This window comes from Helicobacter acinonychis, from assembly GCF_900461455.1.
In the GTDB taxonomy this organism is placed as follows: domain Bacteria; phylum Campylobacterota; class Campylobacteria; order Campylobacterales; family Helicobacteraceae; genus Helicobacter; species Helicobacter acinonychis.
This window is the reverse complement of record NZ_UGIA01000001.1, coordinates 807,400-865,070: the sequence shown is the minus strand read 5'-3', so window position 1 is coordinate 865,070 and position 57,671 is coordinate 807,400. Positions and strand designations below refer to the sequence as shown.

The window sequence follows — 57,671 nt, the reverse complement described above, 5'->3', positions numbered from 1 at the left end:
TTGTGCGTGCGCGTTTTATAAAAGAATTTGGGTAAAACAAAATTAGTCGTGTCTGTCCAGCCATTCACGATTTGAGTGTCAGGATTTGAAGCGAGCGTGACGACTTTTTGATTGGTTAGATTCATTAGCCCTTGAACGCGATTGATCGCTTCTTTCAAGCCATCGTCCTTAAGGGCTGCGTTGCCAAGCGTTTTAATGATATTATCAAGCCCTATTGTTTTTAAGATGGCTAAAGTGTTTTGCTGGTTTTTATCAATTTGCAAGCTCGTTACCGAATACAGACCTTGATTAGTCGTGGGGACTTGAAACTTAAAGGCCGGGATATTGATCACGGTGGTGGTCATTTCAAATTCGCTCTTATTTTCGCCCCAATCGTTTGTAAAGCCCATGTTTGCCGGGTTGTAAAAAGAGGCGTCAGCACCTCTAGCCCCAGCGACATAAGCCGAGCCTAAAGCCGTGCCATTCAGGCTTTGCTCTTGGATTTTAAAGCCATTCGCATAAGAGAGTAAGGGTAAGCTTAAAGCGAGTAAATAGCGTTTTTTAAATTTTTTAAAAAAATAGAGTGGAGGAATCTTTTTCATTGGAGCTCGCTATCGGCGTTTTCATTGTCTTCTAAATCTTGCAAAGAAGGTTCATAAGGTTCAATCCTAATGGCAATTTTTTGCGTCAAATTTTGGAAAGAAATCAAACCATTTTTCCTTTCATAAAGGATAATTTCCCCACTTTTTTGAAACCTTTGGATCACATATCCAGGAGTTAGGTGGCGTTTTCCCAAACCTTTAAAAATATCCCTCCCTAAAACAATATCATCCAACAAATCCCCATAACTCACTTTGCCAAACAAATCCCTTGCCACAATCCATTTAGCCGAACATTTTTGGCTAAAACAAACGCTCCGTTTGGTCATATAAATATCGCCCACTTTTTGGCTGAGTTTGTAGAGAGTCACTGCGATATTACGGCTTCTATCGGTTTTAATCGTGCCGTAATCATAGAAGCGAAAAACCGGCGTGTTGATATAAATGAGCTTGAATTGGCGCAAGGCATTTAAAGTCTCTTCTCTTTTTTTACGGGCCTCTTCTTGTCTGATTTGCTCTCTAGTTTTAGGGGTTTGTTTAGAAAAAGGGTGCTTGGAGCAAGAGATTAAAAAGAGTGCCATCAAAAATAATGAAAAAGTGCTTCTAAAATACCGCATGGCTTATGGGGTGGAGAGTTTATCCTCTCGCTCCACTCAAAATACGATACCAAATTCTGCCGTCTAATTTAAGCTCCATGCTCACTTGACACAAGCCGTCTTTATAGATAGTCTCAGTGATTTCAGCGTTACGGATGAGAGCATTAACTTTGGTTTTAATCACGGAATTTTGTAAAACCATGTCCTTGACGGTGTCTTGGGCATTCACTCTAATGCCATACATTTTCTCACCTAATTGGCGGTAGCCATCAACGATAGCGGCTCGCTTAGCTAAAGCTAGAGCTTGAGAGGGCGAAATGGTGGATTCTGGAGCCACACCCATGCCGACTGCATTCAACTCAATGATATTATTGGGCGTGAGAATGGGGGTGTTAGGAATGCCGTTAATGGGGTTAGAGCTAATGACGGACTGTCCGTTATTCTCAAGACGAGGGCTTGGAAGGGGCTGAACGCTCTTTCTAGGGGTGAAGTTGGTTGGGGGGTAAATAGGGGCTTGCAAACCATTGGCTGAAGGGGGGATGAGCTTGGCGTCGGTGTTACGCTTTTTGAAAAGGGCACAACCACTCATTAAAAGGGTGGCAACAAGCAATGAATTGATACCAAAAAAGGCAGAGTGCAAACGCATGGGTTTTCCTTAATATGAGTTCGTTGGGGGTATTATATCATTTTTGAATGGATTTGTCATGTTGATGTTTTTAAATTGATAAGGTTGGTAAGATTTAAAGTCTAGGGGATTTGTTTTGAGATTTGTTGATTAAATAGGGATGACCAAAACCTTTTAATTTTTAAAAATGGGATTTTGTCACTTTATTTTTAAAGGCATTTTTGTGTTTTTATGATTAACGCCCAATGAAAATAAATCCAAAAAATACATTTTTGAAACGCTTTTTTAAAAATGGAGTTAAGTTTTTTAAAAAGAGTTTTTAAATAGTGCAAGTGGTGTCCTTGGCGGGATTCGAACCCACGACCTTACGATTAGGAATCGTACGCTCTATCCAGCTGAGCTACAAGGACATTTTACGTAAATTTGTATAGTAAAGCAAGAAACTTAATTCATAAGCCCCTTGCTGAGCGAATAAAACCTACTTGCCTTTTTCAACTTTTTGTTTAAGGATTTTGCCGGCTTTGAACTTAGGCACTCGCTTGTCTTTGGTTTTATAAGTTTTACCGCTTCCTGGCACTTTACCCTCTTTACCTTTTTGCTCTGCGGTTTCAAATTTGCCAAAACCGATCAACTCAACGCTCTCGCCCTTGCTTAAAGCTGTCTCTACCGCTAGAGTAAAGGCATTGATCACTTCTTCTGCTTCTCTTTTGCTGTTGAATTCACCGACTTCTTTGACCAAATCAATAAACTCCGCTTTGTTCATGTGGATAACCTCTTTTCTAATGGATGCCAAACCCAAGTGGCTTATCGCCTAGCTTGACTGATTGAGCAATGATTATAATCAAATCCTAAAGATAAATCAAGCAAAAACGCTTTTTTAAGGGGGTTTAACATTAAAAATTGTTAATTTTGTTGGACGCTCTTTTTATCTTTGGCGTTAATGATTAAAGGCGTGCCTAAAAAATTAAATTCTTTCCTTAAAGTGTTAATCAAATAGCGTTTGTAACTGAAGTGCAAGGCTTTAGGGCGATTCATTACAAGCGAGATTTGAGGGGGTTTGGTGGCAAATTGCGTGGCGTAATACACTTTCACTAATTTCCCACCATCGCTTGGTAAGGGGTGTTTTTGAGTGGCTTGAGAAATCACGCTATTGAGCAAGCTTGTAGGGATGCGTTTGGAAAAACACTCATAGACTTCTATAATCTTATGTTTGATCTCTTCAATATGGCGCGTTTTTAAGCAACTGGTTGTGATCACAGGGGCGTATTCTAAAAAGCGGAATTTCCTTTTTAAAGTCGCCATGATCTCTTCATAAGGGGCGTAGCGGATGTCCCATTTGTTTAAAATAAGAATGATCCCCAAAGAGTGTTTATCTGCTAAAGAGCTAATCTTTTCGTCTAATTCCACAAAAGGAGCGCTCACATCTAAAACTAAAAGTGCAATATGGGATTTTTCTAAGGCTTTTTGAGTGCGTTCTAGTGCGTATTTTTCAATGCCTAAAATTTTGCCCTTATGTCTGATGCCAGCGGTATCCACAAAGCAAATTTTTTGATTTTTGACTAAAATGGTTTCGTCTATGGGATCAATAGTAGTGCCAGCCACACTAGAGACGATGCTCCTTTCTTTTTGCGTGAGTACATTTAAAAGCGAGCTTTTGCCCACATTTACCCTACCGATGATACCCACTTGAATGATTTCTTCTTCATTATTTCCATCTTCTGTGTTGTTGGGGGTTTCTAAGCTTTCTAAAATATCTATATCTAAATCTTGCTCTATGATTTTGGTCAAGCCTAACGCATCCAATATTGCATCAATTAACGCACTAATGCCCCTATTGTGCGAAACGGAGATATTAAAACTCTTTGGCATGCCAAAAGAAGAAAACGCATAAGATCGCTCTTTTTCTTTGTCGTTATCAATTTTATTGATCACTAAAAAGCAATTAGGGTTGATTTTAAAAATCTCTCTAAAAAGCTTGATGTCTTCATCGCTAGGGATAGATTTGCCATCTACAACATATAAAATCAAATCGCTCATTTGAGCAGCTTTTAAATTAAAGGCTTTGATTTCTTTAGACAAAAAAGCGTCTTTAGCCATGCCCCCTGTATCCAATAGCTCTACTTCATGACCATTTAGTGTGATTTTTCGTTTGTTAATGTCTCGTGTAGTGCCCACAAAATCTGAAGTGATAGCGATCCTTTCTTTAGCCAAGCGGTTAAACAACGAGCTTTTCCCCACATTAGGCTGACCTAAGATCGCAATGGTTTTTAAGGTTCTAGGGCTTGTATTCATCTTTCTTATTGCTTCATTTCAATCAAAATTAGATTACAATATTATAGTTATTTAAAGCTTAAATAAGGGTTTGGCATTGTTTTTAGTCAAAAAAATGGTTATAGCAATCGTGGTTTTGTACTTTTTGGCTTGCTCGCAAGAGGGTTTTATCAAATTGCAAAAAAAAGCCCAAGAGCAAGAAAATGACGGTTCTAAACGCCCTAGCTATGTGGATTCTGATTATGAAGTCTTTAGCGAAACGATTTTTTTAAAAAACATGGTGTATCACCCTATAAATGAGACAAACACTCTCACCCAATTAATAAGCGATGGAGACAATGACCCTGAAGAAACTCCTTTGATTTTATTGAATGAACCCAATGATAATGAAAAAAACCCACCCCTTTACCAAAACGATCCCAGTAACAGCGCTAACAACGATAATAATGAAAAAAACCCGTTCCTTTACAAGTCTAAAAAAGAAGCAAAAGGGGCAAGACTCATTGAATATTCCCAACAAAATTTCTACCCCCTAAAGAATGGGGATATTGCTCTAAATAGAGATGGGGATCAATTTTTGATAGAAATCAAATCCAAAGCCTTGAAGCGTTTTTTAAGAGATCAAAACGATAAAGAACTCCAAATCCAAACTTTCGCTTTTAATGACACTAAAACGCAAATCGCTCAATTTAAGGGTAAAATTTCTTCGTATGTTTATACCACCAATAACAGCGATTTGAGTTTAAGACCTTTTTATGAATCCTTTTTATTAGAAAAAAAGAGCGATAATCTTTATATGACAGATAAGGCTTTAGATACGATTGAGATTTCAAAGTGTCAAATGGTATTAAAAAAGCATTCAACCGATAAATTAGACAGCCAGCATAAAGCCATTAGCATTGATTTGGATTTTAAAAAAGAACGATTTAAGAGCGATACACAACTCTTTTTAGAATGTCTTAAGGAAAGTTAGGGCTTTTGTTGATTTAGATTTTTTGGGTAGCATATAAATTAAAGAGATAAGTATTACAAAGCAATGAAGGATTTTAATGTGGATCACCCAAGAAATCACGCCGTATTTGCGTAAAGAATACACGATAGAAGCGAAATTATTAGATGTTAGAAGCGATCATAATATCTTAGAGATTTTTAAATCTAATGATTTTGGCGAGATTGCGATGCTTAATTCCCAGTTGTTATTCAAGAACTTTTTGCATATTGAAAGCGAATTGCTCGCTCATATGGGAGGTTGCACTAAAAAAGAGCTTAAAGAAGTTTTGATTGTAGATGGGTTTGATTTGGAATTAGCCCACCAGCTTTTTAAATACGACACGCATGTGGATTTTGTGCAAGCAGATGAAAAGATCTTGGATAGTTTTATTAGTTTTTTTCCCCATTTCCATGGAGTGAAAAATAATAAGAATTTCACGCATGCTAAACAATTTTTAGATTTAGACATTAAAAAATACGATTTAATTGTTTGTTTGCAAGAGCCGGACAAGCATAAAATTGATGGTTTAAAAAGAACGCTTAAAGAAGATGGCGTGTTTATTTCGGTAGCCAAACACCCACTATTAGAGCATGTGAGCATGCAAAACGCCCTTAAAAACATGGGCGAGTTTTTTTCTATTGTCATGCCTTTTGTAGCACCTTTAAGGATTTTGAGCAATAAGGGTTATATTTATGCGTCTTTAAAAACCCACCCCTTAAAAGATTTGATCGCACAAAAAATAGAAGCACTAAAAAATGTGGGATACTATAACGAAGACATTCATAGGGCCGCATTCGCTCTCCCTAAAAATTTACAAGAAATCCTTAAAGAAAATATCAAATCTTAAAATGGTTTTAAAAAACGCTATTGCTCTCACAGGGGGGATAGGCACCGGTAAAAGCACCACCATTAAATTACTAGAATCGCAAGGCTATCAAATCTTAGATGCGGATAAAATCGCCCATCAATTATTACAAGAGCATCGGCTAGAGATCGCCCAACATTTTGGATCAAGTATTTTAGAAAAGGATATTCTTAACAGAAAAAAACTTGGCACGATCGTGTTTAAAGACTCTAATGAGTTAAAATGGCTAGAAAATTTTTTGCACCCCTTGATCCGTGAATGCATGCTAAAAAAAGCGCACGAATTAGAAAAAAACCATCAAGCGTATTTTTTAGACATTCCTTTGTTTTTTGAAGTGGGGGGTAAAGAACGCTATCCTGTGAGTAAAGTGGTCTTAATCTATGCACCTAGGGCTTTACAAATTGAGCGCCTTTTAGAGCGAGACAAACTCAAAGAAACTGAAATCTTGCAACGCCTAAATTGTCAAATGGATATAGAGCAAAAACGCTTGATGAGCGATTATGTTATAGACAATAGTTTTAGTTTAAAAGATTTAGCTAAGCAGGTTGAATGTTTTTTAAAAAATCTTGGTTTTGTTTCCAATTAAATGTTGAAAATTTAAAAAATGCTCAAAGGTATTTTTTACAACCAATATCAAAGAGCTTGATTTTAATCAAGCGATAACCCCTTGAAAAAAGCGGTCTTCTTGGGTCAGGGGGATCTTAAGGGGGTTAAGGGGGGTATTAATTGCAAAATGTCCCCCTATCCCCTTAAGGGAATGAGTTTTAAAAAAATGATGAAAACAAAATTTAAAAGTCCGATTTTCTAAGAGACTTTCATTGTCAACCAATGCTTATAAGCTCGTTTTGTATTGAAGCATGTTAAACTATCATTAAATTTTTTGTAAGGCTAAAACATGATCACTTTAAAACAAGCCCTTTCTTTATCCCAAGATGAATTAGAAACCCTTAAAAACGGAATTGACGCTAATGTTAGAGCTTCAGATTTGAACGCTTACATTAAAGCCCCTAGTCTTAATGGTGCTAGTGCTAAGGGTGTGCCTATCCTTATTAAAGACAATATCAGCGTTAAGGGGTGGGAGATCACTTGCTCTAGTAAGATTTTAGAGGGCTATGTGGCTCCTTATCATGCGAGCGTGATTGAAAACTTGCACCAAAACAGCATGGCAGGGTTTGGGCTTTCTAACATGGACGAGTTTGCGATGGGGAGCACCACAGAGTCTAGTTGCTATGGGATCACTAAAAACCCACGAGATAAAAACAGAGTGCCTGGAGGGAGTAGCGGGGGGAGTGCCGCAGCGGTGGCAGGTGGCTTGGCTGTGGCAGCTTTAGGGAGCGATACGGGTGGGTCTATCAGACAGCCAGCGAGCTATTGTGGGTGCGTGGGGTTAAAGCCCACTTATGGGAGGGTGAGCCGTTATGGTTTGATTGCGTATTGTTCTAGTTTTGATCAAATTGGGCCTATCACACAAAATGTAGAGGACGCTTCTATTTTATTTGACGCTATTAGTGGGCATGATAGTAAGGACTCTACGAGTGCGAATCTCAAACCCACGCAAACTTTCAAAAATCTTAATAGAGAAAGACGCTTTAAAATCGCTGTTTTAAGAGATCACATTAAAGATGCGAGTAATGAAGTGCAACTCGCTTATGAAAACACCCTTAAGGCTTTGAAAGAAATAGGGCATGAGATTGTAGAAAAAAAGATATTGGATTCGCATTATCAAATCTCTATCTATTATATTATTAGCATGGCTGAAGCGAGCTCCAATCTGGCTAGATTTGATGGGGTGCGTTATGGGAGAAGGGCTCAAAATATTAAAGATTTAAAAGAATTGTATCTTAAAAGCCGTAGTGAAGGTTTTGGCGACGAGGTGAAACGCCGTATCATGCTAGGGAATTTTGTCTTAAGCAGTGGGTATTATGACGCTTATTATTTGAAAGCCCAACAAATGCGTTTGATGATCAAAGAGCAATACAACAAGATTTTTGAAGAAGTGGATTTGATTTTCACTCCTGTGGCTCCCACGACCGCCCCCTTATTCAACTACCATGCAAGCCCTTTAGAAATGTATTTGAGCGATATTTACACGATCGGAGCGAATTTGAGCGGTTTGCCGGCCCTTTCTTTGCCGGTCGCTAAAGATCCTTTAGGCTTGCCCATAGGGATGCAATTCATTGCTAAGGCTTTTGATGAGCAAAGCCTTTTAGATGTTTCCTACGCTTTAGAGCAGGAATTAAAATTAAAACTAGATTAAGGATAGAAAATGAGAATTTTACAAAGGGCTTTGACTTTTGAAGATGTGTTGATGGTGCCTAGAAAATCTAGCGTTTTACCTAAAGATGTGAGTTTAAAATCTCGCTTGACTAAAAACATTAGCTTGAATATCCCCTTTATTAGCGCGGCTATGGATACGGTTACGGAGCATAAAACCGCTATTGCTATGGCGCGCCTTGGGGGTATTGGCATTGTGCATAAAAACATGGATATTGAAACGCAAGTTAAAGAAATCGCTAAGGTTAAAAAAAGTGAGAGTGGGGTGATTAATGATCCTATTTTTATCCACGCGCACAAAACTCTAGCGGACGCTAAAGCTATAACGGATAATTACAAGATTTCAGGCGTGCCTGTGGTGGATGATAAGGGGCTGTTGATTGGGATTTTAACCAATAGAGATGTGCGTTTTGAAACGGATTTGAGTAAAAAAGTGGGCGATGTGATGACTAAAATGCCTTTAGTTACCGCTCATGTGAGCATTAGTTTAGATGAAGCGAGCGATTTGATGCACAAGCACAAGATTGAAAAATTGCCTATTGTAGATAAAAACAATATCTTAAAAGGCTTGATTACGATTAAGGACATCCAAAAACGCATTGAATACCCTGATGCGAATAAAGATGATTTTGGGAGACTAAGAGTAGGGGCGGCTATTGGAGTGGGGCAATTAGATAGGGCTGAAATGCTAGTTAAGGCTGGGGTTGATGCGTTGGTGTTAGATAGTGCGCATGGGCATTCGGCGAATATTTTACACACTTTAGAAGAGATTAAAAAAAGCTTGGTGGTAGATGTCATTGTAGGGAATGTGGTAACTAAAGAGGCTACAAGCGATTTAATTAGTGTGGGAGCGGATGCTATTAAAGTGGGTATTGGGCCAGGAAGCATTTGCACCACTAGGATTGTAGCTGGAGTGGGAATGCCCCAAGTGAGTGCGATTGATAATTGCGTAGAAGTGGCGTCTAAATTTGATATTCCCGTGATTGCAGATGGAGGGATACGTTATTCAGGAGATGTGGCTAAGGCTCTAGCTTTAGGGGCATCAAGCGTGATGATAGGTTCTTTACTCGCTGGTACAGAAGAATCTCCTGGGGATTTTATAATTTATCAAGGGAGACAATATAAAAGTTATAGGGGCATGGGCAGTATTGGGGCTATGACTAAAGGGAGCTCTGATAGGTATTTTCAAGAGGGCGTTGCGAGTGAAAAATTAGTCCCTGAAGGTATTGAGGGGCGTGTGCCTTATCGTGGTAAGGTTTCAGATATGATTTTCCAATTAGTAGGGGGCGTGCGCTCTTCTATGGGGTATCAGGGGGCGAAAAATATTTTGGAATTGTATCAAAACGCTGAATTTGTAGAAATCACTAGCGCTGGGTTGAAAGAAAGCCATGTGCATGGCGTAGATATTACTAAAGAAGCCCCTAATTATTATGGGTGAATTTTAAAAGAAAACAAGACAAATCATTAAAAAACTCGTTAAAAAGCTTGGTTTAATGAGTTTTTAAAACTTAATTGCTACAATGAAGAAAATTTTCAATAAGGCTTAGAGAAACTTTTTCATGGAACACAGAGTATTTACTGTTGCTAATTTTTTTAGCTCTAATCATGATTTTATCACCGGTTTTTTCGTTGTTTTGACAGCGGTTTTGATGTTTTTAATTTCTCTTGGTGCATCGCGTAAAATGCAGATGGTACCTATGGGTTTGCAAAATGTGTATGAGAGTATTATTAGTGCCATTTTAAGCGTGGCTAAGGATATTATAGGCGAAGAATTGGCCCGCAAATACTTCCCACTAGCCGGCACGATCGCTTTGTATGTCTTTTTTTCTAACATGATAGGCATCATTCCTAGTTTTGAATCCCCCACGGCTAGTTGGAGTTTTACGCTAGTTTTAGCGCTGATTGTGTTTTTTTATTACCACTTTGAAGGCATTAGAGTGCAGGGTTTTTTTAAGTATTTCGCCCATTTTGCAGGTCCCGTGAAGTGGCTCGCACCTTTCATGTTCCCTATTGAAATTATCTCGCATTTTTCTAGGATTGTGTCTTTATCGTTTCGTTTGTTTGGGAATATCAAGGGCGATGACATGTTTTTACTCATCATGCTCTTATTAGTGCCTTGGGTTATTCCTGTAGCACCCTTTATGGTCTTGTTTTTCATGGGGATTTTGCAAGCTTTTGTTTTTATGATCCTTACTTATGTGTATTTGGCAGGGGCTGTTTTAACCGATGAGGGGCATTGATTAAAACAAAGTTAAGCAATCATTAGATAAAATTTGTTATGCTTTCGTGTCGGATGTGTTGGGTTTTTAAGAGTGTTACTTTTTGATAACTTTTTCATATTCTTGTAAGTAGTTTTTATTTTTTCTAGCGGAGAATTTCACTTTGAGAAACATTTATGTAGGGAATTTGGTTTATAGTGCTACCAGCGAGGAAGTCAAGGAGCTTTTCAGTCAATTTGGCAAGGTGTTTAATGTCAAGCTTATTTATGACAGAGAAACGAAAAAACCCAAAGGGTTTGGTTTTGTGGAAATGCAAGAAGAGGGCATCAATGAAGCGATCGCTAAATTGAACAATACGGATTTTATGGGGAGAATCATCAGAGTAACCGAGGCTAATCCTAAAAAATCTTAATCTCATATGGCATTTAGGAAATGATAAGATCATTTTCTGATGCGTTTTGATCTTTTTGCGTTTTTGGTTTTAAATATACCTTTCATTGTGTGAAGTTTATTACAGATTAAATTTTAACTATAGGAATTAAAAAAAATGTTAAAAGCATTTTTATAATCAATAGCGACAACTTCTTAAAGCGTTCTTGTAGGATTAAAGAGAGAATGATTTCAAAATACACTCCTATCCCTTTAAAAAATGAGTTCTACCATAAATCAAGTTTAATGCTATCAATTTAAGTATCTCTCTAGTTAGTGTTTGAAAGTTTTTTGGGTCAATCTAACTCAAGCGGATTTTTTATCTCTCAACCCACGCTCTTTAAAGGGAGTAACAAGTTCTCTCTTCTAGCTTCTTGATTAAGATAAGCCCAAAACCCTCTATTTTAGAGATTGGGTTAAATTGATTCTCTAATCAATTGCCTATCGTTACTCCCATAGCTTGGTTGCAATTTGCGAGGATAGTCTTTGTTTTTTAACAGCTTCTTTGCGACGCTCTTCTTCTTTTTCACTCTCTTCTAACGCCTCTGTATCTTGCATCCCATATTCTTCCTCTATAAAAGGTTCATTCCAACAAACTTTACCTGCTCTCTTATCATTCCAACATTTTTCTTTTGAAAAAAGCATATTGGCTACACCCTTTAACAAAGTTCTAGTCAATTTTAACGCCCCAACAGCTAGTATCCCACTCCGTTTTTTTGCACTTCTGCCACCGTGTTTGCAACACATTGTTGAAAAGGTGAAAACGCAGAAAACCTGTAAATTTCGTTTGAATACTCACTGCAAGACCCAACGGCTTTAATGCAAATGTCTTTGAGGGTGGGTTTGTTGTCCTCTGCATTGATGGTATTGGCTAAAAAACAAGCCAGACTGATCGCAAGGAGTGCCTTTTTGCCCCATTTTTCCATGGATTTCAAAGATGCCATGACCTTTCATTTAAAAATTTTATCGCTCTTTAAACTTTGGAAGTAATATATATATAAGAACTAGCTTAATGCCCACTTTTTCTTAAAATGTTTAACACCGCTCGCTTTCTTTAGGCTTTTTATATTACAATTACTCAAAAAATCTTATTAAAGGCACGCTGTGAAATTGTGGTTTCCTTATTTTTTGGCGATTGTGTTTTTACACATCTTGGGTTTAGTTTTGCTCTTTATGGCCAACAACGCCTCTTTTTATGCAGCGGCTTCTATGGCTTACATGCTAGGGGCAAAGCATGCGTTTGATGCGGATCATATCGCTTGTATAGACAACACGATTAGAAAGCTCACCCAACAAGGTAAAAACGCCTATGGTGTGGGGTTTTACTTTTCTATGGGGCATTCAAGCGTGGTGATTTTAATGACCATTGTCAGCGCGTTTGCGATCGCTTGGGCTAAAGAGCATACGCCGATGCTAGAAGAAGTAGGGGGAGTAGTGGGGACTTTGGTTTCCGGGCTTTTTTTACTCATCATAGGGCTATTAAATGCAATTATTTTGGTGGATTTGTTAAAGATTTTCAAGCAATCGCATTCTAATGAACGCTTGAGCCAGCAACAAAACGAAGAGATCGAACGGCTTTTAACGAGTAGGGGCTTACTCAATCGCTTTTTTAAACCCTTGTTTAATTTCGTTTCTAAATCGTGGCATATTTATCCTGTGGGTTTTCTTTTTGGACTCGGTTTTGATACCGCTAGTGAAATCGCGCTTTTGGCCCTTTCTAGCAGTGCGATTAAAGTGAGTGTGGTGGGCATGCTCTCTTTACCCATTCTTTTTGCCGCTGGCATGAGTTTGTTTGACACGCTAGATGGGGCGTTCATGCTTAAAGCGTATGATTGGGCGTTCAAAACCCCTTTAAGAAAAATCTATTACAATATCTCTATCACCGCCTTGAGCGTGTTTATCGCTCTTTTTATTGGGTTGATTGAGCTTTTTCAAGTCGTTAGCGAGAAGCTCCATTTAAAATTTGAAAACCGCCTTTTAAGCACCCTACAAAGTCTAGAATTTACAGACTTAGGCTATTACTTGGTGGGCTTATTTGTGGTAGCGTTTTTAGGCTCGTTCTTTTTATGGAAAATCAAATTTTCTAAATTAGAGAGCTCGATTTAAGCTCTCAAATTATCATTCAACAAATCTTTAAGGCTTTTGTTTGAAAAACTTTGTTTTGGCATAAAGACTTTAGGGTTTGAAAGGCTTTCACTCAAATAAGCTAATAATTCCTTAATTTCGTTTAATTTTTCTTCCAAATAAGCTTGAAACTCGCTCGCATTTTCTAATAAATGTAAAGGACTATCCACGATAATAGAAAAAATTTCATCGTTAATTGCAATGTTGAGCTGGGTGTCAAACAAAGGGGAGGCTAAAAACTGGCAATTTTCTACAATTTCTTGCAATTCTTGTTTAGTCATAGAGACTTGTAGGGCGTCTTTATCTTCTAAACCCATGCTCTTATTGAAGAGTTTTTTACAAGCGATTTGCAAGACCTGTAATGCCCCAACGCTCTCATTTATATTTTTCATGTCTCTGCTGAACTTGGCGATTTGTTGGGATTTGTTTATCGCATTGGTTTTAAAATCGCCCACTTCAATACCGCCCAAATGCTTTTGAAGAGTTTTTAAAATATCCATAAAAAACCTTTTAAATAGAATTAAACACTCACAAGCATTTTTCGTTCCTTTTTATAAAACTTAAAAAACACCCTTAAAAAAGGTTTTTTAGGTATAATTAACGATCTTTTAGTTTCAAATAGTAGAGAGATTGGATGAAAAAAATATGGCTTTTATGGGGTTTGTGTTCTTTGGTGTTTTTGAATGCGATAGAGGCGATAGCAAAAGTCCCTAAAAATGTAGAGGATAGAGACAAAGCCCCCCATTTATTGCTTTTAGCGGGGATTCAGGGCGATGAGCCTGGAGGGTTTAATGCGGCTAATTTGTTTTTAATGCACTATAGCGTTTTAAAAGGATCTGTTGAAGTGATTCCGGTATTGAACAAGCCTTCCATGTTAAGAAATCATAGGGGCTTGTATGGGGATATGAACCGCAAATTTGCCGCTTTAGACAAGAATGACCCAGAATACACTACTATCCAAGAAATTAAATCCTTGATTGCAAAACCCAATATAGACGCTATTTTACACTTGCATGATGGCAGTGGGTATTATCGCCCTAATTACATTGATGCGATGCTTAACCCTAAGCGGTGGGGGAATTGCTTTATTATTGACCAAGATGAGGTTAAGGGGGCGAAATTCCCTAATTTGCTTATTTTTGCAAACAATACGATTAATAGCATTAACGACCATTTATTGCACCCCATTGAAAAATACCATTTAAAAAACACGCATACTGCACAAGGCGATACAGAAATGCAAAAAGCCCTAACTTTTTATGCCATCAACCACAAAAAGAGCGCTTTTGCCAATGAAGCTAGTAAAGAACTCCCTTTAGCATCAAGAGTGTTTTACCATTTGCAAGCCATTGAGGGCTTACTCAATCAGCTCAATATCCCTTTTGAGCGCGATTTTGAGCTTAATCCTAGTAGCGTGCATGCCTTAATCAACGATAAAAGTTTGTGGGCAAAAATCAGCTCTCTACCCAAAATGCCCCTTTTTAACTTACGCCCTAAACTCAATCATTTCCCTTTACCCAACAACACTAAGATTGCACAAATTCCCATAGAGAGCAACGCTTACATTGTAGGGCTAGTCAAAAACCAGCAAGAAGTGTTTTTAAAATACGGCAACAAGCTCATGACACGATTATCGCCTTTTTACATAGAGTTTGACTATTCTTTAGAAGAAGTGAAAATGCGGCTTGACAATAACGATCAAATGGTTAAAATGGGGAGCGTGGTTGAAGTGAAAGAGAGTTTTTATATCCATGCTATGGATAATATCCGCGCGAATGCGATCGGCTTTAGTGTTTCTAGCGCGAGTAAGCCTAATGAAGTGGGTTATACAATTAAGCTTAAAGATTTTCAAAAACGCTTTTCATTGGACAAGCAAGAAAAAATCTATCGCATAGAATTTTATAAAAATAATGCGTTTAGCGGAATGATTTTAGTGAAATTTGTGTGAATATGGATAAATCTCATTGCATTTTAATATTCTCTAATGATTTTGGTATTTTTCGCTTTAAATAAATAGGTGTTTTTAGCTTGATTTATTTCTAGCGTGTTGTCTTTGATTTTCAAATTAAAATTAGAATTTTAATCAAGTCAAAAAGCAGTTTTTGATAGTAGAGGGTGATGGTGTAGGTTTTATCATCAAGCGTTAGCTCAATAATATCGCTTGCATGGTTATAGTTTGTGATTAAGGCGTATTTTCGCCCTCTTTTATCTTTTATCCGTTATTTCTATGGATAGGGTCTCGGTGAAAAGATCCTTTTTAATAAAGCGTTTGATGGTTTCTTTTTTCAACCATTTAAAAACAACGACATGTTTTGTTTTTAAGCGTAGGGTGATTTGATAGGGGTAAATTTTAGTTTTAAAATCATTTGCTTTGATTAATTTAAAAGTGTCTTTAGCCGCTAATAATCTTTCTTGAAAATTTTCATGCTCGGTTTTAGCGGTATAGGTATTTCTTTTTGTTTTCAAAAATATTAAATCATCTTGCAACTCAAACACAAACCTCTTTTTGAATTTCGTGCCATTTTCTAAAGATTCGTTTTCTGTTTTTGTCTCTTTGGATTTCATCGCTCAAATCCATGGCTCTGCCCACCTTGTCAGTGAGCTTCTCTCTCAAATAGTTGTTTTGCTCCGTGAAAACGAACCGGTAAAACTCGCTTTTGTTTGAGAAAAACAAATCTTCTACTTTCTCATCGGTCTTGTCCACCATGTGCTTGATGAAATTCTGCTCTAAGCTCGCTTCGGCTTGTGCGATTTCACGCTTCAAGGTTTCAAGCTCGATCTCTTTTTCTTTGATACCCATGCTCATCCTTTCTTATTTGATGGTGGAACCATACAAAAAAATTACAATGATTTTTAGGGTTAGGTTTTTGTCAAAAAATAACCCTATTTTTTTACTAGTTCTTTTTTAGAGCTTCAAAATGTAAAAAACCTACAAGATTAAACCCAACGCATTTATTTATAATCAAACCACCTTTATAATCAAACCACCTCTTGCCCGGCATCCAATAAGGCTTCTTTAATCAAATCCTGTGTCGCTGGAGCGTCAAATTCTACGATCACGCTCTTGTTTTCCACGCTCACATCAATAAAATTCACGCCTTCAATTTCGCCCACAAATTTTTCAATTTTATCCACGCAATGACCACAAGTAATGCTTGGCACTTGAAAAGTTACTTTCATTTAATGATCCTTAATTTTAAAATTCCTTATCCTTTGGGAGTTTAAGACCACACTTACAGAGCTTAAGCTCATCGCTAAACCTGCAATCGCTGGGCTTAACATGATATTAGCCTTATAAAGAACCCCACAAGCTAAAGGGATAAACACGCTATTATAACAAAAAGCCCAAAACAAATTTTCTTTGATATTTTTGATGGTCGCCTGGCTTAATTGAATCGCACTATAAACCGATTTAATGTCATTGTTAAAGCTTACAATATCCGCTGCTTGCACGCTCACATCGCTCCCCTTAGCCATCACCACCGCTACATCGCTCATGGCAAGGCTTGGGGCGTCATTCAAGCCATCGCCTACCATCATAACGATCTGCCCTTTTTCTTTAAGCTCTTTGATCTTGTTGAGCTTGTCTTGTGGTTTAGCGTTGCTGATATAATCATCTATCCCTAATTCAAGTGCACATTTTTGGACATTCTTTAGATTATCCCCGCTTAAAAGAAAAGTATTAATGCCTAAATTTTTGATTTGAGCAATATGCTCTTTCACGCCTTTTTTAGGCAAATCTTCTAAAACAAACACCCCTAAAAGCTCATCTTCTTTTTCATTAATAGCTCTAGCTACAAACACTAAAATCCCATTTTCTTTAATTTCTAGGGGGTTAATAAGGTTAAAAAATTCGCTATTGCCGACTTTGATGATTTCTTTAGTACCTTGATAATCTATTTTAGCGCTAATACCAAAACCTGTTTTTACTTTAACTTCACTGATTCCCTTTAAGGGGGCGTTGTATTCTTTAGCGTATTCCACGATCCCCTTAGCAATGACATGTTCGCTATTATGTTCAATACTGCTCGCTAAACTCAATAGCTCTAATGATTCTATATTAGAATGGACGCTTTTAACGACAGGCTTACCGTTAGTGAGTGTGCCGGTTTTATCAAAAACGATCGTATTGACTAGCCTTGCTTTTTCTAAACTTTTAGCGTCTTTAAAAAATAAACCTAAAGAACCCGCTTTTTGATTTGCTACTAAGATACTCATAGGCGTAGCTAGCCCTAAAGCACAAGGGCAAGAAATCACTAAAACTGATACAAACACTTCTAAAGCGATGCCAAAATTCCACCAAAAATCAGGCTTAGGCGCGATGATGAGCCACACTATAAACGCTAAAGAAGCGATAGCGATCACGCTTGGCACAAACACGCTTGAAACCTTATCCGCTAAGCGAGAAATCTCTGCCTTTGAGCTTTGGGCGTTATGTATCATTTCTATAATTTGAGACAAGGTGCTGTTTTTGTTATTTTGTGTGGCTTTCATTAAAAAACTCGTATTGCTATTAAGCGTCCCTGAAAAAACCTTATCGCCGACTTTTTTATAAACCGGTAACGCTTCGCCGTTTAACATGCTCTCATCTAATTCCCCTTCGCCCTCTATAATTTCACCATCTACCGCAATCGCGCTTCCAGGGAGGACTTTTAAAATATCCCCCACGACGATACTATCCACCAAAACTTCAATTTTTTGGTTATCTTGCATTTTAAGGGCGGTTTTTGGGGCGTTTTTCATCAAGGTTTGCATAGCGTCTAAGGCTTTGTCTTTAGAAATATTTTCAATGCGTTTGCCCACCATCACAAACATTAAAATCACGCACACGCTTTCAAAATAATAATGCCCATAAGACCATTGGTCTGTATAAACGAGATACAATTGCCACAAGCTTGAATCTAAAGCGGCGGTTGTGCTTATGGCGATAAGGCTGCTCATGTTGGGCTGTCTGTGCCATAAAGCCTTAAACCCTTGAATGTAAAAATCCCTCCCCAAATGCATGACAATGAGCGTGCCTATAAGCTGTAAGCATGCGTTTAAAAAATTACTATGATTATTTATTGTAAGCAAGCTTTTAGGTAAAAGGCTAGGGCTAAGCATCGCCCCCATAGAAAGATACACCACAAAAAGCGTGAAAATGACCGCTAGAATTAATTTAACATTAGGGCTAAAAAATTCTTTTTTTTCTTTAGTGAGAGTTTTTTTAGGGCTATAACCCAATTTTTCAATGAGTTTGAAAATTTCATCTAAATTGGTTTCATTTTCGTTAAATTCAATGTTAGCGCTCTTATTTAAAAGGCTCACTTCTATTTTTTTCACAAAACTCCTACGCCCTAAAGAGCGTTCAATCCCACTAGAGCAAGCCGTGCAAGTCATTCCCTCTATATAAAAAGACGCTTTCATGCACTCTTATTTTTATTAAAAATAATTTTTACCATTAAAAAAAGCCAACGAATGATGCCATAAATCAAATACAGCCCCGTAAACACGCTTAAGGCTTCTAAAGGGCGCACAACCACTAACGATAAAAAAAGCAACACTAAAGTAAAAAGTTTGAGATTCCACTTCACTTTTTTGAAATTAGGGTAGCGGATATTGCTCACCATAAGCACCCCTAATAAAACAATAAAGCTTAAAAATAACTTTTCGGTATTTCCTTCTAGAAAATGGTATTTATTATCCAATAATACACAAAGCACCACTAATACCGCCGCAGCAGGAATGGGGATACCGATGAAAGAATAGGGATCGCTTGTGTTCGTGCTGATATTGAATCGTGCCAACCGTATCGCTCCAAAAATCACAAACAACGCACTCACCACCATGCCTATGCGTCCGAAATTATACCCCACATAAAAGTAAGTGATAAGGCTTGGAGCCACCCCAAAAGCGACTACATCAGCTAAGGAGTCAAATTCTATACCAAATTTGCTAGTGGTGTTAGTAAGCCTTGCGACGCGCCCATCAAGCCCATCTAAAATAAGACTCGCTACCACCAACCAACATGCCATGACAAATTGATAGCTTGAAGCGTAAAAAATACTCATCATGCCTAAAAAAATACTGCTAGCTGTGAAAAGATTAGGGAATAGATAGAGAGGGTTAATGGGCATTAGAGACTCTTTGTAATGGGTTTGATGAGATGTTTTGGAATAAGAATAATCTTAAAATCAATTATGAGAATTAAAACCTTACAAGCGTTAAAAAATGCATAAAAAATGAGCGTTAGAAACGCTCTGCAACGCTGTTTGTAGATATCAAATTTGAGAAAACAAAATCTAAGGAAAGATTTCAAACAAACAGAATGCCGATAATAGGGTTTAAAAACCTCATTAAAGATCTGTTTGAAAATCCGCACTTTTAACTCGCTTGCTCTTCTAAAGGGATCAAACGGCTTTCTAAATTGTTAGCGACTTCATATTCGCTGATAATTTCGCGCACCCTTTCGCCTGAAATGACTTCTTTGTCAAACAACTCCTTGACCATGATTTCAATCGCTTCTTTATAATCGCTTAAGGTTTGTTTGACATGATTATAGCGTTCTTCTAGCAGGTTTTTAATGAAAAGATCCATTTCTTCTGCGGTTTTTTCGCTAAATTCCCTATTGCTTCCATAACCACCTCCTAAAAAGGCGTTCCGTTGCTTTTCTAACACCATAAGCCCACTGACACTACTCATGCCATAGTAACTCACCATGCCTTTAATAATATCAGTCGCTCTTTCTAAATCATTGCTCGCACCGGTAGAAATTTCTTCCAAAAAGACCTCTTCAGCCGCTCTTCCGCCTAAAAGCACATCAATTTCCGCGATGAGTTCGTGTTTCTGCATCAAGTATTTGTTTTCTTCAGGCGTGTTAAGGGTGTAGCCTAAAGCCGCCATGCCCCTTGGAATGATAGAGACTTTATTCACCCTAGCACTCCCTTTAGTCATTTCAGAGATCACAGCATGCCCGCTTTCATGATAGGCGACAATTTTCTTTTCTTTAGGACTGATGCGTCGGCTTTTCTTTTCTAACCCTGCAATCCCTCTTTCAATCGCTTCTTTCAAATGCTGTTGTTTGACTTCTTTGTGGTTGCTTCGTCCTGCTAAAAGTGCGGCTTCATTGATGATATTCGCTAAATCCGCCCCCGCAAGCCCTGCGGTGAGTTTGGCGACTTCTTGCAAATTCACATCATTAGCGAGTTTCACGCCTTTAATATGCACTTTTAAAATCTCCACTCTGCCATTAAAATCAGGTTTATCCACTAAAACCTGCCTGTCAAAGCGTCCTGGACGCATTAAGGCTGGGTCTAAAATTTCAGGGCGATTCGTTGCGGCTAAGACAATCACGGGTGCGTTTTCGCTCCCAAAACCATCCATTTCAGCTAAGAGCTGGTTTAAGGTTTGCTCTCGTTCATCATTCCCACTTATCATGCCTCCAGCCGCTCTGCTCTTACCTATGGCATCAATTTCATCAATAAAAATGATGCTAGGGGCTTGTTTTTTAGCGGTTTCAAATAAATCCCTAACTCTGCTTGCCCCTAAGCCTACAAACATTTCAATGAAACTGCTCCCCCCCATAGAGAAAAATGGCACATGTGCTTCGCCGGCTACCGCTTTTGCTAAAAGGGTTTTACCCGTTCCTGGAGGGCCTACTAATAACACTCCTTTAGGGATTTTGGCCCCTAAATTGGCGTAGCGATCAGGGTATTTTAAGAAATCTACGATTTCTACCACTTCTTCTTTAGCTTCTTCATTGCCTGCCATGTCATTAAAACGCACATTGGGTTTTTCTGCGTTAATGAGTTTTTTCGCACTCCCCATGCCAAAAATACCCCCACCCATATTCTTTTGCATGCGGTTTGCCATAAACATCCATAGCCCTAAAATCACTAAAATAGGCATGAGCCACCCTAACATGTCCGTAAAAAAGTTAGATTCGCTAAAACCAGAATAATTGATTTTTTTCTCATCTAACAAAGGCACTAAGGTTAAATCAGGCACTCGTTTAGCGATATAAATCACACGATTATTGCCCTCTTTGTGGCTAGCTTTAATCAAAGTCTGACCAATACTCACATTTTCTACTTCATTATTGCTGATGAGCTGTTTGATTTCATGGTAGCTCACATTTTTAGTGCTAGAGGACAAGAAATTGTCCGAAAAACCGCCATCAGAACCATCAGAATTGAAAGAGCGTAGAAAAAAGATGAGCAAAATCCCCCCAAGAACTGCAAGGATAAGGGGACTTTGAAAAAAAGGTTTTTTAGGTTCGTTCGTTGGTTTCATTGTAATCCTTAATTTATTGATTGTTTTTTAAGCAATTTTAGAGCGACCCATTCGTTACGCTGTTGTTGCTCTAAAATCTCAAATCCATTATAATAGATCTGTAAAACAGAGTTTAAATGGGTTTCTAAAATCCCTGATAAAATAAGAGTGTGGTTACAAAGCCGCACAAATTCGCTATACAAACTCTTGATCACATCCGCAACAATGTTCGCCACAATTATATCAAAATGCCCTTGAATTTTTTGCGTAGAGCCACAAATGATTTCATCTTGCGTGGATAGGGAAATTTGATTCAAGCTAAAATTTTTTAGGGTTTCTTCAATGGCTAAACTATCCGTATCGCAAGCAACTAATGTACTAACGCCTTGTTTTTTTAAAGCGATGCTTAAAATCCCACTCCCACAGCCCACATCTAAAGCGTTTTTATGCTTTAAATCAAGATTAGAGAGCAATTCCAAACACATAGAAGTGCTTTCATGATGGCCTGAGCCAAAGGCCAAAGCTGGGTCAATCATTATGCTAAAATCCGTAGCGATATGGCTTGGTTTTTGATGCCAGCTAGGGTGTATGTAAAATTTGCCGCATTGCACCGGTAAAATAGCTTGTTTGTAGGCTTCTAGCCAGTCTTTTGAAGCAAGGTTGCGTGAAAGATAGAAAAAATCAAACTCGTTTTGTAAGTTTTCTTGCAAGCTCAAACAAAACGATTCTAATGCCGGAATGAGCGAGCTATTCAAATCCTTTTCAGAGCGTAAAATAACGAAATGATCAAGGTGTGGGAGTTTTTCTTTTAAATCTTCTTTTAGGGGGCCATGAGTGGCGAAATAACGCCAACTAGATTGGCTTATAAATCCAATGGTTTCTTTATCATCAAACGCTTTTAAATCCTCTAAGCTTGATTCTTCTAAGGCTAGATCCGTGGCGTCTAAAAGAAAACTTTCAAAAAGCTCTCGCTCCTTAGGGAAGATAAAGAAAAACTCATAATACATTGATTCTAACACTCAATCATTCGTCCCTAAAACAATCTCTAATTTTTCTTTCAAAACTTGGGGGGTAAAAGGTTTCACAATGTAATTATTCACACCGGCTTTTAAAGCGGTAATAACCTCAGCCTTACCGCCCTCTGTGGTGATCATAATAATGGGGATTTCTTTAAAACGGCTATCCGCACGCACTTTCTTAACGAGATCCAAGCCGTTCATTTCAGGCATGTTCCAATCTGTAATCAGCACTTTAGTGTCCGCGTTAGCGTCTAGTTTTTCCCAAGCTTCTATCCCATGCTCAGCTTCTAAAATATCTTCATAGCCTAAGCGTGAAAGTGTGTTTTTAATAATTCTTCTCATAGTTGAGCTATCATCTACTACTAGTAGTTTCAAAGTGCGTCTCCTTTTAAGATTGTTTCAATTAGATTCTTTTCAATAGCCAAAGCGTTCTTAACGCCTTATAATGATAAATTTTTCTCCGAATCATAGCATGTTTTGATTAAATTTATCTTGACTAACATTATATTTATTTATTATTGACTAATATAAGGCATTTAATTAGTATTCTCAATTTGTAAAAGGATTTGGATTGTTTATTATGATAAGTCTTAAAAGTTAGATAATACCCCTAATTTTTGAGTGTCATAAAAGGTATTGGATGGTTTTAAAGAAGGAAAAACAAAAATTTCACCAATGGGTGTGTTATGCAAAATTTTTAATATTTTGTGTGGGCTTTTTAAGTCTTGCAAATCATTTAGGCGCTAAAAATTTGGGTTATATGTCTTCATCTTATCAAGTAGGCATGGTGTTTATGCGTCCTTTAAGCGCCAACAAGCTTTTGCAAGGGGCTTCAATCGTGCAAGGCTATGAAGTGAATCCTAAAAACGATTGGGCGTATTCTAGGTATTATATTTTTGTAGATTATGGGAATGTGCTTTTTAATGAGAATTCCACTTTGCAAGCGAACATGTTCACTTATGGGGTGGGAGGGGATTTTATGGTCGCTTACGCTAAAAACCCCATCAACCGTTGGGCTTTTTTCTTTGGCTTGCAACTAGCGGCTAACACATGGCTGCTCAATAATAAAGTCAAAGATTTGGTGGTGAATACTTGGAATTCGTTAAAAGATTTTAATTTCCGCAACACTTATTTCAGGGCTATCGGAGTGTTTGGGGTGCAGTTTCGCACGATCGTTTTGTATCATAATGTGGATGTAGAAATTGGCATGAAAATCTTTCTAACCCCTGAAAGGCATAGCTTGTTTGAAAGGAGCTTTTTGTTTTTTGTCTCGCATTCGTGGCATTTTTAAATGGCGGAGAGAGAGGGATTCGAACCCTCGAAGGCTTGCACCTTACACGCGTTCCAGGCGTGCTCCTTCAACCACTCGGACATCTCCCCTTTTTTTAAAGGGGCTTATTATAACTAGTTTTTGTTTAAAAAGGGCTTATTTTAAAAGAATCAAATCTTTTGAAATAACGCCATCAATTTGATTTTTCGCGCAAATTTCCCATAATTCTGTATCATTTAAATCCATAGAAAATAAAATTTTACTATCCAACAAATAATTAGTGGCGTGCGATTGGGCGGTAATGGCTTGCTTAATGTCCTTAAAAATATAATAGTGTGGCTTAAAGGCGTTGAATAAAAAAAAGATATCCGTTTCTGTCTTGTGCAACAAAAAAACGACGCTAAAATTGACGCTATTTTCAAAGCAATATTTGGCTAATTCCAAATTTTTTGGGTGCGCTTCAAAATACACTATATCGTTATTGGTGCTAGAATGAATGTCATCGGTGTTTTTAATGAAAATAAAACGAGGACTAGGGATTAAAGGGTGTCCTAAAATAAGCATTTTTACCCCTTATCATTCAAGCAAGTTTCACTGCAATACGCCACAGCCCCACTATAAATGGCGTCTTTGCTAGAGACATAGGTTTGGCATTTAGAGCATACAATCATGTGATCTTCTAATTCTTTAGGGGTTTGTTGTGTGTAAGAGTGGTTGTCTTTATTGGGTTTTTGCTTTAAAAACAAACGCCATAAAATCCACGCAATAATGAGTAAGGGGATTAAAATTCTTAACATAGACTTTCCTTTGGTTTGTAAAAATAAATGCGCTTTTTGCATATAAAGCATTCAGTGTCTTTATAAGCGATTTCATCTTTTAACTGCTCGCCTTTATAGAATAAAAAATACCCCTTATCGTTTAGGAAGCGTTGGCTTTTTTCTATCAAAAAAGAAGAGTTAGCGACCGCTCTAGAGGTGATTAAATCCACTTGTAAGGGATTTTGATACTCTTCCAAACGCTTTTTAACAATTTCAATGTTTTTTAAAGGCAAAACACTTTTAAGGTAGTTTAAAAAAGCCGCTCTTTTCATTCTAGGCTCTAAAAGAATGAATTTTACTTCAGGCTTTTCAAGGGCTAAAGGGATAGCCGGAAGACCTGCTCCGCTCCCAATATCCAAGCAACTTTTAAAATCTTTGATAAATTCTAAGGGTTTTAGAGCGTCTGTGATCTGGGGCTCTAACTCGCTTAAATGTTTCGCACCGCTTAAATTGTGCGTTTGGTTCCATTCTAAAAGGATGCGTGCATAGTCTTGCAATAAGGGGTTCATAAAATCAACATCCCATCGCCATAAGAATAAAAACGATACTTTTTTTCTATGGCTATTTGATAGATTTCTTTGGTTTTTTCTAATCCTATCATCGCACTCACAAGCATTAAAAGGCTTGATTTGGGCAAGTGGAAATTAGTGAGTAAATAATTAGCATGTTGGATTGGGTTAGCAAGATGCAAGAAAATATCGCATTCAAACGCCTCTTGCTTAGGGGTTTTTAAACGCTTGAAATATTCCACGCTCCTTAAAGCGGTCGTGCCGATGCATAAAATTTCTTGGGATTTTTGTAAAATTTCTTGGCTCTTTTTAGGAATGTGTAAAACCTCTGTATGGATTTGATGCTCTCTAATATCTTTAGTTTCTACGCTAGCAAAAGTCCCAGCTCCCACATGCAAGGTTAAAAAAGTGTGTTTAAAATCTTTCAATAAATTTTCTAAAGTATTTTGAGAAAAATGCAACGACGCTGTAGGAGCAGCCACCGCACCGATATGTTTAGCAAACACGCTCTGGTATTCAAGCGTATCCAAACTTTCATCGGCTCTTTTAATGTAGGGGGGCAAGGGCATGTGTCCGTATTGTTCTAAAAGTTTTAAAATACTTGCTTGATCTAATGGGGTTTTATTGTCATAAAAAGCGATCAAGCGTTGGCCGTTATTCAATAATTCCAAGACTTCAGCGTAATGATTTTCATCAAAAAAGATTTTATCCCCCACTTTAATTTTACCCTTGATTTGAGTTAAAGCGGTATTGTTTTTAAGGAAGCGGTGGAAAAACACTTCGGTCGTTTTTGATGGCAAAAAGGCATATTTAGATCCAAAAAGCCTAGCCTTTATCACTTTAGTGTCATTCAACACCACAAGGGTGTTTTTAGGGAAAAAGTCTAAAACATGCTCAAAAGTGGTGTGCGTGATTTTTTGTGAATGCCTTTCATATATGAGTAATTTAGCCTTTTCTTTAGGTAAAATGGGGTAGTTTGCGATCAATTCTTTAGGCAAATGATAATCATAGCTTTCTAAATCAAATTCTTTCAACTACGACTCGCTTTTTCATTTTCTTTACTGCTTTCTTCGTCGTCTTTAAGAGCCGGATTGACAAATTTTGCAATCAAAATAGAAAGCCCATAAAGCCCTACTAAAGGCAATGCCATAAAGATTTGACTCACCACATCAGGGGGAGTGATAATCGCCGCTACAATAAAAATCACTACAATAGCGTATTTAAAATACGCTTTCAAGCTCGCATCGGTAATCAAGCCCACTTTAGCTAAAAAATACGCCAAAACGGGCAATTCAAACGCCACGCCAAAGCCTAAAATCAAGCGCATGAAAAAGCTCACATAACTGGATGCAGAAATATTAGCCGCAAACACATCGCTCCCAAAAGTGGCTAAATATTCAATGATAAAAGGAAACACCACATAGTAAGAAAATGCCGCCCCAATCAAAAACATCCCACTCCCAAAAAACACAAAAGGCAAAATCACCTTTTTTTCATTTTTATAAAGCCCTGGAGCGATAAAGAGCCATAATTGCCAAAAAATAATAGGCATGGAAATGACAATAGCGGCTGAAAAACTAATTTTAACCGCCACCATGACCCCTTCAATAGGGGAGAGTTGGATGAGCGTGCCTTTATAGGAGTTTTTAACAAATTCAAAAATATTTTTCCAAAAATGGAAACACCCCAAAAACGCCACTAAAATCGTTCCTACAGAAACCATCAAACGCTTTCTTAATTCCTGTAAATGCGGTTTTAAATCTTCAAACATGCTCTTTTTCTTTGTCGTGTTTTGTTGTGTTGTTATTAGCGATTAATTCTATTTCTTTAGGAGGCTCATTATGGAAAACTTCTCTGTTGGAAACTTCTTTATTTAAATGTTTAGGGGGTGCGTTGTTCTCTAGGCTTTGTTTATAATCTTGCATCAAATCCTGAACGCTTTTAATCTCTTTTTCTGCCACTATTTTAGCGTCTTCTAGTTCTTCAATCCTAACACCCTTAAGACCTTCAATCTTGTCTTCAAAGAGTTTTTGATACTCTAAGGTTTCTTTTTTTATTTCTTCAATATTGATTTCTTTGTCCAAAGTGTCCTTAGCGTCATTGAGCGTTTTTTTAACGGCACGAAAAAATTTCACCACATCCACGACAGCCTGGGGGAATTTTTCTGGCCCTAAAAAAATAATCGCTACAACCAACACCACAAGGATTTCAAAAAAGCCCATGCCAAACATAATGATTTACTCTTATGCCCTTTAAAATTTTATCGTTATTGTAGTGTAATTTTCTTTCTAAACAAGCTTAAAATAAACTTTGAGACTTTAGAGTGGGGATTTTTAAAAGCGCGTGGGTTTTAGGCGTGGCGATCCTGCCTTTAGCCGTGCGCTCTAAATAACCATTAGCGAGTAAAAAAGGCTCAATCACATCTTCAATCGTGCTTTCATCTTCTCTCATAGACGCTGCAATCGTGTTCAAGCCAACCGGTTTTCCTTGGGCGTTAGCCAACAAAGATAAATACGCTAAATCCGCTTCATCAAAGCCCAATTCATTCACGCCTAATTCATTCAAAGCATGCAAAGTGATATTTAAATCCATCAAGCTTGAATTTTTAACGAGTGCAAAATCGCGCACCCTTTTTAAAAGTCTTAAAGCGATCCTTGGCGTGCCTCTACTCCTTTTAGCGATTTCATCAGCGCTTTCTTCTTTGATGTCTTGATTAAGTTTTGTGGCGGCTTTTTTGATAATGAGAGCTAGTTCGCTAGGGCTATAAAATTGCATTCTAAAACTCATGCCAAATCTGTCTCTCAAAGGGTTAGAGAGCATTCCCACTCTAGTGGTAGCACCAATAAGGGTGAAAGGGGGTAAATCAATTTTAATGGTTTGAGCGGCCGGGCCTGAACCTATAATAATATCCAACCTAAAGTCTTCCATAGCTGGGTATAAAACCTCTTCAATTGCTGGGCTAAGCCGGTGGATTTCATCAATAAAAAGAATGTCTTTGGCTTGCAAATTAGTGAGAATGGCAGCCAAATCACCGCTTTTTTCTATCATGGGAGCGGCGGTGATTTTGATATTGGTTTCCATTTCTTTAGCGATGATATGACTAATAGAGGTTTTACCCAAACCCGGTGGGCCAAAAAAGAGCATGTGATCCAAACTCTCTTGGCGTTTTTTAGCCGCACAAATAGAAATTTGCAAGTTGTTCTTAATCTTTTCTTGACCGATATAATTTTCCCAAAGATCAGGGCGCAAACTCACTTCTTGGGAAGTTTCAAAGTCCAAAGTTTCTAAATTGACTATCCGTTCTTTCATTAATGATAACTTTCTAATTCGTTAGGGAAAAACCCTTTTTTCACATCATCAGCGTATTGTTCAATCGCTTTTTGAACCAATTCTTTCCCTTTAAGATATTCTCGCACAAATTTGGGCTTAAAACTATCAAAAAAACCTAGCATATCGCTCCACACCAAAATCTGTCCGTCGCAATCCTTGCCACTCCCTATACCGATCGTGGGGATCTTGATTTTTTGAGTGATCACTTGAGCGATAGGGGTGGTTATGCCTTCTAAAACCAACAAACCCACCCCAGCTTCTTCTAAACTCAACGCATCTTCTAAAAGCTTCTTTTGTTGCTCTTCATTTTTACCCTTAATCTTATAGCCTCCATCAAGTCGCACAAATTGGGGCATCAAGCCGATATGCCCCACCACAATAACGCCTTCATTAGTGAGCGTTTTAACTAGCTTTGCTTTTTCTTTACCGCCTTCTAGTTTGATCGCGCTCGCTTGGGTTTCTTTATAAACTTTAATGGCGTTTTTTAGGGCTGTTTTTTCATCTTTATAGCTTCCAAAGGGCATGTCTGTGATGATAAAAGGGGTTTTAGCACCCATACAAACCGCTTTAGTGTGATAAAGCATCATCTCTAAACTTGCGCTTAAAGTGTCGTTTTGATTGAAAAAACTCATATTCAAACTATCGCCCACTAAGATCACATCTACTATGGGGTCAAACATTTGAGCGAATAGGGCATCATAAGCGGTAATGGCAATGATTTTTTCGTGATTTTTTTTAGCTTGGAGATGGTTGAGGGTGATTTTTTTGGTTTTAGCGGTTTGCATGCTCATTGGAAAATCCTATGGTTAAATATGGTGGCATTGTAGCATGACTTTAAGGGTGGGTAAAAATTTTACTCCATTTTTAATTGGGGATTTTGATTATTTTAGTATAATTGAAAGAAACTTTTAACAAACAATTCAAGGGATTTGGCGATTTTGGGTTTTAACAAACAAGCTGTTTTATTGTCTTTAATGGGGTTTTATACGGGGTTGAATGCACTTGATTATGACACCCTAGATCCGAAATATTACAAATACATCAAGTATTATAAAGCCTATGAAGACAAAGAAGTGGAAGAATTAATTAAAAACTTAAAGAGAGCGAACGCTAAAAGTGGGCTTATTTTAGGGATCAATACTGGGTTTTTTTATAACCACGAAATCATGGTCAAAACCAATAGTTCTAGCATTACTGGGAATATTTTAAATTATTTGTTTGCTTATGGCTTGCGTTTTGGCTATCAAACCTTTAGGCCGTCGTTTTTTGCACGTTTGGTTAGACCCAATATTATTGGTAGGCGCATTTATATCCAATATTATGGAGGGGTTCCTAAAAAAGCGGACTTTGGGAGCGTTGGGTTTCAATCGGTCATGTTGAATGGGGATTTTTTATTGGATTTTCCTTTGCCTTTTGTGGGGAAATACCTTTACATGGGAGGGTATATGGGTTTAGGTTTAGGGGTTGTGTCGCATGGGATCAATTATACGGCGGAATGGGGGATGTCTTTTAACGCAGGATTAGCGCTAACCATATTGGAAAAAAACCGCATTGAATTTGGATTAAAAATTTTGAATAATTTCCCTTTTTTACAATCCAGCTCTTCAAAAGAGACTTGGTGGGGAGCTATAGCAAACATTGGGTATCAATATGTGTTCTAAAAAAATAAAAAATCTTATTTTATGTTTGAGCTTTGTATTCAATTTGCATGCTGAAGAGAATATAACCAAAGATAGAGGTGCCCCTATTCTTTCGGAAGAAAAACACCCCCAAACGCTAGAGCTTAATGAAGAGAAAAAAGAAGTTGCAAAGAGCGTTGATGAAAAAAGCCTGCTTGAAGAAATCCATAAGAAAAAACGCCAACTTTACATGCTCAAAGGGGAATTGCATGAAAAAAATGAGGCCATCTTATTCCAGCAAATGGCTAAAACTAAGAGCGGTTTTTTTGTAGGGGCTATCCTTGGCGGTATGAGGATTAACGCTCATCCTAACGCCCATTCTTATGATAATTTTAATATTACAGGAGGCATTCAAGCTTATCCTTTGCTGTATGGTTTAAGGAGTGGGTATCAAAAGTATTTTACTAGTGGGATTAGTGGGTTACGCTTATATGGGGAGTATTTAGGGGGGGCAATGAAAGGGTTTCAAAGCGATTCTTTAGCCTCTTATCAAACGGCGAGCTTGAATATTGATCTGTTGATGGATAAGCCTATTGATAAAGAAAAAAGGTTTGCGTTAGGGATATTTGGAGGCGTTGGAGTGGGGTGGAATGGGATGTATCAAAATTTAAAAGAAATCAAAGAGTATTCGCAGCCCAATGCGTTTGGGTTAGTGTTAAATCTAGGGGTGAGCATGACGCTCAACCTCAAACACCGCTTTGAATTAGCCCTAAAAATGCCCCCTTTAAAAGAAACTTCGCAAACCTTTTTATATTATTTTAAAAGCACTAATATTTATTATATTAGTTACAACTATTTATTGTAAGGGCTAAAATGTTGAAACTTAAATATTGTTTGATTTATCTAGTGCTCATTATGGGACTTCAAGCGACAGATTATGACAATTTAGAAGAAGAAAACCAACAATTAGATGAAAAAATAAAAAATTTAAAGCAACAGCTCACAGAAAAAGGGGTTTCGCCCAAAGAGATGGATAAGGATAAGTTTGAAGAAGAGTATTTAGATCGGACTTACCCTAAACTCTCTTCCAAGAAAAAAGAAAAATTACTCAAGGCTTATTCCATAGCCGACGATAAGAGTGGGGTGTTTTTTGGGGGTGGGTATGCTTATGGGGTGTTCAATTTGTCTTATCAAGGGGAGATGGATGATAAATACGGCGTGAATAGCCCTAGCGCGTTTAAAAACAATATCAACATTAACGCTCCTGTTTCTATGATTAGCGTTAAATTCGGATATCAAAAATACTTTGTGCCTTATTTTGGGACACGATTTTATGGGGATTTATTGCTTGGGGGAGGGGTGTTAAAAGAGAGCGCTCTTAAGCAATCTGTTGGCTCGTTTATCTATGTTTTAGGGGCTGTCAATACGGATTTATTGTTTGATATGCCTTTAGATTTTAAGACTAAAAAGCATTTTTTAGGCGTTTATGCGGGTTTTGGGATAGGGCTTATGCTTTATCAAGATAAACCTAATCAAAATGGGAGGGATTTGGTTGTAGGGGGTTATTCAAGCCCTAATTTTTTATGGAAATCCTTGATTGAAGTGGATTACACTTTTAATGTGGGCGTGAGTTTGACGCTTTATAGGAAACACCGCTTAGAGATTGGCACAAAATTCCCCATTAGCTATTTGAGAATGGGGGTAGAAGAGGGGGCGATTTATCAAAATAAAGAAGATGATAAGCGTTTGTTGATTTCGGCTAACAACCAATTCAAACGCTCTAGTTTTTTATTAGTGAATTATGCGTTCATTTTTTAAGGTTTGGTGTTGGGACTAGGGTTTAGGGTTTTAATTTTAAGCGTTTTAATTTTAGGAGGCTATCTTATTTTTAACGCTTTTATCACAAAACCTGGAGCGTTAAATTTTAGTTTAAATAGCGAAGAGGATGCGAGTAATGACAATCATGAAACGCTTTTTTGGGATTTAAAAAAACCCATTAAGATTAAAATAACAGCCCCAAAGGGCATCAAACGATACGCGCTCAAAGTAACCACAAAAGATAATTTGATCTTATATGAAAAAGAAAACCTAGTCCTAGATAAGCCCAAGTCTTTAGAAGTGCTTTTAATCAAGCCTGAAATCATGGGGCTAGAAGACAAGTGCCTTTCGTATGAAATTCATGCTAATGATTGGAGCTATGCACATTTTTTTAATGGCAATAAGGCGTCTTTCAAACAAGAAGTGTGTGTGGATACGATAAAACCTTCAATTAAAGTTTTATCCCGCTCCCCAAGTATCGCTTATGGGGGGAGTGCGATAGTGATCTTTGAAGCTTTGGATAAAAATTTGTCTCAAGCGTTTGTGCATGTCAAAAAAAAGGATTTTAAAGCCTTTAGGCTTTTAGAATTCAAGCAACGCAATATTTTTATCGCTCTAGTGCCATGGTCTTATGAAAATAAGGATTTTAAGGCGTCTATTGTCGCTAAAGATAAAGCCAACAACTCTAATATCACCCCTTTATTGTTCAAGCGAAAAACCCATCGTTTAAGGGAAAGAGATATAGATTTAAGTGCTTTAAAAGATAAGATTCTAAAGCAAGAAATTTTTCAAAATAAGATAGCTATTGAGCAAACTTTATTGGAAATGCTTTCTCATGCACGCTTAAAAGATTTAGAAAAAATCCAAGAAATCGCTTTAAAGCAAGGGGATTTTTATAAGGATTTTTCCCATTTTCAAGCACTAAAACCCTTGAATGGGTCTTTTAAAATAGTGGGTAATTTTTTAGAGAATCGGCGTTTTTTAAAGGATCATCAGATGTTGTTCCAATTCCCGCATTTAGGGGTGGATTTAAGGCCTAGCAAGGATCTATCTTTAGCGTTTGATCCAATCATGAAAAGGGTTTTTGAAGGGGAGTTGGATTTTTATGGTAATAGTTTAATAGATTGCTATGGTTTGGGTTTGTGCGCTTTTTTCGCTCATTTAAAAGATGATAAAAGCGTGGGGAGTAGTGGTTTAAAATTAGAGAGCGGGTTGCATTTAGGAATGCTTTTGCAAGGGGTTTTTGTCCGGCCTAATGAATGGCTTGATGAGCAATGGATAAAAACCAATATCATTGCCCCCATAGAGCAAGCCAAACGGCTTTTAATGAAAGGATAGTCATGTTAAAAACGAATCAAAAAAATGTGCATGCGTTTGAAATTGAAAAACAAGATCCCAAAGCTGTCATAGAATTTTTAGAAAAAAACCATGCCCTTTTGCAATATTTTCTCATTATATTTAAATACGATATTGAATTGGAAGTCAAAGCCATTTTACATAAACACCAACTGTTGTTTTTAGAGACAAATCGCGCTCTAAACGGACGCCATATCAAAGCCATGCCTTTAGAAAAAGAAACCAACCATTCAAAACCAAGTAACCCTACGATAGAGCCTAAAACAATGATCTATGAGCGCAATATTAGGAGCGGGGAAGAGATTTATAGCGCTAACCATCTTATTTTTTTAGGCAATATCCACAATGGAGCGAAGATCGTTTCAGAGGGCTGTGTGTCCGTTTATGGGGTGTGCGAAGGGGCGATTATGTGTTTTGGAGAGTGTTTGATTTTAAAGGAAGTCAAGAGTGCTCAAATTGTTTTTCAAAATAAAATTTTATCTTTAAAAGAGATTGAACGGCTTTTAGTTAATAAAAATATTAAAATAATCACTAAAAATGACGATATAATGGAGATAAAGGAAATACTATGAAACAAACGACCATTAACCACTCCGTAGAATTAGTAGGAATAGGCTTGCACAAGGGCGTTCCTGTGAAGCTTGTTTTAGAGCCTTTGGAAGAAAATCAAGGCATTGTTTTTTACCGCTCTGACTTGGGCGTGAAACTCCCCTTAAGACCTGAAAACATCGTGGATACCAAAATGGCAACCGTGTTGGGTAAGGATAATGCGAGGATTTCTACGATTGAACATTTGCTTTCAGTTATCCATGCTTATGGCATTGACAATATTAAAATCTCTGTGGATAATGAAGAAATCCCTATCATGGATGGGAGTGCTTTGGCTTATTGCATGCTTTTAGATGAAGTGGGGATTAAAGAATTAGACGCTCCTAAAAAAGTGATGGAAATCAAGCAAGCCATTGAGGTGAGAGAAGGCGATAAGTTTGTCAAAATTGAGCCAGATAACCAGCTTTCTTTGAATTTTACGATTGATTTTAACCATCCGGTTATTTCTAAACAAAACCACCATTTTGTTTTTAGTAAAAGTGCTTACAAAGAGCAAGTCGCTAAAGCTCGTACCTTTGGGTTTTTGCAGGAAGTGAATTATTTGCGCTCCATTGGTTTGGCTAAAGGGGGGAGCTTGAATAATTGTATCGTGTTGGATGAAAACAGCATTTTGAATAAAGAGGGTTTGAGGTGCGAAAAGGAATTTGTGCACCACAAAATTTTAGACGCCATGGGGGATTTAATGGTCTTAGGCATGTCTGTAATGGGCAAATACACTTCTTTTTCAGGGAGCCATAAACTCAATTCCATGTTAGTTAAAGCCGTTTTAGCAGACGCTAAAAATTATGAAGTTTTAGTGGCCCTAGATCCAGTTAAAGAACTTGCGTTGCAAAAGGCTTTCGCTTAATTTTAAACTAGGGTTTATTTTTTGGAATTGGATTTAGTGCTTATCTCTTTAGGCGAGGGGGTTTTGCTTGGGGTGTATCAAGAGAATTTTTTACAAACTTCTTACACTTCCAAAGCAAAAACAAGCGAAGCTTTAGTGGAAGTTTTTTCGCAATTATTCAAAGATTTTAAGAACCTTTATCCTACTTCACCAATGGTTAAAGGGGTTTATTACGCTAAAGGGCCAGGGAGTTTCACGAGCCTAAAACTCACGCACATTTTCCTACACACTCTATCTTCAATTTATGACTTTGAACTTTATTCAACCACAGGCTTTGATTTTAACGACAACACGCCCATTTTAGCGTATGCCAATAAATACTTTGTTTCAAAAGAAATGGAGAGCTTGAGGGATTTTAAGGATTTAAAGGTTTTGCCCAAAGATTTCATGCTACCCCCTTATTTAGAAAAAGATAAATTCACCCAATCCAACACGCCGTTTTACATTTTACCTCCTATTTAGTGTATAATACGGACTTAAAAAAAGAATAGGGTATCAAAAATAGGGGTTTAGAATTTGGTAGTGAGTGTTCCTGCAACAAGTGCGAATTTAGGCCCCGGTTTTGATTGCTTGGGTTTGAGCTTGAATTTACGCAATCGTTTTTTTATTGAACCTAGCAGTTTTCATGCCGTGAAATTGGTTGGGGAGGGCGAAGGGATCCCTAAATTTTTAACCAACAATATTTTTACTAAAGTGTTTTATGAGATTTTAAAAAAGCATGGGCATGACGGCTCGTTTAAGTTTTTATTGCATAATAAAGTCCCTATTACAAGGGGCATGGGGTCTAGCTCAGCGATGATTGTAGGTGCGGTCGCTTCGGCGTTTGCGTTTTTAGGCTTTCCTTTTGACAGAGAAAATATTGTCAATACCGCTTTAATTTATGAAAACCATCCAGATAATATCACCCCAGCGGTGTTTGGGGGGTATAATGCAGCGTTTGTGGAAAAAAAGAAAGTGATAAGTTTGAAAACCAAAATCCCTTCTTTTTTAAAAGCGGTGATGGTGATCCCTAATAGAGTCGTTTCTACCAAGCAATCGCGCCACCTTTTGCCCAAGCGTTACAGCGTGCAAGAGAGCGTTTTTAATCTTTCGCATGCGAGCTTGATGACCATGGCGATTGTGCAAGGCAAGTGGGATTTATTGCGTTGTTGCGCAAAAGATAGGATGCATCAAAACAAGCGCATGCAAACTTATCCTGTGTTGTTTGCGATCCAAAAGCTTGCTTTAGAAAATAATGCCTTAATGAGCACGCTTTCAGGGAGCGGTTCGTCGTTTTTTAACATGTGTTATGAAGAAGACGCCCCTAAGTTGAAGCAGGTTTTGAGTAAGAAATTCCCTAAATTTAGGGTGGCGGTTTTAGATTTTGATAATGATGGAGTCCTTATTGAGAAAGACTGAAATTAAAACCCGCATGTGTGTGGCGTGCAGAATGTGCCAATCTCAAAAGGATTTATTGCGTTTGAAAAGTTTTGAAAATCAAATCATGGAGTTTGACGGCAAGGGTCGTAGTTTTTATGTGTGTGAAAATTGTTTGAAGAATGGAGAAAAAAAGTTGTTGAAAGCGATTTTAAAAATAAAGAATGCCCCAAAAGATACCAAAAATATCATCAATTGGATTAAGGAGAGAAGCATAGCATGAGTGGTATGGTTGATCTAAAAGAGTTTCTAGCCGAGCTTGGCAAGACTCAAAAAGAGCTTAAAAATGTGATCGAGCAAGCTAAAGATATTGGTTTGGAGCTTAGAACAAATTCTAAAATGACCCCAGAGGAAGCGGAAAAGCTATACAAATACATTGTAGATGGCATTAAAGAACAAATACAATCCAATAGGCCCATTAAAAAAGACAAAGAGGGAGCCGCAACGCCTAAAGCTTCTAACAAAAAGACTTCCAAAACGCCTAAAAAAGAAGAGGCAAAAAGCCAACTAAAGCCAAAGAACACTAAAAAAAAGAAAAAAGAAGCTCCCACGCCCATTCTCAAAAAGAAAGGAATAGAGATTGTTGATACTTTTGAGAATAAAACGCCCCCTGTGGAAAACGCTCCTAAAGTGGTGACCCCCTCTCAATCTCAAATAGAAAAAGCCAAACAAAAGCTCCAAGAAATCCAAAAAAGCCGAGAAGCCCTAAACAAACTCACCCAAAGCAACACTAATAATGCGAATAATGCTAATAGTGCTAAAAAGGAAATCAGCGAAGTTGCAAAGCAAGAGCGAGAGCAAGAGCATTTAGACAACAAACGCCGTGAAAATATTAAAAGATACACAGGCTTTAGGGTGATCAAACGCAATGATGATGAAAACGAAACGCAAAACAGCGTAACCGAAAACAAAAAACCCACTCAAAGTGCGGTGGCTATTTTTGAAGACATTAAAAAAGAATGGCAAGAAAAAGACAAAGAGACTAAAAAAGCTAAAAAATCCAATAAGCCCAAAGCCATCCCCGCAGCCAAAAACAACAAATCCCATAAAATTGATTTTAGCGATGCGAGAGATTTTAAGGGTAATAATGATATTTATGACGATGAAACCGATGAAATCTTATTGTTTGATCTGCATGAACAAGACAATTTAAACGAAGAAGAAGAAAAAGAAATCCGCCAAAATATCAACGATAGGGCACGCATCCAAAGGAAAAACCCTTGGATGAATGAGGGCGGTATCAAACGGCAATCCAAAAAAAAGCGTGTGTTTCGTAATGATAACAGCCAAAAAGTAGTCCAAAGCGTGATTTCTATCCCTGAAGAAGTGTGCGTTTATGAATTTGCACAAAAAGCGAATTTGAATTTAGCTGATGTGATTAAAACCCTTTTTAATCTAGGGCTCATGGTAACTAAAAACGACTTTTTGGATAAGGATAGCATAGAGATTTTAGCCGAAGAGTTTCATTTAGAAATTTCTGTTCAAAACACTTTAGAAGAATTTGAAGTGGAAGAGGTGCTAGAGGGCGTGAAAAAAGAGCGCCCACCTGTGGTGACTATCATGGGGCATGTTGATCATGGTAAAACTTCGCTATTGGATAAAATCCGTGATAAAAGAGTCGCTCACACTGAAGCTGGGGGGATCACTCAGCACATTGGTGCTTACATGGTGGAAAAGAATGGCAAATGGGTGTCTTTCATTGACACTCCAGGGCATGAAGCCTTTAGCCAGATGCGTAATCGTGGGGCTCAAGTAACAGATATTGCAGTGATTGTGATAGCTGCTGATGATGGGGTGAAGCAACAAACTGTTGAAGCTTTAGAGCATGCAAAGGTGGCTAATGTGCCTGTGATTTTTGCGATGAATAAAATGGATAAGCCTAATGTCAATCTGGACAAACTTAAAGCCGAATGCGCTGAGCTTGGTTATAACCCTGTGGATTGGGGCGGAGAATATGAATTCATCCCCATTTCGGCTAAAACAGGCGATGGCATTGACAATTTGCTAGAAACTATCCTTATTCAAGCGGATATTATGGAATTAAAAGCCATAGAAGAGGGTAGGGCTAGAGCGGTTGTTTTGGAAGGGAGCGTGGAAAAAGGCCGTGGGGCAGTGGCCACTGTGATTGTGCAAAGCGGGACTTTGAGCGTGGGGGATAGCTTTTTTGCAGAAACGGCGTTTGGAAAAGTGAGAACGATGACTGACGATCAAGGCAAGAGCATTCAAAATTTAAAACCCTCTATGGTGGCTCTCATTACGGGCTTGAGCGAAGTGCCACCCGCTGGCTCTGTTTTAATAGGGGTAGAAAACGATTCTATTGCACGCTTGCAAGCTCAAAAAAGGGCGACTTATTTACGCCAAAAAGCTTTGAGTAAAAGCACTAAAGTGTCTTTTGATGAGCTTTCAGAAATGGTTGCGAATAAGGAATTGAAAAATATTCCTGTGGTTATTAAAGCGGATACGCAAGGAAGCTTGGAAGCCATTAAAAACAGCTTGTTAGAGCTTAATAACGAAGAAGTGGCGATTCAAGTGATCCACTCAGGGGTGGGGGGCATTACTGAGAATGATTTAAGTTTAGTAGCTAGCAGTGAGCATGCCGTGATTTTAGGCTTTAATATCCGTCCTACCGGTAATGTGAAAAATAAGGCTAAAGAATACAATGTGAGCATTAAAACTTACACGGTGATTTATGCCTTGATTGAAGAAATGCGATCGCTCTTATTGGGCTTGATGAGTCCTATTATTGAAGAAGAACATACCGGACAAGCTGAAGTGAGAGAAACCTTTAATATCCCTAAAGTTGGCACGATAGCTGGGTGTGTGGTGAGCGATGGGGTGATCACTCGTGGCATTAAAGTGCGTTTGATTAGAGATGGCGTGGTGATTCACACTGGCGAAATCCTTTCTTTGAAACGCTTTAAAGATGACGCTAAAGAAGTTTCTAAAGGCTATGAATGCGGAATCATGCTAGAAAATTATAATGAAATTAAAGTGGGCGATGTGTTTGAGACCTATAAAGAAATCCATAAAAAAAGAACTCTCTAATGAACGCCCATAAAGAACGCTTAGAATCCAATCTTTTAGAATTGTTACAAGAAGCTTTATCAAGTTTGAATGACAGCGAGTTGAATTCTTTAAGCGTGACTAAAGTGGAATGCTCTAAAGGGAAGCACCACGCTTTTGTGTTTGTGCTTTCACAAGATCATAAAATCCTTTCTAAATTAAAAAAAGCTGAGGGCTTGATTAGGCAGTTTGTCTTGCAAGCAAGCGGATGGTTTAAATGCCCAAAACTCAGTTTTATTTTAGACAATAGTTTAGAAAAGCAGCTCCGCCTAGACGCTATATTTAATGAGATCGCTAAAGGAAAAGATGATGACTAAAAGAATAGAAGAACGAATAGAAGGCGTGATTGAAAGCTTGGGTTATTTGCTTTATGATGTGAGTTTGATTAAAGAAAGTGAGCAACATATTTTAAGGGTGAGTCTTAAAAACCCTAATGGGGCGGTTAGCTTGGATAATTGCCAACAGGTGAGCGAAATTATTTCGCCCCTATTGGATGTGTGTGATTTTCTTAAAGACGCTTATATTTTAGAAGTGAGTTCCATGGGTTTAGAAAGAACGCTTAAAACCCCCAAACATTTCAAGCTTTCTTTAGGCGAAAAAGTGGCAGTTAAGCTTATGAATAAACAAAGCTTTCAAGCTATCCTTAAAGACGCTAACGATTTAAGCGTGGATTTTGAATTAGAGAATCACACTATCAAAAGCGTGGAGTATAAGGATTTAAAAAAGGTTAAAACGCTTTTTGAGTGGTGAAATAACATACCAAAAACATACATAACATGCTTTTGGTTTATAACGGTGTTTTTCACTCTTCCATTTGAGCGATATTTATGATTTCTTTGACCACATTCACATCTTCTAGCGTGCTTAAATCTTGAGTGATAGGCTCTTTTTTAACGATGGATTTTAAAATCCTTCTCATAATCTTTCCGCTCCTAGTTTTAGGTAAGCCCGGCACATACATGACATTGTCTAGTTTAGCGATCTTTCCAATTTCAACGGCTAATATGTGATTCATTTCTTTTAACAATTCCAAGCTCTCGCCAAGATTGCATTTAGCCCCATCGCATAGCACCACAAACGCAAACAATCCCTCCCCTTTAATGGTATCAGGGATACCCACTACCGCACATTCTACAACCATTTCATGTTTAGAAATAGCGCTCTCCACTTCAGCCGTGCCAATCCTATGCCCGCTCACATTCACAATATCATCTGTGCGTCCAATAATGGTAATGTATCCGTTTTCATCCACGATAGCGCCATCTCCAGAGAGATAGACATACTCCCCATTCAATTGGATTTGAGAAAAATAGCTATCAATGTATCGTTTTTCATCGCCCCAAATGTTTCGTATCATAGAAGGCCATGGCTTAGTGATGCATAAAAACCCTTGCTCTCCCGGTTTGGTTTTGCTGCCGTCTTCATTTAAAACTTCCGCATGAATTCCAGGCAAGGGCAAGGTCGCACAACTAGCCCTTATGGGTGTGGCCCCCGGTAATGGGCTTATGATATGCCCTCCTGTTTCTGTCTGCCACCAGGTATCCACGATACTGCATTGCGAATTACCGATTTTTTCATAAAACCATTTCCATGCTGTAGGGTTAATGGGCTCTCCCACCGTTCCTAAAACCTTGAGTGAATCCAAATTGTATTTTGAGGGTTCGTTTTCGCCTTTTGCATGCAGCATTCTTATGGCGGTGGGGGAAGTGTAGAATTTATCCACGCGGTATTCTTCTATCATCCTCCACCATCTCCCATAATCCGGATAAGACATCGTGCCCTCTAATATCAAAGTGGTCGCCCCACAAGCTAAAGGCCCATAAACCACATAAGTGTGCCCTGTGATCCAACCAATATCAGCCGTGCACCAAAAATTATCGTTATCTCTAATATCAAAAACCCACTCCATTGTCATTTGAGCCCATAATAAATACCCCGCACTGCTGTGCTGGACCCCTTTGGGCTTCCCAGTCGATCCGCTTGTGTAGAGTAAGAATAAAGGATCTTCAGAGTCCATCATTTCAGGTTCGCATTTATCGGATTGGTAATTGACCATTTCATTATAGACAAAATCGCGCCCTCTCACATAGTCAATCTCTTTGGCGTTTCGTATCACAATAAGCGTTTTTTCCACGCTAGGGCAGGTGTTATTGGTTAAAGCTTTGTCAAGGGCTGGTTTGAGCATGTAGGGTTTGCCTTTTCTAAAGGTTCCGTCTGCTGTGATAACCAATTTGGCTTGAGCGTCATTGATCCTATCCCTCAAAGCTTCAGGGCTAAACCCAGCAAAAACGATGCTATGAATCGCCCCAATCCTAGTGCATGCGAGCATCATATAAACGCTCTCTGCAATCATAGGCATGTAGATAATTACCCTATCGCCTTTTTTGATATTGAACTCGTTTTTTAAAAGGTTGGCTGTTTTATTGACTTCAGAGTGGAGTTTTCTGTAAGTGATAGCATTATAATCCCCCATTTCCCCTTCAAAAATGATCGCCACTTTATTTTTTTTGTCTTTTAAATGCCTGTCTATGCAATTATAAGAAACATTGATTTTGCCATTTTCAAACCATTTAAAAAAAGGGGCGTTATCGCTGTTTAAAACCTTATCAAAGGGCTTAAACCATGTGAGTTTTTGCTTGGCTAATTCGCCCCAAAAATTTTCATAATTTTCATTGGCTTCATGCACTAAATCCTTATATTCGCACATGTTTTTAATCCTAGCTTGCTTGGCAAATGCTCTGTTAGGGTTAAAGATCTTTTTAGCGAATTCTAAATCATCGTCCAATTGCATTTGCATCTCCTTATTTATGGGCTCCATTGAATGGATCTTTTTATTATTGTATCCAAACTAGTGCTCTTTTAAAGGGAGGGAGGCACTTCTCTTTTTGTGGGGGTTGAGACTGATAAAAAATGAAACAATCGCAAGGATTGATCCTAAAGGGCACATTAGCGTTAATATGCTAACATAACAGAACACTTTATAACTAAAAGGGTGACATGCTGATTTCCATAGCGTTTTTATTGGTTTTGTGTCTTTTGAATTATAGTTCTTTTAGGATGTTAGAATCGTTTTTAACCTTAAAAAAAGTTTCCCAACACGCTTATTTAGGGTTTTTCATCCTTTTAAGCATAGGCGAGACACTTTTTACTTTTTATAGAAACACCATGCCTAGCTATCTATTTTTTTTGACTTCAGCGTGTTCGTTTGTCACTTTTATTATTTTTATCCTTTCTTTAGGTTTTTATGGGTTTTCTTATTCTATAGAAAAAATAGATTTCTTGCATTCAAGGCGTAAAAGTTTAAAAAATTTTTTAACATTAGGGTTTTATCTGGCGTTGTTGGGGTATTTTTGGCGTGGGTTTTACGAAGGGTTGGCTCGCCCTAAAATCAAAGAAACCCCTATTTATTTAGACAAATTAGACAAAGAGTTAAAGATTATTTTACTCACAGACATGCATGTGGGGAGTTTGTTGCAAAAAGATTTTGTCAACTACATTGTAGAAGAAGTCAATCAAAAAGAAGTGGATATGGTGTTGATTGGTGGGGATTTGGTGGATGAAAACATTGAAAAAGTCAAATCTTTTTTACTGCCTTTAAACAACCTTAAAAGTACCCATGGCACTTTTTATGTGCCAGGAAATCATGAGTATTATCACGGCATAGAGCCGATTTTATCGTTTCTTGAAACTCTCAATTTGAAGATTTTAGGGAATGAGTGCGTGGATTTAGAGGGGGTTAATTTGTGTGGCGTGTATGATTATTTCGCAAGAAAGCATCAAAATTTTGCCCCTGATATTGATAAAGCCTTACAAAAGTGCAATAAGAGTAAGCCTACGATCCTTTTAGCCCATCAGCCTAAACAAATTAGAAGTCTTAAAGAAAGCCACTCTGTGGATTTAGTGCTTTCAGGGCATACCCATGCAGGGCAAATTTTCCCCTTTAGCCTTTTAGTTAAGTTGGCGCAAACTTATTTGTATGGTTTATACAAGCACAGCGACACCACTCAAATTTATGTGAGCAGTGGGGCAGGGTATTGGGGTATTCCTTTAAGGTTTTTAGCCCCTAGCGAGATCGCATACCTTAGGCTTCTACCTAAAAATCAAGTTTAGTTAAAAAATTTTTCAATATCTTAAAAATAGCGAGTTGTGAATCGAATCGCAATGGAGCACTTAAAAATAAGGGTTAAAAAACAACCGCCAAGACAAAGAGAAAGGAGGGGGAGGTGACTCTTCAATCTTAAGCGGTGCCAACCAAACCAAAGGAATGGTTGGATTCGTAATTATACAATAAAATTTGTGATTTTTAGCAAGTATTTTTAAAATTTGCCTATATAAAAATGCGTTTAAGCGTAAATAAAAGAGCTTGCACCAAGTCAAGCGATAGCTTTTATTAAAATTTTCTTAAACTAACTTAAATTTGTGATATAATCAAGCTTTAATTACTCTTAAATATGGGAGCCAACAAAACCATGCGTGTTCTACTGATTGAAAAAGATTCTGTTTTAGGCGAAGAGATTGAGAAGGGCTTGAACGACAAAGGCTTTATGGCTGATGTGACTGAAAGCGTAGAGGATGGGGAATATCTTATGGATATTAGGAATTATGACCTAGTGATGGTGAGCGATAAAAACGCTATTAATTTGGTTTCTAGAGTCAAAGACAAGCACCCCTCTATTATCGTTTTAGTTTCTTCTAGTAACCCCACAAGCCAAGAAGAAGTCCATGCGTTTGAGCAGGGTGCAGACGATTATATCGCCAAACCTTATCGCAGCATTAAGGCTTTAGTCGCAAGGATTGAGGCACGTTTGAGGTTTTGGGGATCTAATGTGATTGAAATTGGGGATTTGACCATCAGCCCTGATGAAGAAAAGATTATTTACAAGGGGCGTGAGATTGAGGTTAAGGGCAAGCCTTTTGAAGTGCTCACACACCTTGCGAGGCATAGGGATCAAATCGTTTCAAAAGAACAGCTTTTAGACGCTATTTGGGAAGAGCCTGAAATGGTTACCCCTAATGTGATTGAAGTAGCGATCAATCAAATCCGCCAAAAAATGGATAAGCCTTTAGGGATTTCCACGGTTGAAACGATAAGGCGCAGAGGCTATCGTTTTTGTTACCCAAAGCCTGCGTGTGAAGAATAAAGCCCTATTTTTGCGGACTTTTTCGCACTAGAACTAAATTTTAGCATGATAGCGATCGTTAATAGTGGTTTTGTGGTCAGCTATCTCTTTTGAAGTAACCATCCATTATTATCCTAAACTTTAAAAGCTCTACAATGTTTGCAACACCAACTAGCAATAAAACAGCCTAAAATCATTTTTGCGTTAGTGTGGTTATATTTTAAACCACTCTACAAGATAAATAAAATAAAAAATCTCCTTTTTAACCCATAAATCTAGTTGTAAATACAATTTAAAATTATATATATATAAAGTAATATTTATGAAAAAGGTTTTTTTTAGGTATGGCGTTAGCCATTAGTGTGTCTTATGGTAGAAAAGGGCGATGCGTTTCTAGGGGGGGTTTCAATATTCTAGTTTAGAAAACCAAAACACCATCCGCACCTTAGGCACTAACAACAACACCCCCTTAAACACTTCAATTTTTAGCAACTTGTCCAACAACGCAGTGGCTCTAGCCCCCCAAATGCAATACGGCGCTGAAGCGAATAGCAAAGTCAATCCAAATTTGATGAAGAGATAAGGGATGGAAATCATGAAAATCCAATTCAAAAAACTGGCTTTCGTTTCTTTAGTGGTTAGCGGCATGCTTTTAGGGAGCGTGAATGCGAGTGAAACACAACCCAAAGGTGACAAAAACAAATCAGGTGAAACAGCTGACAGCGGAAAACCAAAACCACCAGTGGTTATAACACCAACCCCAGAAAAAAAGCTGAAAATAGCCAACTAACTAAAGATACCGCTACCATTACAGGGCTTAATAATGTGAGTGTGACTACCATGGGCACCACTTTAAGCGGGGTAACGCAATTTTCTTTGCAAACTGCGAAAATCAACAATCTTTTGAGTAATAATTCCGATTTAAGCAACACGATTTCCAACGCTCAAAATTTAAGCGATGCACTTAATGCGTTAGCGAACGCTCAAAACACTTTAAAAGGCTATTTAAATTTTTCTAGTGCGACGATTGGGCAACTCACAAGCGGATCGAGTGCGGTTTTAGACGCGTTGAATAATGCGATCCATCAAGTGAATGTGGTTTTGAACGCTCTCAATAGCACGAATAACATGACAGAATCTAGTGCACCCAAAGTGCAAACCGTCGTGCTAGTAGCGATTACCACCACAAATACTATTGCAAGACGCTAAAGCTCTTTTAAATGCACTAGTGGCTAATTTGACAGATCAAAAACGGCGTTTTTAAATGTGAATCAAAACATTCAAAATGCTGTCTCTCAAGTCAAAGCGACCCACAAACCCACTGTGACTAACACAAATAATTATGGGCAAATGTATGGCATGGATGCCATGGCATGGTATAAGTGGTTCTTTGGTAAAAAGAAAAATTTTGGCTTTAGGTCTTATGGATACTATAGCTATAACCACGCTAATTTGAGTTTTGTGGGGATCTAGCTTGGCATTATGAGTGGTGCTTCTCAAGTGAATAACTTCACTTATGGCGTGGGCTTTGATGCACTCTATAACTTCTATGAAAGCAAAAAAGGCTATAACACAGCAGAGTTGTTCAGTGAGCATGAATACAAGCTATTTCCAAATGCTAGTCCAATTTAGCTTTAGGAGTAATTTCGCTAAGCACAGAGATATTGAGCTTGGCTTTAAATCGCCTTTATTCACCAACCAATTTTATAAAGAAAGGGGCGTAGATGGATCAGTAGATATTTTCTATAAGAGAAATTTCTCTATCGACTTTAACTACATGATTAACTTCTAATCCTTTTTCTTCTTTTGGCAGAGGGTTTTCTCTCTGCTAGTTTCTTTCTTTTCTATTTTCTTTTGTTGTGTGGGGGATTTTAGGTTTTTGTTTAAACAAGAGATGATACGACTATAGCGATAGTTAAGTCCCTAAGAGATGAGAACTCTTAAGGGCTTGTTGTTAATAAAGTGGCAGTGTTAGGATTACCACTAAAACTATCGCTATAACGAATAATCGCATGATGGTGTCTCCTAACGGAGTGTCGCCCGCTGCAACATCCTAACCATTTAATTGAATGCTTTTTAGCATTTTTTACCATCCAATAATAAAAGAGCTTGCGTGAGCGAGCGGTATTTTCTTAAGCGGTATTCTTGGGTTAGGGGATCTTAAGGGGGTTGTAGGGGAGAATGATTTCAAAATGCCCCCCTATCCCCTTATGAATTTTTTATTATATAAAATAAAGTTAAAAATCCCATTCTTTAAAAATTAAAGAATATTGGAGAAAATAAAAAACTATTTTTTGTAAGATATTAAAAATGCTAGCAACCATAGATTTTAACTCCAGCTTGCACTAGAGCTGAAATTTTAGTACAATGTCGTTGTAGAAACCGCTAAAACTATGATTGCTGAATAATAATCTCATAGTTGGTTATCTCCTTTTTGGGATAACCACCCACTATTATCCCAAACCCTAACACGCTCCAAATAACCGCAACAAAAGAGACAATCTAGATAACCTAAAAAATGACTGTTTGCGTTAGCGTGATTATAGACTAAATCAGCCTGAAAGACAAACAAAATTAAAAATACGATTATTTGAAAATGCAAGCGCTTTAAGCGTTATTGAAAATTTCTTCTACTTGTTCTTTAATATCTCTGTAATTAAAACTTTCTTTAAAGCCATCAATCTTGCCTCCGCTCGCATTCCTATGACCGCCTCCATTAAAACACATTTGACTGAGTTCGCACACATCACAATTCCCATTAGCCCTTAAGCTCACATTCCCTTTAGCATTCACATCCATATAAAAATCAAAATCCGGATTTTGCGTTAAAAAAAGGTTAGCTAACACGCTAATACCCCCCATAGAATAACTTAAAAACCCTTTTTTATCCTGGTAATAAACGCTGCAATCGTGCTTTTTTAAAGAGAGCAAATGCGTTTGTGCATTTGAAGAGATATTATCCATCGTTTCTGCAATAGGATCGCCCCCTAGAGCGATTTTTTTAAGCTTCAATAAATCATTATCATAGGCCACAGGACCATTTTCTAAAAACAAATAGTTTTTAACTTCTTCTAAAAGCTTTAATTTATAGTTACGATTCTCTTCATCAAACATGAAGCGGTTCAATTCAGAGCTTTGGCTGATCATGCGCATACACACTTTACCCAATTCAAAGCCATAACCTTGTGTGTCCCAAATATCCACAGAATTGACCATTTCCACTAAAGGCTCTAGCCATATCGTGTCTTTAGACTCTAAAATCGTGTAATGTTTTTTCAAAAATTCATACACAATTTTAGTCGCACAGCGGTTAATGTCTAAAAAATACCAATGAAAACTCTCAGCCACTTCTTTACCGCCAATGTGGTGATCCAAGAGTTGGATTTGAATGTCTTTATTTTGCAAGCGGTATTCTTGGATTTTATCTTGCAAATACTGTGCTTCGTTCAAATTCAAATTCAAATCGCTGATCAAAATAAGGAATTTACTTTCTTTAGATTGAGCGATCGCATTTAAAATTTCATAAATTCTCGCTGAGACTTCACGCCCATAATTGGCGTTATAGCATTGGATATTCTTAAAAAAATGTTTTGAAACAAGCTGGCATGCATAACCATCTAAATCAATGTGTGAAAGGTGATAAACTTGCATTATTTTCCTTGTTTATAGGTTAAAAATTAATATGGATTGTGCCTAAAGCTTCAAAATTAGAGTTAGGGTCTAATTCTGCATGGCTTAGCACAATAACATCAATTCGGGCCTGCTCCATTTGATTGGAGAGGGCTTTTCTTAAATTAGGCTCTACGATTAAAATCACCGGAGCGATCCCTTTTTGCAAGACTTTCATGGCTTCTTCAGAAACCACTTCAATGAGTTTTTGCAATTCGCCTACATTGAGTAATAGGCTTTGAGAAGTGCCATTTTCTCGCAATTTATTAAGCAAAAATTGTTCGCTATCGGTAGAAAAAGTTAAAAATTTCAAACGCCCATCTTCAGATTTAAAAGCGTTAGTAATCACCCTAGAAAGCCTTGCTCTCACTTGTTCGGTTAAGATATTCACATCGTTTTGAACCAAAGGGGCAATATCGGTAATCGTTTCTAAAATAGTGAGCATGTCTTTAATGGGGATTTTTTCATGCAACAAGGCTTGCAAGACTGAGCGGATCGCACCGGTGGGGACTTTTTTGCTCTCTTCTACAATCGTAGGATAGTCTTTAGCCAAGCGCTCTAAAAGGGACTTCACTTCATCTTTAGTGATAAAATCTTCAGCGTATTTTTTCACTAATTCACTCGTGTGCGTCGCAATAACGGTGCTTGGATCAATGATTGTATAGCCTTGAATAATAGCTTCTTCTTTATTTCTAGCATCAATCCATAAAGCGTCCATTCCAAAAGCCGGCTCTTTAGTGGGAATGCCTTCAATTTCTTTATTCACAAAACCGGTATTCATGGCTAAAAATTTATCCGGCATCACCATGCCCTCACCGATTACAAGACCCTTAAGCTTGATTTCATAATGCGTGGGGGGGAGCTGTAAGTTATCTCTGATCCTGATTTGAGGCATTAAAAAACCATAATCGCTCGCTATCTTTTTTCTAATGCCCCTAATCCTTTCTAATAAATCACCCCCTTGTTTCATGTCCGCAAGACTAATGAGTTGATACCCTAAAGCCAACTCTAAAAATTCAATTTTTAACACTTCATCAATGGCTTGTTCTTCTTCTCTTTTAAGCTCTTCTTGGGTTTTAGTCCTTGTGGTTGGGGTGTGGGGTTTGATTTTAGAACTTTGGGGTTTTTCGCTCAAATCCAGACCAAATTTTTGACTCAAATAATTCTCTAATTGAGTGAGCAACCCATCTTTTCCCTCTCTGCCAATCAGCCATGCGATAAATAAAAAGAGACTCCCTACAAACGCTAAAGAAAAGGTGGGAAGTCCAGGAATAATCGCAAAAAGCAATAATATCGCCCCTACAATCACTAAAGTTTTGCTTTTATTCATAAGCTGTGTGATGAGCTTGGAAGCAAAGTCTTCTTCTTCGTTTTGCGTGGTGCGAGTGGCCACAATACCGGTCGCTGTCGCAATGATTAAAGCAGGGATTTGCCCCACAAGCCCATCGCCAATGGTTAGGATAGTGAAAGTGCTAGCGCTAAAGCTTAAGCTCATATCCCTTTGAAACACGCCCACTAAAAACCCTCCAATAATATTAATAAGCGTGATGATAATAGAAGCGATCGCATCGCCCTTGACAAATTTAGACGCTCCATCCATCGCACCATAAAAATCCGCTTCTTGGCTTAATGCAGCACGTCGTTTTTTGGCTTCTTTATCATCAATAAGCCCTGAATTCAAGTCCGCATCAATCGCCATTTGCTTTCCTGGCATAGCGTCTAGGGCAAACCTCGCTCTCACTTCAGTAACCCTAGTAGAACCATTAGTAACCACCAATAAATTCACCAGCACTAAAATACTAAAAATGATAGCACCAATCACATAATTCCCACTCACGCTAAATTCCCCAAACGCCGTGATAATATCGCTCACCGCACTAGGCCCTTTATAACCTTGCGTTAAAATCATTCTAGTGGTAGCGACATTTAAAGCCAAGCGATACAGGGTTACAATGAGAAGCAAAGTAGGGAAGGCACTAAAATCGGTAGGTTTGTCAATGTAAAGCCCAATTAAAATGATCAACACCGACAGCGCAATAGAAATCGTGAGTAAAAAATCCAATATAAAAGGTGGTAACGGCACGATAATGATCGCTAAAATAGCTATCACAAAGACCACAAGGGCTAAGTCTTTGGATTGTAAGAAGCGTTTAAAGACAGGGAAAGTCTTTTTAAAAGCCAATTTGGAGCGTTCGTTTGCCATAATCTAAAATCAATGCCTTAATTTGGTAAGTGTGTCTCTTTAAGACTTATTATTTTAAGACTTATTATAATATAAAGTTTAAAAGGATTTGCACAAAAAACTTATTTTACGCTATAATTACTACTTTTAAATTTAACATACCAATTAGGAGGTCGTTATGGCTTTGAATTTGGAGAAAAAACAAGAAATCATTAAGGCGTTTGCCACTAAAGAAAACGATACAGGTTCTTGTGAAGTGCAAGTGGCGTTATTGAATGAAAGGATCAAGCTTTTAACCGAGCATTTAAAAGCTAACCCCAAAGATCATTCTAGCCGTTTAGGGCTTTTAGAATTAGTCGCTCAAAGACGCAATTTGTTGAAATATATCAAACGCACCGATCATGCGCGTTATGTGGTTTTGATTGAAAAGTTAGGCATTAAAGACAGATAGTTTTTATTAGTTTTAGGGTATTTTAAATCATGGTGGATTTCATGGTGGATTTATATTGAAAGAGCGTTTGAAAGCCTTTTTCAGTGCAGACTCTGTCTTCACTTTGATTTTTGCCCTTTTTTTTCTCACTTCATTTAAAAAACCTTTAACGCAAGTCTTATTGATTGTCTTAATGGTTTTTTTATTGTTTAGGTGTTATTTTCAAGCGTCTTTGAGAGAGACTTTTAAAATCAACCACCTAAAAATAATGCCCTTTAAATGGCTTACTTTGGCTTTTTTGGGCGTGTTTTTAAGCATCTTCCCTAACATGTTTAACATGTATGATAGCCAAACTTTCCGTTATAATTTATTCGCTCTAAACATGTCCTTAACTTACGCTTGTGGGGCGTTATGTTTGCTTTTTGCGAGCCGTTTAACCATCAAATTAAACCAAAAAGTCCTTTTTTATAGCATGGCTATCGCAAATTTTATCAACGGCTTGCTCTCATTGGTGCAAAAAATCTATTTTAACATGCCTAGAGCACAGGGTTTTAGCACGGTTAAGGAGTATGTGGTCTTGGTGAGCGTGTCCATTTTAGGCTGTTATATTTATGCACTTTATTCGCAAAATAAAAAAGAGAAAATTTTTTTCACCCTTTCTGTTTTTGTAGGGTTTTTAGTCGTTATTTTAAGCTCTACAAGGAGCGCTACAATTGCTTTTATCGCTACTTTTTTGATCCTTTCTTGCTTTATTTTATATGCAAAAAAATCGATCAAACAATTAGGTTACATGGTGGTTGTGAGTCTTGTTTTGAGTGCTTTGTATATGGGGAATAACGCTTTAGAAAAAAGAAAAGTCATAGAGCAGCCTAGGGCTCAAAATAAAACCTTTGAAGAGGATTTGAAACGCTACGCTAAAAAGGACGCTGACAGCAGTATTGGGTGGCGTTTGGAACGCTGGAAAGAAGCCCTAACAGTGGTGCGTTTAAGACCCTTTTTTGGCATGGCTGCTAGCGAGAAGTGCCAAAGATTAGAAGAGATTTTATCTTTATCACAGTCTTATAGGGCGAAAGACTTGATCCTTTGTATTGAAAGGTATGACAATCAAATCATTCATGTTTTAGCCACTAGGGGGATCATAGGCTTTTTAATCTTGCTCTTTTTTTGGTTAGTTATTGTAAAGATTTTTTGGAGTGGGGTGAAGCAAAACTCTTTAATATCGTTTTTTATATTAACAACACTCGCTTTTTATCTCATTTTTGGCATTGGGTTTGACCCCTTTGATTTCTTCATTACGGGAAGTTTTTTTGTAGGGATGGTCATGATGGCTGTCTTTTTAAAAAAAGAACTTTTGCAGCTAAATAAAATCTAAACCATCAAATAAAGTTTAAAAACGATTTTTTAAAGCCCTGTCTCTTTGGATTTAGGGGGTAAGATAAAAACTTATGCTATAATGCTTGTTCATTCTGCATTAAACAAGGAGAAACAATGAAAATTTTAGTGATTCAAGGGCCTAATTTAAACATGTTAGGACACAGAGACCCAAGACTTTATGGCATGGTCACTTTAGATCAAATCCATGAAATCATGCAAACTTTCGTGAAACAAAGCAATTTGGATGTGGAATTAGAGTTTTTTCAAACCAATTTTGAGGGCGAAATCATTGATAAGATCCAAGAGAGTGTGGGCAGCGATTATGAAGGGATTATCATTAATCCAGGAGCGTTTTCGCACACTTCTATTGCGATTGCAGACGCGATCATGTTAGCGGGCAAACCTGTCATTGAAGTGCATTTGACTAACATTCAAGCTAGAGAAGAATTTAGGAAAAATTCTTACACCGGTGCGGCTTGTGGAGGCGTGATCATGGGATTTGGTCCACTTGGTTACAACATGGCTTTAATGGCGATGGTGAATATTCTAGCCGAGATGAAAGCTTTCCAAGAAGCCCAACAAAACAACCCCAATAACTCGATCAACAATATCAATAACTAACCAGAAAGGGGGCTACCCATGAAAGGATTAGAAAGAGGATCGCATTTCACGCTCAATGAAAATGCGATGTTTTTTGAGTGTGCTTATAGTTGCGATAATGCTTTGTTTTTGCAATTAAACGATCGCTCGTTTTTTATCACTGATTCTCGCTACACTCAAGAGGCTAGAGAAAGTATTCAGCCTAAAAATGGCGTTTTAGCGGAAGTAATAGAGTCTAGTGATTTAGTGCAAAGTGCGATTGATTTGATTATAAAAAGCTCTGTTAAAAAGCTCTTTTTTGACCCTAATCAGGTGAATTTACAAACCTATAAGCGTTTGGATTCAGCGATTGGTGCTAAAGTGAGTTTAGAGGGCGTGCCCAGTTACCACCGTCAAAAACGCATCATTAAAAATGAGCATGAGATCCAACTTCTCAAAAAATCTCAAGCCTTGAATGTTGAAGCTTTTGAAAATTTTGCCGAGTATGTGAAGAATATTTTTGATGAAAAAGAGTCCTTGAGCGAGCGGTATTTGCAGCATAAGGTTAAAGACTTTTTGACTAGAGAAGGGGTTTATGATTTGAGTTTTGAACCTATCTTAGCCTTGAATGCGAATGCGAGCAAACCCCATGCCTTGCCTAGTGCTAAGGATTTTTTAAAAGCGGAGCATAGCATTCTTTTGGATATGGGGATCAAATACGAGCGTTATTGCTCTGATAGGACCCGCACGGCTTTTTTTGACCCAAAAGACTTTGTGTTTAAAAGAGAGCAAAGTTTTAAGGATAAAGAGCGTCAAAAGATTTATGATATTGTCAAAGAAACGCAAGAAAAGGCTATTGCAGGCATTAGAGCGGGCATGACCGGTAAAGAAGCGGACAGCTTGGCTAGGGGAGTGATTAGTGAGTATGGCTATGGGCAATATTTCACTCACAGCACTGGGCATGGCATTGGTTTAGACATTCATGAGCTCCCTTATATTTCATCGCACAGTGAAACCATTTTAGAAGAAGGCATGGTGTTTTCTGTGGAGCCTGGGATTTATATCCCTGGATTTTTTGGGGTGCGCATTGAAGATTTAGTCGTGATTAAAAATTCTAGGGCTGAGCTTTTGTGATGCAAGAGATCCTTACTAGCCACTTTTTCCCTAGCCTTTTTAAAAGAAGACTTGATTTTTCTAACAGAGTGGTTTTAGGGTTGGGATCTAATATTAAAAATCCTTTAAAAATATTAAAAAATTGTTTTTTATATTTTAAAAATCATAGTAAAATTGGAAAGATTTTTTCCTCGCCCATTTATGTGAATCCGCCCTTTGGCTATGTTAAGCAACCTGATTTTTATAACGCTACGATTATCCTTAGGACATGTTTAGATTTACGAGAGTTTTTTGCTTTGGTTTTTTATATAGAGAGGCGTTTTGGTCGTGCAAGGAAGCGCGATTTTAAAAACGCTCCAAGAACTTTAGATATTGATATTATCGCTTTCAATCAAGTCATTTTAAGACAAAATGATTTGACTTTACCTCATCCTAAATGGAATGAAAGGGATTCGGTGTTAGTGCCTTTAACTTTGCAACAAATGCTTTTTAAAAAAGGGGAGTGGTGAAATTCTATACCTATAGTGGGGAGACGGCAGCTGAGGCTTTAAAGATCGCTCAAAGCCACCATGGGGTAGATACGCTAGTGTTTAAAACTCAAGAAATCCGTAAAAAAACGCTCACTTCTTCTGGGCTTTATGAAATCGTTGTGGCGGTTGAAGAAGAAGAAAACAAACCCCCTAAAGCCCCCCTTATTCCAGAGAGTTTGTATGATGAAGAATTGAGTGAAGAAGATGTGGTGATGCAGCTTTCAAGCACTGTGGAAGAAATGCGCAAACTCGCCGGAGTTTCATCCAGTCAGCACCATTATACTTTTTCAAAAAATAAGACTCTTTTAGAAAAAGATGCCCCATTAGAAGACACGCCCTTAGAGATTAGTAAGCAAGACGCTTTATTGCAAGCCTTAAAAGATGAAGCCGATTATAAAAAAGAAAAAAAAGAAAAAGAAATTAAACAAGAAGAAGAAATTAAAGATATTAATCTGCAATTAAGCAAAATTAGAGACAGCCTGAAACTCATTCAAAACATGTTTTGGGATGAGAAAAACCCAAATTCCGTCAATATCCCTCAAGAATTTGCCGAAATTTACAAACTAGCCAAACAAAGTGGGATGAAATCCAGCCATTTAGATGAAATCATGCAATTAAGTTTGGAATTAATGCCTTTACGCATGAGAGAAAATTCCATCACTATCAAGCGCTATTTTAGAGAAGTGTTGCGTAAAATGATCTTGTGCCGCCCTGAAGATTTGAATTTAAGGCAAAAACGCATTTTAATGCTTGTAGGACCCACAGGCGTGGGGAAAACAACGACTTTAGCCAAACTAGCCGCACGCTATTCTAGAATGCTGACTAAAAAATACAAGGTGGGCATTATCACTTTGGATAATTATCGCATCGGGGCTTTGGAGCAATTGAGTTGGTATGCTAATAAAATGAAAATGAGTATAGAAGCGGTGATTGACGCTAAAGATTTTGCTAAAGAAATTGAAGCTTTGGAATATTGCGATTTTATTTTGGTGGATACGACAGGGCATTCGCAATACGATAAAGAAAAGATTGCTGGGTTGAAAAAATTTATAGATGGGGGTTATAATATTGATGTGTCTTTAGTACTTTCTGTGACCACTAAATACGAAGACATGAAAGATATTTATGATTCTTTTGGGGTGTTGGGGATTGATACTTTAATCTTTACTAAATTAGATGAGAGTAGGGGGTTAGGGAATTTGTTTTCTTTAGTGCATGAGAGTCAAAAGCCTATCAGTTATCTTTCTATTGGGCAAGAAGTACCTATGGATTTGAAAGTGGCTACTAATGAATATTTAGTGGATTGCATGCTAGATGGTTTTAATAACCCCAATAAGGAACAAGCATGAACAATCAAGCGAGCCGCTTAGATAATTTTATGAATACTAAAAACCCTAAAAGTTTTTTTAATAACAAAGGGCATACTAAATTCATCGCTATCACAAGCGGTAAGGGGGGTGTTGGGAAATCCAATATTAGTGCCAATTTAGCTTATTCTTTATACAAAAAAGGTTATAAGGTAGGGGTGTTTGATGCGGATATTGGTTTGGCGAATTTAGATGTCATCTTTGGGGTGAAAACCCATAAAAATATCTTGCATGCCCTAAAAGGTGAAGCCAAATTGCAAGAAATAATTTGTGAGATTGAACCTGGGCTTTGCTTAATTCCCGGAGATAGCGGTGAAGAGATTTTAAAATACATCAGCGGTGCGGAAGCTTTGGATCAATTTTTAGATGAAGATGGGGTTTTAAGCTCTTTAGATTATATTGTGATTGATACGGGTGCAGGGATTGGAGCCACGACACAAGCGTTTTTGAATGCGAGCGATTGCGTGGTGATTATCACTACACCAGATCCTTCAGCGATTACTGATGCGTATGCATGCATTAAAATCAACTCCAAAAATAAAGATGAATTGTTTCTTATTGCTAACATGGTAGCCCAACCCAAAGAAGGCAGGGCAACTTATGAAAGGTTGCTTAAGGTAGCTAAAAACAATATCGCTTCATTAGAATTGCACTACTTAGGGGCGATTGAAAACAGCTCCTTATTGAAACGCTATGTTAGAGAGCGAAAGATTTTAAGAAAAATAGCCCCTAATGATTTGTTTTCGCAATCCATTGACCAAATGGCGAGCCTTTTAGTTTCTAAACTAGAAACCGGTGCTTTAGAAATACCAAAAGAAGGGTTGAAAAGCTTTTTTAAAAGACTTTTAAAGTATTTGGGGTAGGCTTATGAAAATACAAAATTTTATCCATTTTTCTGTTGTGGTAGGGTTTTTTTTAGGGCTAGTGTTTTCGGTGTTGAGATTCAATGAGCCAGAGAGCATTTTATTATGGACGGTGTTATCCACGCTTGGGGGATACTTGATTGCGTTATTATTTGCGTCTATTTTTATCGCCTGCACGGATTTAGATATTTGTCTTTTTGATAAAAAAGGCACTGAAGAGAGCTTGCTTCGTTTCAACCATGAGTTTAAAAATAGAGAAAAAGAAGTGGCTAGTATTTTAAATTATATTAGAAATTATGATTTTGACGATGGAAAATAGAATGCCCCAAGAAATCCAACAAACTGAACCAAGTGAAAAAAGCGAAAAAAACAAAGAAAAGGTTTTGAACGCTTATGACAAGCAACAACACCACCATCAAGACGCACTCGCTATCCAGTATTTACCGGCGGTACGCGCGATGGCGTTTCGCTTAAAGGAGCACTTGCCTGGATCTATTGATTTTAACGACCTTGTTTCTATCGGCACTGAAGAATTGATCAAACTAGCTAGGCGTTATGAGAGTGCATTGAATGACTCTTTTTGGGGGTATGCGAAAACTCGTGTCAATGGGGCGATGCTAGATTATTTGCGCTCTTTAGATGTGGTTTCTCGCTCTAGTAGGAAACTCATTAAAAGCATTGATTTTGAAACGACCAAATACCTTAATGAGCATGGGAAAGAGCCTAGCGATGAGTATTTAGCACAGGCTTTAGGCGAGAATATTGAAAAGATTAGAGAAGCCAAGACCGCTTCAGATATTTATGCGTTAGTGCCCATAGATGAGCAATTCAATGCGATTGAACAAGATGAAATCACTAAAAAGATTGAAGTAGAAGAATTATTAGAGCATGTCCAAAAAGTGTTGAATCAAATGAGCGAGAGGGAGCAAATGCTTATCCAGCTTTATTACTTTGAAGAGTTGAATTTGAGCGAGATTAAAGAGATTTTAGGCATTACCGAATCGCGCATTTCTCAAATCATCAAAGAAGCGATTAAAAAGGTGCGTCAATCTTTAGGAGCTAGTCATGGCTGATATTTTAAGCCAAGAAGAAATTGATGCACTTTTAGAAGTTGTTGATGAAAATGTGGATATTCAAAATGTCCAAAAAAAGGATATTACTCCGCAACGCAGTGTCACCCTCTATGATTTCAAACGCCCTAATCGTGTGAGCAAGGAGCAACTGCGCTCTTTTAGAAGTATCCATGACAAAATGGCTAGGAATCTTTCCAGTCAAATCTCTTCTATCATGCGTTCTATTGTGGAGATCCAGCTCCATAGCGTGGATCAAATGACTTATGGGGAATTTTTGATGAGCTTGCCTAGCCCTACAAGTTTTAATGTCTTTTCTATGAAGCCTATGGGGGGAACGGGGGTTTTAGAAATCAATCCTAGCATCGCTTTCCCTATGATTGATAGGTTGTTAGGGGGTAAGGGGAGTGCGTATGATCAAAATAGAGAGTTTAGCGAC

At 37.8% G+C, this 57,671-nt stretch carries 59 protein-coding genes, 2 tRNA genes and 5 pseudogenes (2 of these 66 only partly in view); 37 read left to right on the top strand and 29 right to left on the bottom strand.

The window, feature by feature from the left end; all coding sequences use genetic code 11:
- The 6 genes from DYI00_RS04150 to der form a co-directional block, all read right to left on the bottom strand.
- Positions 1–581 carry the beginning of an OmpP1/FadL family transporter gene (locus DYI00_RS04150; protein WP_011578070.1) on the bottom strand. The gene continues 1,186 nt to the left of window position 1, outside the view, so only the first 581 of its 1,767 coding nucleotides appear in the window; it begins with the start codon at positions 579–581; its stop codon lies beyond the left edge, outside the window.
- Positions 578–1,195, bottom strand: a complete 618-nt coding sequence (locus DYI00_RS04145; protein ID WP_011578069.1) for an HP0838 family lipoprotein — start codon at positions 1,193–1,195, stop codon at positions 578–580. The genes DYI00_RS04150 and DYI00_RS04145 overlap by 4 nt, the downstream gene beginning before the upstream one ends.
- 19 nt (positions 1,196–1,214) lie before the next feature.
- Positions 1,215–1,820 (bottom strand): LPP20 family lipoprotein, encoded by a 606-nt coding sequence (locus tag DYI00_RS04140; RefSeq protein WP_011578068.1) that lies wholly within the window; start codon positions 1,818–1,820, stop codon positions 1,215–1,217.
- Between the two features lie 312 nt (positions 1,821–2,132).
- Positions 2,133–2,209: transfer RNA gene (locus DYI00_RS04135), tRNA-Arg, on the bottom strand.
- 68 nt (positions 2,210–2,277) lie between these two features.
- Positions 2,278–2,562 (bottom strand): HU family DNA-binding protein, encoded by a 285-nt coding sequence (locus tag DYI00_RS04130; protein ID WP_011578067.1) that lies wholly within the window; start codon positions 2,560–2,562, stop codon positions 2,278–2,280.
- 140 nt (positions 2,563–2,702) lie between these two features.
- A complete protein-coding gene (gene der, locus DYI00_RS04125) occupies positions 2,703–4,091 on the bottom strand; it encodes a ribosome biogenesis GTPase Der (RefSeq protein ID WP_011578066.1) in 1,389 nt (462 codons plus the stop codon).
- 76 nt (positions 4,092–4,167) lie between these two features.
- Between der and DYI00_RS04120 the strand changes: the two genes are divergently transcribed.
- The 7 genes from DYI00_RS04120 (at position 4,168) to DYI00_RS04090 (ending at position 10,831) form a co-directional block, all read left to right on the top strand.
- A complete protein-coding gene (locus DYI00_RS04120) occupies positions 4,168–5,043 on the top strand; it encodes a hypothetical protein (protein WP_011578065.1) in 876 nt (291 codons plus the stop codon).
- 76 nt (positions 5,044–5,119) lie between these two features.
- Positions 5,120–5,908: a spermidine synthase gene (locus DYI00_RS04115; RefSeq protein WP_011578064.1), complete on the top strand. Its 789-nt coding sequence runs from the start codon at positions 5,120–5,122 to the stop codon at positions 5,906–5,908.
- A 1-nt stretch (position 5,909) separates the two neighbouring features.
- Positions 5,910–6,512, top strand: coding sequence for a dephospho-CoA kinase (coaE, locus tag DYI00_RS04110; RefSeq protein WP_011578063.1), 603 nt, complete (start codon positions 5,910–5,912; stop codon positions 6,510–6,512).
- A gap of 309 nt (positions 6,513–6,821) precedes the next feature.
- Complete coding sequence (gene gatA, locus DYI00_RS04105) at positions 6,822–8,183, top strand: Asp-tRNA(Asn)/Glu-tRNA(Gln) amidotransferase subunit GatA (protein ID WP_011578061.1); 1,362 nt, start codon at positions 6,822–6,824, stop codon at positions 8,181–8,183.
- Between the two features lie 9 nt (positions 8,184–8,192).
- Positions 8,193–9,638 carry an IMP dehydrogenase gene (guaB, locus tag DYI00_RS04100; protein ID WP_011578060.1) on the top strand — a complete coding sequence of 482 codons (1,446 nt, stop codon included), beginning with the start codon at positions 8,193–8,195 and terminating at the stop codon, positions 9,636–9,638.
- A 121-nt stretch (positions 9,639–9,759) separates the two neighbouring features.
- Positions 9,760–10,440 carry a F0F1 ATP synthase subunit A gene (locus DYI00_RS04095; RefSeq protein WP_011578059.1) on the top strand — a complete coding sequence of 227 codons (681 nt, stop codon included), beginning with the start codon at positions 9,760–9,762 and terminating at the stop codon, positions 10,438–10,440.
- A gap of 142 nt (positions 10,441–10,582) precedes the next feature.
- Positions 10,583–10,831, top strand: a complete 249-nt coding sequence (locus tag DYI00_RS04090) for an RNA-binding protein (RefSeq protein WP_011578058.1) — start codon at positions 10,583–10,585, stop codon at positions 10,829–10,831.
- A gap of 464 nt (positions 10,832–11,295) precedes the next feature.
- Here the strand turns inward: DYI00_RS04090 and DYI00_RS04085 are convergent, their stop codons facing one another.
- The gene (locus DYI00_RS04085; RefSeq protein ID WP_011578057.1) at positions 11,296–11,493 is read right to left on the bottom strand and encodes a hypothetical protein; all 198 of its coding nucleotides are present in this window, start codon (positions 11,491–11,493) and stop codon (positions 11,296–11,298) included.
- 50 nt (positions 11,494–11,543) lie between these two features.
- Positions 11,544–11,792 carry a hypothetical protein gene (locus DYI00_RS04080; protein ID WP_104687597.1) on the bottom strand — a complete coding sequence of 83 codons (249 nt, stop codon included), beginning with the start codon at positions 11,790–11,792 and terminating at the stop codon, positions 11,544–11,546.
- A gap of 160 nt (positions 11,793–11,952) precedes the next feature.
- Here DYI00_RS04080 and DYI00_RS04075 point away from each other — a divergent pair, with 160 nt between their 5' ends.
- On the top strand, positions 11,953–12,954 hold the full coding sequence (locus DYI00_RS04075) for a HoxN/HupN/NixA family nickel/cobalt transporter (protein ID WP_041600213.1): 1,002 nt from the start codon (positions 11,953–11,955) through the stop codon (positions 12,952–12,954).
- Here DYI00_RS04075 and DYI00_RS04070 read toward each other — a convergent pair.
- Entirely contained in the window at positions 12,951–13,472 is a 522-nt protein-coding gene (locus DYI00_RS04070; RefSeq protein WP_011578054.1) for a flagellar FLiS export co-chaperone, read from the bottom strand. The genes DYI00_RS04075 and DYI00_RS04070 overlap by 4 nt on opposite strands.
- A gap of 134 nt (positions 13,473–13,606) precedes the next feature.
- On the opposite strand from DYI00_RS04070, the gene DYI00_RS04065 reads away from it, so the two are divergent.
- Complete coding sequence (locus DYI00_RS04065) at positions 13,607–14,920, top strand: M14/M99 family metallopeptidase (protein ID WP_041600212.1); 1,314 nt, start codon at positions 13,607–13,609, stop codon at positions 14,918–14,920.
- 23 nt (positions 14,921–14,943) lie between these two features.
- On the opposite strand, the pseudogene DYI00_RS04060 reads toward DYI00_RS04065, so the two are convergent.
- The 8 genes and pseudogenes from DYI00_RS04060 to DYI00_RS04025 all read right to left on the bottom strand — a co-directional run bounded on the left by DYI00_RS04060 (position 14,944) and on the right by DYI00_RS04025 (position 22,616).
- A pseudogene (locus DYI00_RS04060) lies at positions 14,944–15,772 on the bottom strand (coiled-coil domain-containing protein).
- Between the two features lie 179 nt (positions 15,773–15,951).
- A complete protein-coding gene (copP, locus tag DYI00_RS04055; protein WP_011578049.1) occupies positions 15,952–16,152 on the bottom strand; it encodes a copper-binding metallochaperone CopP in 201 nt (66 codons plus the stop codon).
- Positions 16,153–18,378 carry a copper-translocating P-type ATPase CopA gene (gene copA, locus DYI00_RS04050; protein ID WP_115365291.1) on the bottom strand — a complete coding sequence of 742 codons (2,226 nt, stop codon included), beginning with the start codon at positions 18,376–18,378 and terminating at the stop codon, positions 16,153–16,155.
- The gene (gene pssA, locus DYI00_RS04045) at positions 18,375–19,088 is read right to left on the bottom strand and encodes a CDP-diacylglycerol--serine O-phosphatidyltransferase (protein WP_011578047.1); all 714 of its coding nucleotides are present in this window, start codon (positions 19,086–19,088) and stop codon (positions 18,375–18,377) included. Before pssA ends, copA begins: the two co-directional genes overlap by 4 nt.
- Positions 19,078–19,333: pseudogene (locus DYI00_RS08730) on the bottom strand (hypothetical protein). The gene pssA and the pseudogene DYI00_RS08730 overlap by 11 nt, the downstream one beginning before the upstream one ends.
- 2 nt (positions 19,334–19,335) lie before the next feature.
- Complete coding sequence (gene ftsH / locus DYI00_RS04035) at positions 19,336–21,243, bottom strand: ATP-dependent zinc metalloprotease FtsH (protein ID WP_011578046.1); 1,908 nt, start codon at positions 21,241–21,243, stop codon at positions 19,336–19,338.
- Between the two features lie 8 nt (positions 21,244–21,251).
- Complete coding sequence (prmA, locus tag DYI00_RS04030; protein WP_011578045.1) at positions 21,252–22,241, bottom strand: 50S ribosomal protein L11 methyltransferase; 990 nt, start codon at positions 22,239–22,241, stop codon at positions 21,252–21,254.
- Positions 22,242–22,616, bottom strand: a complete 375-nt coding sequence (locus DYI00_RS04025) for a chemotaxis response regulator CheY (protein WP_011578044.1) — start codon at positions 22,614–22,616, stop codon at positions 22,242–22,244. It abuts the gene before it with no gap.
- A gap of 265 nt (positions 22,617–22,881) precedes the next feature.
- On the opposite strand from DYI00_RS04025, the gene DYI00_RS04020 reads away from it, so the two are divergent.
- Positions 22,882–23,532: an outer membrane protein gene (locus DYI00_RS04020; RefSeq protein ID WP_011578043.1), complete on the top strand. Its 651-nt coding sequence runs from the start codon at positions 22,882–22,884 to the stop codon at positions 23,530–23,532.
- 1 nt (position 23,533) lies between these two features.
- Here the strand turns inward: DYI00_RS04020 and DYI00_RS04015 are convergent.
- The 9 genes from DYI00_RS04015 to panB form a co-directional block, all read right to left on the bottom strand.
- Positions 23,534–23,621 (bottom strand) — tRNA-Ser (locus tag DYI00_RS04015).
- Between the two features lie 46 nt (positions 23,622–23,667).
- On the bottom strand, positions 23,668–24,075 hold the full coding sequence (locus DYI00_RS04010) for a hypothetical protein (protein ID WP_011578042.1): 408 nt from the start codon (positions 24,073–24,075) through the stop codon (positions 23,668–23,670).
- A gap of 2 nt (positions 24,076–24,077) precedes the next feature.
- A complete protein-coding gene (locus tag DYI00_RS04005; protein ID WP_011578041.1) occupies positions 24,078–24,308 on the bottom strand; it encodes a PP0621 family protein in 231 nt (76 codons plus the stop codon).
- Entirely contained in the window at positions 24,302–24,838 is a 537-nt protein-coding gene (rsmG, locus tag DYI00_RS04000; protein ID WP_011578040.1) for a 16S rRNA (guanine(527)-N(7))-methyltransferase RsmG, read from the bottom strand. The genes DYI00_RS04005 and rsmG overlap by 7 nt, the downstream gene beginning before the upstream one ends.
- A complete protein-coding gene (gene queA / locus DYI00_RS03995; protein WP_011578039.1) occupies positions 24,835–25,872 on the bottom strand; it encodes a tRNA preQ1(34) S-adenosylmethionine ribosyltransferase-isomerase QueA in 1,038 nt (345 codons plus the stop codon). The genes rsmG and queA overlap by 4 nt, the downstream gene beginning before the upstream one ends.
- Positions 25,869–26,609 (bottom strand): twin-arginine translocase subunit TatC, encoded by a 741-nt coding sequence (gene tatC / locus DYI00_RS03990; RefSeq protein ID WP_011578038.1) that lies wholly within the window; start codon positions 26,607–26,609, stop codon positions 25,869–25,871. The genes queA and tatC overlap by 4 nt, the downstream gene beginning before the upstream one ends.
- The gene (gene tatB, locus DYI00_RS03985; protein ID WP_011578037.1) at positions 26,602–27,069 is read right to left on the bottom strand and encodes a Sec-independent protein translocase protein TatB; all 468 of its coding nucleotides are present in this window, start codon (positions 27,067–27,069) and stop codon (positions 26,602–26,604) included. Before tatB ends, tatC begins: the two co-directional genes overlap by 8 nt.
- A 67-nt stretch (positions 27,070–27,136) precedes the next feature.
- On the bottom strand, positions 27,137–28,147 hold the full coding sequence (gene ruvB / locus DYI00_RS03980; protein ID WP_011578036.1) for a Holliday junction branch migration DNA helicase RuvB: 1,011 nt from the start codon (positions 28,145–28,147) through the stop codon (positions 27,137–27,139).
- Positions 28,147–28,959, bottom strand: coding sequence for a 3-methyl-2-oxobutanoate hydroxymethyltransferase (gene panB, locus DYI00_RS03975; RefSeq protein ID WP_011578035.1), 813 nt, complete (start codon positions 28,957–28,959; stop codon positions 28,147–28,149). The genes ruvB and panB overlap by 1 nt, the downstream gene beginning before the upstream one ends.
- 147 nt (positions 28,960–29,106) lie before the next feature.
- Between panB and DYI00_RS03970 the strand changes: the two genes are divergently transcribed.
- From DYI00_RS03970 to rimP, 12 genes are read left to right on the top strand one after another with little or no spacing between them, the layout of a single operon-like run.
- Positions 29,107–29,829, top strand: a complete 723-nt coding sequence (locus DYI00_RS03970; RefSeq protein WP_011578034.1) for a hypothetical protein — start codon at positions 29,107–29,109, stop codon at positions 29,827–29,829.
- A complete protein-coding gene (locus tag DYI00_RS03965; RefSeq protein ID WP_011578033.1) occupies positions 29,819–30,652 on the top strand; it encodes an outer membrane beta-barrel protein in 834 nt (277 codons plus the stop codon). The genes DYI00_RS03970 and DYI00_RS03965 overlap by 11 nt, the downstream gene beginning before the upstream one ends.
- Positions 30,653–30,660: 8 nt before the next feature.
- On the top strand, positions 30,661–31,605 hold the full coding sequence (locus DYI00_RS03960) for an outer membrane beta-barrel protein (RefSeq protein WP_011578032.1): 945 nt from the start codon (positions 30,661–30,663) through the stop codon (positions 31,603–31,605).
- Between the two features lie 9 nt (positions 31,606–31,614).
- Complete coding sequence (locus tag DYI00_RS03955; RefSeq protein ID WP_011578031.1) at positions 31,615–32,943, top strand: M23 family metallopeptidase; 1,329 nt, start codon at positions 31,615–31,617, stop codon at positions 32,941–32,943.
- A gap of 2 nt (positions 32,944–32,945) precedes the next feature.
- On the top strand, positions 32,946–33,533 hold the full coding sequence (gene minC / locus DYI00_RS03950) for a septum site-determining protein MinC (RefSeq protein ID WP_011578030.1): 588 nt from the start codon (positions 32,946–32,948) through the stop codon (positions 33,531–33,533).
- Positions 33,530–34,417: a UDP-3-O-acyl-N-acetylglucosamine deacetylase gene (gene lpxC, locus DYI00_RS03945; protein ID WP_011578029.1), complete on the top strand. Its 888-nt coding sequence runs from the start codon at positions 33,530–33,532 to the stop codon at positions 34,415–34,417. Before minC ends, lpxC begins: the two co-directional genes overlap by 4 nt.
- 21 nt (positions 34,418–34,438) lie before the next feature.
- Positions 34,439–34,918, top strand: a complete 480-nt coding sequence (locus DYI00_RS03940) for a hypothetical protein (protein ID WP_011578028.1) — start codon at positions 34,439–34,441, stop codon at positions 34,916–34,918.
- A gap of 54 nt (positions 34,919–34,972) precedes the next feature.
- Entirely contained in the window at positions 34,973–35,854 is an 882-nt protein-coding gene (gene thrB / locus DYI00_RS03935; RefSeq protein WP_011578027.1) for a homoserine kinase, read from the top strand.
- A complete protein-coding gene (locus tag DYI00_RS03930) occupies positions 35,841–36,095 on the top strand; it encodes a DUF448 domain-containing protein (RefSeq protein ID WP_172460802.1) in 255 nt (84 codons plus the stop codon). Before thrB ends, DYI00_RS03930 begins: the two co-directional genes overlap by 14 nt.
- On the top strand, positions 36,092–38,917 hold the full coding sequence (gene infB, locus DYI00_RS03925) for a translation initiation factor IF-2 (RefSeq protein ID WP_011578025.1): 2,826 nt from the start codon (positions 36,092–36,094) through the stop codon (positions 38,915–38,917). The genes DYI00_RS03930 and infB overlap by 4 nt, the downstream gene beginning before the upstream one ends.
- Positions 38,917–39,252, top strand: a complete 336-nt coding sequence (gene rbfA / locus DYI00_RS03920) for a 30S ribosome-binding factor RbfA (protein ID WP_011578024.1) — start codon at positions 38,917–38,919, stop codon at positions 39,250–39,252. Before infB ends, rbfA begins: the two co-directional genes overlap by 1 nt.
- Positions 39,245–39,685, top strand: coding sequence for a ribosome maturation factor RimP (gene rimP / locus DYI00_RS03915; RefSeq protein ID WP_011578023.1), 441 nt, complete (start codon positions 39,245–39,247; stop codon positions 39,683–39,685). The genes rbfA and rimP overlap by 8 nt, the downstream gene beginning before the upstream one ends.
- Before the next feature lie 52 nt (positions 39,686–39,737).
- On the opposite strand, the gene acs is transcribed toward rimP, so the two are convergent.
- Positions 39,738–41,726 (bottom strand): acetate--CoA ligase, encoded by a 1,989-nt coding sequence (gene acs / locus DYI00_RS03910; protein WP_104709337.1) that lies wholly within the window; start codon positions 41,724–41,726, stop codon positions 39,738–39,740.
- Positions 41,727–41,932: 206 nt separating this feature from the next.
- On the opposite strand from acs, the gene DYI00_RS03905 reads away from it, so the two are divergent.
- From DYI00_RS03905 to DYI00_RS08445, 5 genes and pseudogenes are all read left to right on the top strand, one after another.
- Positions 41,933–43,045, top strand: coding sequence for a metallophosphoesterase (locus DYI00_RS03905; protein WP_104687582.1), 1,113 nt, complete (start codon positions 41,933–41,935; stop codon positions 43,043–43,045).
- 359 nt (positions 43,046–43,404) lie between these two features.
- Entirely contained in the window at positions 43,405–44,076 is a 672-nt protein-coding gene (gene hsrA / locus DYI00_RS03900; RefSeq protein ID WP_011578020.1) for a homeostatic response regulator transcription factor HsrA, read from the top strand.
- A 323-nt stretch (positions 44,077–44,399) separates the two neighbouring features.
- A pseudogene (locus DYI00_RS08450) lies at positions 44,400–44,638 on the top strand (hypothetical protein).
- Between the two features lie 12 nt (positions 44,639–44,650).
- Positions 44,651–44,845 (top strand): hypothetical protein, encoded by a 195-nt coding sequence (locus DYI00_RS03890; protein ID WP_011578018.1) that lies wholly within the window; start codon positions 44,651–44,653, stop codon positions 44,843–44,845.
- Positions 44,785–45,847 (top strand): annotated as a pseudogene (locus tag DYI00_RS08445) (outer membrane beta-barrel protein); the annotation flags it as partial. The gene DYI00_RS03890 and the pseudogene DYI00_RS08445, both read left to right, overlap by 61 nt.
- Positions 45,848–46,662: 815 nt before the next feature.
- Here DYI00_RS08445 and DYI00_RS03870 read toward each other — a convergent pair.
- A complete protein-coding gene (locus DYI00_RS03870) occupies positions 46,663–47,706 on the bottom strand; it encodes a 3',5'-cyclic-nucleotide phosphodiesterase (protein ID WP_011578014.1) in 1,044 nt (347 codons plus the stop codon).
- Between the two features lie 19 nt (positions 47,707–47,725).
- The gene (gene flhA / locus DYI00_RS03865; RefSeq protein ID WP_011578013.1) at positions 47,726–49,927 is read right to left on the bottom strand and encodes a flagellar biosynthesis protein FlhA; all 2,202 of its coding nucleotides are present in this window, start codon (positions 49,925–49,927) and stop codon (positions 47,726–47,728) included.
- Positions 49,928–50,084: 157 nt separating this feature from the next.
- On the opposite strand from flhA, the gene rpsO reads away from it, so the two are divergent.
- From rpsO to fliM, 10 genes and pseudogenes are all read left to right on the top strand, one after another.
- Entirely contained in the window at positions 50,085–50,357 is a 273-nt protein-coding gene (rpsO, locus tag DYI00_RS03860) for a 30S ribosomal protein S15 (protein ID WP_011578012.1), read from the top strand.
- A gap of 52 nt (positions 50,358–50,409) precedes the next feature.
- Complete coding sequence (locus tag DYI00_RS03855) at positions 50,410–51,708, top strand: O-antigen ligase family protein (protein ID WP_041600210.1); 1,299 nt, start codon at positions 50,410–50,412, stop codon at positions 51,706–51,708.
- 116 nt (positions 51,709–51,824) lie between these two features.
- Positions 51,825–52,331 carry a type II 3-dehydroquinate dehydratase gene (gene aroQ, locus DYI00_RS03850; protein WP_011578010.1) on the top strand — a complete coding sequence of 169 codons (507 nt, stop codon included), beginning with the start codon at positions 51,825–51,827 and terminating at the stop codon, positions 52,329–52,331.
- Positions 52,332–52,349: 18 nt separating this feature from the next.
- Positions 52,350–53,423: an aminopeptidase gene (locus DYI00_RS03845; RefSeq protein ID WP_011578009.1), complete on the top strand. Its 1,074-nt coding sequence runs from the start codon at positions 52,350–52,352 to the stop codon at positions 53,421–53,423.
- Positions 53,423–53,911 carry a 2-amino-4-hydroxy-6-hydroxymethyldihydropteridine diphosphokinase gene (gene folK, locus DYI00_RS03840; RefSeq protein WP_041600209.1) on the top strand — a complete coding sequence of 163 codons (489 nt, stop codon included), beginning with the start codon at positions 53,423–53,425 and terminating at the stop codon, positions 53,909–53,911. The genes DYI00_RS03845 and folK overlap by 1 nt, the downstream gene beginning before the upstream one ends.
- The gene (gene flhF / locus DYI00_RS03835) at positions 53,908–55,281 is read left to right on the top strand and encodes a flagellar biosynthesis GTPase FlhF (protein ID WP_011578007.1); all 1,374 of its coding nucleotides are present in this window, start codon (positions 53,908–53,910) and stop codon (positions 55,279–55,281) included. Before folK ends, flhF begins: the two co-directional genes overlap by 4 nt.
- Positions 55,278–56,162, top strand: coding sequence for a flagellum site-determining protein YlxH (gene ylxH, locus DYI00_RS03830; protein WP_011578006.1), 885 nt, complete (start codon positions 55,278–55,280; stop codon positions 56,160–56,162). The genes flhF and ylxH overlap by 4 nt, the downstream gene beginning before the upstream one ends.
- 4 nt (positions 56,163–56,166) lie before the next feature.
- Complete coding sequence (locus DYI00_RS03825; RefSeq protein ID WP_011578005.1) at positions 56,167–56,481, top strand: hypothetical protein; 315 nt, start codon at positions 56,167–56,169, stop codon at positions 56,479–56,481.
- Positions 56,459–57,235 carry an RNA polymerase sigma factor FliA gene (locus tag DYI00_RS03820; protein ID WP_011578004.1) on the top strand — a complete coding sequence of 259 codons (777 nt, stop codon included), beginning with the start codon at positions 56,459–56,461 and terminating at the stop codon, positions 57,233–57,235. Before DYI00_RS03825 ends, DYI00_RS03820 begins: the two co-directional genes overlap by 23 nt.
- A pseudogene (fliM, locus tag DYI00_RS03815) lies at positions 57,228–57,671 on the top strand (flagellar motor switch protein FliM); it runs 620 nt beyond the window's last position. Before DYI00_RS03820 ends, fliM begins: the two are co-directional and overlap by 8 nt.

Coding starts and splice junctions, on each gene's coding strand:
- DYI00_RS03960 (WP_011578032.1), top strand. CDS start 30,661: ATGTTGAAACTTAAATATTGTTTGATTTATCTAGTGCTCATTATGGGA.
- tatC (WP_011578038.1), bottom strand. CDS start 26,609: ATGTTTGAAGATTTAAAACCGCATTTACAGGAATTAAGAAAGCGTTTG.
- guaB (WP_011578060.1), top strand. CDS start 8,193: ATGAGAATTTTACAAAGGGCTTTGACTTTTGAAGATGTGTTGATGGTG.
- rimP (WP_011578023.1), top strand. CDS start 39,245: ATGACTAAAAGAATAGAAGAACGAATAGAAGGCGTGATTGAAAGCTTG.
- der (WP_011578066.1), bottom strand. CDS start 4,091: ATGAATACAAGCCCTAGAACCTTAAAAACCATTGCGATCTTAGGTCAG.
- DYI00_RS04005 (WP_011578041.1), bottom strand. CDS start 24,308: ATGTTAAGAATTTTAATCCCCTTACTCATTATTGCGTGGATTTTATGG.
- rbfA (WP_011578024.1), top strand. CDS start 38,917: ATGAACGCCCATAAAGAACGCTTAGAATCCAATCTTTTAGAATTGTTA.
- coaE (WP_011578063.1), top strand. CDS start 5,910: ATGGTTTTAAAAAACGCTATTGCTCTCACAGGGGGGATAGGCACCGGT.
- DYI00_RS03820 (WP_011578004.1), top strand. CDS start 56,459: ATGATTTTGACGATGGAAAATAGAATGCCCCAAGAAATCCAACAAACT.
- panB (WP_011578035.1), bottom strand. CDS start 28,959: ATGAGCATGCAAACCGCTAAAACCAAAAAAATCACCCTCAACCATCTC.
- DYI00_RS04085 (WP_011578057.1), bottom strand. CDS start 11,493: ATGCTTTTTTCAAAAGAAAAATGTTGGAATGATAAGAGAGCAGGTAAA.
- copP (WP_011578049.1), bottom strand. CDS start 16,152: ATGAAAGTAACTTTTCAAGTGCCAAGCATTACTTGTGGTCATTGCGTG.
- rsmG (WP_011578040.1), bottom strand. CDS start 24,838: ATGAACCCCTTATTGCAAGACTATGCACGCATCCTTTTAGAATGGAAC.
- ylxH (WP_011578006.1), top strand. CDS start 55,278: ATGAACAATCAAGCGAGCCGCTTAGATAATTTTATGAATACTAAAAAC.
- DYI00_RS04065 (WP_041600212.1), top strand. CDS start 13,607: ATGAAAAAAATATGGCTTTTATGGGGTTTGTGTTCTTTGGTGTTTTTG.
- rpsO (WP_011578012.1), top strand. CDS start 50,085: ATGGCTTTGAATTTGGAGAAAAAACAAGAAATCATTAAGGCGTTTGCC.
- DYI00_RS04010 (WP_011578042.1), bottom strand. CDS start 24,075: ATGCTTATTTTAGGACACCCTTTAATCCCTAGTCCTCGTTTTATTTTC.
- DYI00_RS04080 (WP_104687597.1), bottom strand. CDS start 11,792: ATGGCATCTTTGAAATCCATGGAAAAATGGGGCAAAAAGGCACTCCTT.
- DYI00_RS03905 (WP_104687582.1), top strand. CDS start 41,933: ATGCTGATTTCCATAGCGTTTTTATTGGTTTTGTGTCTTTTGAATTAT.
- pssA (WP_011578047.1), bottom strand. CDS start 19,088: ATGCCCATTAACCCTCTCTATCTATTCCCTAATCTTTTCACAGCTAGC.
- DYI00_RS03890 (WP_011578018.1), top strand. CDS start 44,651: ATGAAAATCCAATTCAAAAAACTGGCTTTCGTTTCTTTAGTGGTTAGC.
- DYI00_RS04070 (WP_011578054.1), bottom strand. CDS start 13,472: ATGGATATTTTAAAAACTCTTCAAAAGCATTTGGGCGGTATTGAAGTG.
- DYI00_RS04130 (WP_011578067.1), bottom strand. CDS start 2,562: ATGAACAAAGCGGAGTTTATTGATTTGGTCAAAGAAGTCGGTGAATTC.
- lpxC (WP_011578029.1), top strand. CDS start 33,530: ATGAAACAAACGACCATTAACCACTCCGTAGAATTAGTAGGAATAGGC.
- DYI00_RS04095 (WP_011578059.1), top strand. CDS start 9,760: ATGGAACACAGAGTATTTACTGTTGCTAATTTTTTTAGCTCTAATCAT.
- gatA (WP_011578061.1), top strand. CDS start 6,822: ATGATCACTTTAAAACAAGCCCTTTCTTTATCCCAAGATGAATTAGAA.
- copA (WP_115365291.1), bottom strand. CDS start 18,378: ATGAAAGCGTCTTTTTATATAGAGGGAATGACTTGCACGGCTTGCTCT.
- flhA (WP_011578013.1), bottom strand. CDS start 49,927: ATGGCAAACGAACGCTCCAAATTGGCTTTTAAAAAGACTTTCCCTGTC.
- DYI00_RS04145 (WP_011578069.1), bottom strand. CDS start 1,195: ATGCGGTATTTTAGAAGCACTTTTTCATTATTTTTGATGGCACTCTTT.
- ruvB (WP_011578036.1), bottom strand. CDS start 28,147: ATGAAAGAACGGATAGTCAATTTAGAAACTTTGGACTTTGAAACTTCC.
- DYI00_RS04020 (WP_011578043.1), top strand. CDS start 22,882: ATGGTTTTAAAGAAGGAAAAACAAAAATTTCACCAATGGGTGTGTTAT.
- DYI00_RS04140 (WP_011578068.1), bottom strand. CDS start 1,820: ATGCGTTTGCACTCTGCCTTTTTTGGTATCAATTCATTGCTTGTTGCC.
- DYI00_RS03965 (WP_011578033.1), top strand. CDS start 29,819: ATGTGTTCTAAAAAAATAAAAAATCTTATTTTATGTTTGAGCTTTGTA.
- DYI00_RS04115 (WP_011578064.1), top strand. CDS start 5,120: ATGTGGATCACCCAAGAAATCACGCCGTATTTGCGTAAAGAATACACG.
- DYI00_RS03845 (WP_011578009.1), top strand. CDS start 52,350: ATGAAAGGATTAGAAAGAGGATCGCATTTCACGCTCAATGAAAATGCG.
- infB (WP_011578025.1), top strand. CDS start 36,092: ATGAGTGGTATGGTTGATCTAAAAGAGTTTCTAGCCGAGCTTGGCAAG.
- DYI00_RS03870 (WP_011578014.1), bottom strand. CDS start 47,706: ATGCAAGTTTATCACCTTTCACACATTGATTTAGATGGTTATGCATGC.
- folK (WP_041600209.1), top strand. CDS start 53,423: ATGCAAGAGATCCTTACTAGCCACTTTTTCCCTAGCCTTTTTAAAAGA.
- acs (WP_104709337.1), bottom strand. CDS start 41,726: ATGCAATTGGACGATGATTTAGAATTCGCTAAAAAGATCTTTAACCCT.
- ftsH (WP_011578046.1), bottom strand. CDS start 21,243: ATGAAACCAACGAACGAACCTAAAAAACCTTTTTTTCAAAGTCCCCTT.
- tatB (WP_011578037.1), bottom strand. CDS start 27,069: ATGTTTGGCATGGGCTTTTTTGAAATCCTTGTGGTGTTGGTTGTAGCG.
- DYI00_RS03825 (WP_011578005.1), top strand. CDS start 56,167: ATGAAAATACAAAATTTTATCCATTTTTCTGTTGTGGTAGGGTTTTTT.
- hsrA (WP_011578020.1), top strand. CDS start 43,405: ATGCGTGTTCTACTGATTGAAAAAGATTCTGTTTTAGGCGAAGAGATT.
- minC (WP_011578030.1), top strand. CDS start 32,946: ATGTTAAAAACGAATCAAAAAAATGTGCATGCGTTTGAAATTGAAAAA.
- aroQ (WP_011578010.1), top strand. CDS start 51,825: ATGAAAATTTTAGTGATTCAAGGGCCTAATTTAAACATGTTAGGACAC.